This window comes from Enterococcus sp. 1001283B150225_161107_E12, assembly GCF_015556925.1.
Taxonomy (GTDB): domain Bacteria; phylum Bacillota; class Bacilli; order Lactobacillales; family Enterococcaceae; genus Enterococcus_B; species Enterococcus_B mundtii.
In genome coordinates, this window is the sequence record NZ_JADNNI010000011.1 from 1 (window position 1) to 57,671 (window position 57,671).

The window sequence follows — 57,671 nt, forward strand, 5'->3', positions numbered from 1 at the left end:
TGTGTTCCTTAAATTCAAAAATATGCAAAAAAAGTGGGACGATAATCAGCTTTTCTTCTGATTATTGTCCCACTCTCTTCATTCATTTTATGCAAGGCACATCGACCAGCAGTTAACTTCTACGATACTCAAGCAACTGTTTCAATTGCTGGATTTGTCGCTGTAATTCGCTCCCTTTTGTCGTATCACGATTTAATTTTCGTGGCAACTGTTGATCAATGACCTTTTTCACTTCTGCCAAGCCATTGGCTGTTTCAAATTGTTCCTCGATGCCTAGAAATGGATAGTGGGTCACGATTTGAAAGCCATAAGAGTTACATAGCAACGAATACCCTGCAATACCTGTTGTTCGTTGATAGGCCTTTGATAAACCACCGTCAATCACGAAAACTGTTCCGTCTGCTTTGATTGGGGATTCCCCTTTTTTCACTTTGACTGGTGTATGTCCATTGATGATCACTGAACCATAAACCGGTACACCGAACTCACGCCTTACTTTTTGACTCAACCATTCTTTGTCTCGTAATCGATAGTAAGCATTGCTGACTTCCACATGCGTTTCTTTTTCTGCTAAATAATAACGCTCAAACGTCGCCATCTTACTTTTACCAAACAACGGCGAGTAAGGCCCACTCCATGCATACCAAATCAAATCAGTCGCTAAGTCTTCTTTTTTCTTTAGTGATTTAGCACTTTCACGAATCTGTTCTTCAAAGAATGCCATCAATTGCTTCCCTTGATACGTCTCACTCCCAAGTTTAAAACTTAGAAACTCACCATGTTCATCTACTGGCATACAGCCATGAAACAAGATACTTTGGTTCGTGACAAGATACATCCTACCTTTTTCTAAAAGGAAATCCATATGTTTTTGCATTCGGAGTGAATGTTGAAAAGAATACAGCAACATATCGATCACTCGTCGTTCGTCTGCCGATAAACGATCCGGTTCCTGCGTAGAAATCGTCTGAAAACATGGGTGATGGATCGTATACTTTTGACCATCCAGAAATAACTCATTTTTTTCATAATCGATATTCGCTAAGATATCCCGATCCGCCATCTCAAATTCCGGTCGTCGTTTCAGTAATTGGGATTCTAGTTTGAACTGCATGATCGCAAGCGCCTGATGGATCTTCTCCATCTCTTCTCTCTCGCGTTCTGTCGCGTCTTGGCTATTCTTAGGTGTAAACAAAGGGTTTGTCTGATAAGTTTCTGTCGCAAACGAACAAAGGGAACGCAGATTCAACGCGTATTCTTTTTCCAACTCGAATAAATAATTATACCGCGCAGCGATACGCAATAAGGTCAACAAACAAGTTTCCGAGCCACAATACGCCCCAAGCCATAAAATATCATGATTGCCCCATTGGATATCGATTGAATGGATCTCCATCAAGCGGTCCATCACTTTGGCGGCTTGTGTCCCCCGATCAAAGATGTCTCCGACTACGTGGACATGATCGATCACCATTCGTTGAATCGTCTGCGCTAACTTTTTTAAAAAGCGCTCTTCTTCATTCATCTCAAGCAACTGATCAACGATTTTACTCACATAAGATTTTTTCCCTTGCACACGATCATCAACATACAATAATTCCTCAATGATATAACTATATTCTTTAGGTAAGGCTTTTCTTACTTTTGATCTCGTATACTTGACAGAAGTGAATCGCAGCAACTCAATCAATTGATGGATCAACGTTGTTTTGTCTTGTTTCTTGTACCAGTCAGTCGCTAATGCGTATTCCGGATAGGCAACAAAAATCGTTAATCGCTTGATCTCTTCTTCACTTAAACATTCTTGAAATAAATCTTTGATTTTCTCTCGTAGATTCCCTGAACCATTTCTCAATATATGATCAAATGCTAGAAACTCGCCATGGATATCACTTAAAAATAATTCGGTTCCTTTTGGTAGTTGTAGAATTGCTTCTAAGTTGATGATCTCCGTAATGACTTCTTCTTTTGTTGGGAATTTTTCTGACAATAATTCTAAATATTGATCCATCCAAACGCCTCCAAAATTGGTATACCTAAAATTATAGGACACACAATGGATATTTACAACAAAATTACTTTATCTATTCGAAAATAGGTACATATATAATCGTGAATTTTTTAAATCAAACAAAAGCGCTCTAGGTATACGACCAAAAGCAACTCTTATGAAAATAAGCCGAGACACCCAAAATTTGAAGAACAATTTTCGGGTGTCTCGGCTTATTTCTCAGAGTTGAATATTTCTGTGACAACTTCAACCTTTATTTCTTTTTGCGTTCATTTCTCATGATTGAAATTGATTGTTTCAATGACGTCCAAATACCACCTTCACTGTAAACAAGCACGTTTGATTTGTACATATTTGCGGACATGAACATCAATACGAATGTGATGATCACTAAGACGACCAAAGAAATCAATGCGCCACTCATTTCAACTGTTTCATTTGCCAAGCGGATCGGCATGATATATGAAGATAGGAACGGTATATATGAAGTGATGCGGATCACGATATTATTCGGATCAGATGCACCAAGGATCAATCCTAACATATAACCCCCTAAAGAAAGGTACGTCACTGGTAAAATCGCTTTTGCTGTATCTTCGGCTTTGTTGACCAATGAGCCACATAAGGCAGCTAATACCGCGTAGATCAAAATACCAAAGAACATAAATAGTAAAGAGTACCATAAGAATGGGCCGAAAATACTATCTAAAGAAATCCCATCCAGTACACTTTTAACGATTTCCATATCTTTGAACTGATTGAATCCTATTGCAAAGATGATGCCATATAAAGCCATTTGAGTGACTGCCACTAGCAGTACCCCTGTCAATTTTCCATAAAAATGTTTTTGTGCAGTGGTACTAGACAAAATCACTTCCATGATTCTTGTCCCTTTTTCTGAAGCAATCTCTTGTGCAATGATCTGTGCATACGTCAAGATGATGATGAATAGAATGATTGTTGCAACATAACTGACCGCATATTGAACAGCTGAGTTATCTTCTCCTATCGTCATTTCACCATTTGCATCAAAACTGACTTTTTGTCTTGAAAATGCAGCGGGTTGACTTAATGCAGCCACTTCTTCTGGAGAGATCCCTAAACTACTTGCCCGCATCATCGACTGTAAGCCAGTCAACTGCTGTTGGATCAACAGTTGCGTTGCTTGGCCTAATGAGTTTTCACTAAATAATTCTCCGGATACTTCTCCATTATCTGTCGTGACTACCATGTACGCATCGATCTTTTCGTCAGATAACTTACTTTTGGCTTCATCCTCCGATGAAAAAGCTTCAAAGTGGAAATCCCCCATATCGGATTGACTCAAATAATCAGTGATTTGTTGGTCTTCAGCAATGACACCGATTTTATCTGTTTCACTGTTTTGTTGAGCAAAATTACCTGCTAAGTAAATCACACCCATCAAAACAAACGGCACTAGTATCATAATAATAAAAGAAATCGATTTGACATTTTTCAAATAGACATCTTTCGTGATGATCCAAAACTTACTCATGTAGCTCACCTGCTTTCATCTTGAAGATTTCTTCTAAAGTAGGCGGTTGTTGATTGAACATTGGAATATAGCCAAATTGCGTCGCGCGAGTAAAGATCTCTTTCCCTACATCTGGATGATCCAATGTGATTTCCAACGATTGATCCTCACGAAGAATCACTTTTTGGACCCCGTCGATTTCCTCTATTTCTTGCTGTGATAATCCAGACTCTAAAAATAGCTTTGTTCGTCCAAATGCTTCTCGAATCTCGTGGACTTTCCCATCTAGTACCATCTCCCCATTTCGAAGCATGATCAAGTGGTCACAAATCTTTTCAACATTATCCATGTTGTGACTAGAAAAAATGACACATGAGCCATTTTTCTTCAATTCGATGATCCCGTCTTTAAGTAGCTCAGCATTCACTGGGTCCAACCCACTAAAAGGCTCGTCTAAAATAATCAACTTAGGTTCGTGGATCAGTGTTGCAATCAGTTGTACCTTTTGTTGATTTCCTTTTGACAAGGACTTAACTTTATCTGTTTTTTTCCCTTTTACTTGAAATTTCTCCATCCAAAAATCGATCTTAGGTTCAATTTCTTTTTTCGTTTTTCCACGTAATGCAGCAAAATAGATCAACTGTTCTTGGATCGATACCTTGGGATAAAGCCCTCGTTCTTCAGGTAAATACCCAATGATATCATAATCTTTTTCACTCAAATGATGACCGTTCCATAGCACTTCGCCTTGATCTTGCGTCAAAAAATCTAAAATCAAGCGAAAAGTCGTTGTTTTTCCTGCACCGTTTTGCCCAATCAATCCCATGATTTTTCCATCAGGTATTTGAAAAGAAACATGATCAACAGCTGTATAACTGCCAAACGTCTTAACCAAATCCTTTACCTCTAGCATTTTCTCACTCCTTCATCCTAAATTCCTCTATCCTTTACTGTACGATATAAAAATAACTTATATATAAAAACTTATGTTATTGTTTTTTATTGTACATATAAAAATGATAGGACAGTTTACAGGTTTTGTAAAGCGCCCTCAGTTCAATTTTTATGCAGTTTATCGAAAACATTTTGTGCGACATTTTTTGGTAGACCAATTTCTTGTAACTCCTCAATTGACGCAGCGGTGATGTTTTTTAACGATTTGAACTCTTTCAACAACATTTTTTTTCGTTTTGGCCCTAACCCTTCAATCTCATCTAAGCGCGAAGCAAAACTATTTTTACTACGTAATTGGCGATGAAACGTGATTGCAAAGCGATGGACTTCGTCTTGGATACGTTGCAATAAAAAGAATTCTGGTGAATTTCGTTCAAGCGGAACAACTTCTAATTCATTCCCAAATAACAACTCATTGGTTTTATGCTTATCATTCTTCGCCATTCCAGCGACTGGGATATCGATACCTAATTGATTTTCTAATACATCCTTTGCTACATCGACTTGCCCTTTCCCCCCATCGATCAAAATCAGATCAGGCAATGGCAGTTCTTCTCGTATCACACGTGCATAGCGGCGGTAGATGACTTCTCGCATCGAAGCATAGTCGTCCGGTCCAACGACCGTTTTGATTTTATATTTACGGTATTCTTTTTTTGCTGGTTTTCCATCGATGAACACCACCATCGCTGCTACTGGATCGGTCCCCATGATATTAGAGTTATCAAAAGACTCGATCCGGATAGGTGCTGGGATGTTCATTGCATTACCAAGGCGCTCGATCGCTCCGATCGTTCGTTCTTGTTTCCTAACGATCAAATCAAAGCGTTCGTTCAATGCCACCCTTGCATTTTTATTGGCTAGTTCAACTAACTTTTTCTTCTCACCACGTTTGGGCTGGATGACCTTTGTCGCTAACAACGCCTCAACACTCGGTTGGTCGATCGTATCAGGGATTACCACTTCTTTTGGAATGAAATGTTCATTTTCTTGATAAAACTGCCCGATGTATGTTAAGAAATCCTCTTCTGCTTCATTGTAAAAAGGAATGATCGATACATCTCGTTCAATCAGTTTTCCTTGACGTACAAAGAATACTTGGACACACATCCAGCCTTTATCAATGGCATAACCAAACACATCTCGATCAATCAAATCAGTGTTTGTCATTTTTTGTCTTGTCATGATCGTTTCGATGGCTCTGATTTGATCACGATACTCTGCTGCTTTTTCAAATTCCATATTTTCTGCGGCCTTGGCCATTTTTTCTTGGATCTCGGCTTCGATCGTCTCATGACCACCATTCAAAAAGCGTTTGACTTCATTCACGATACTTGTATATTCCGCTGGATCTACATCAAAATAGTAGGGACATAAACATTGTCCTAAATGATAATAAAGACAAGGTTCTTTTGTCTGACTCGGTTTACATTTCCGTAAAGGGAATAAACGATCTAAAATTTTTTTTGTTTCATTCGCAGCCCCAACATCGGGGTAAGGCCCAAAATAAAAGGCTTTGTCTTTTAATACTTTACGAGTGATCACTAAACGAGGATATTTTTCGTTCGTGATCTTTAAAAAAGGATAAGTTTTATCATCCTTTAACATAATATTGTATTTTGGATCATTCTTTTTGATCAGATTGATTTCTAGCAGTAACGCTTCAATGTTAGATTCTGTCACAATGTATTCAAAGTCCTCGATCTCACTGACTAATCGCTCCGTTTTCGTGTTATGGCTTCCAGTAAAATAGGAACGCACGCGATTTTTCAAGACTTTGGCTTTTCCTACATAAATGATCGTACCGTTTTTGTCTTTCATCAAATAGCAGCCAGGCTGATCAGGAAGTAATGCAAGTTTATTTTTTATTCGTTCATTCATGGTGACTGCTCCTTTATATTTCTGATATCGCTATTATAACAGAGGTTGAGATAGAAGTATCAAGCGAAGAGACACAAGAAAAATTTTGCGTAGCTTATCGTATAAATTTTTAAGTATCCTGTACGCTAACAAAAGATTCTATTCTCTTCATTTATGGCTTTTTTGTTCCACGTCTCCGTTCAGTTTTATGACTCGATTAGTCGCAAAAAAACCGAGACAGCAATCCATATGATTGTTGTCTCAGTCTGATGTGTTAGTTACTTATCTTATAAGTGTTGGGCAATCATTTGACGTAATTGATCTTTTGATTGAACACCGATGGCTTTTTCTACTACTTCGCCGTCTTTTTTCAAAAGTAATGTTGGAATACTCATGATCCCAAATTGTTGTGGTGTTTCAGGATTTTCATCAACATCCATCTTCACGATTCTGAATTCGTCTTCGTCATATTCTTCTTCTAACTGGTCTAAAATTGGCGCTTGCATTCGACAAGGTCCACACCAAGTTGCCCAAAAGTCGATTAAAACTAACCCTTTATCTGTTTCTTCGTTGAATGTTGCATCTGTAATTACTTGAGCCATATCAAAGACCTCCATTTATTAGTCTACTCTAAGTATAGCACTATTGGTGCCTAGATTCGAGCTATTTGCTTACCTTTAGTAAGTTTTATTTAAATTTAACAATTGTCGCACCATTGCCCCCTTGATTTCCTGGAGCAAAATCGAAGCTCTTGACACTACGATGATTTTTTAAATAATCGGTGATTCCGGTTCTTAGTGCGCCTGTGCCTTTTCCATGAACGATCGTCACTTGAGGGTAGCCAGCCAAAATTGCCGCATCTAAATATAGATCGACTTCATTTAATGCTTCTTCATAACGCTTCCCTCGAAGATCCAGCTGGTTGGAGACGGTGGAATGAGCATCTGAGCGAACCGTATGGATCACTCGTTGTTGTGGTTCTTTTTGGGGAGCAATCGGTGTTAATTCACTTTCCGAAACGTTCATCTTCAGGATACCGATCTCCACTTGCCATTGGTTGCCATTTTTGCGCAACAATGTTCCACGCTGCCCATAAGTCGTCACGAGTACTTCGTCACCTGGTTTCAATGTTTTCTGTTCTTTCGCTTTTTTCAAGACCTTATTTTTCTTTAATTGTTCTTCTTGATGCAAGTTGGCTAACTGTGATTTTGCATCGATCAATTGATGCTCTTTGACCGTACCCTGCCCCACTTGTTTTTGTAAGTTGCGAATATCTGCAATGATTTTTTCTGCCTTTTCTTCTGCTTCAGAAACAAGTGCGTTGGCTTTTTGTTTGGCTTTCGCCATTTCTTGTTCACGCTCTTCAAAGAAGTAGCTATAAGCTTCTTTCAAATCATTGTACAGACGTTGCGCTTCATCGACATAATGACGCATCTCTAAATACTCTGTTTCTGCCATTTTTCGACGATTCTCTAAATCAGTGATCATTTCATTCAAGTCTTGACTTTCATCGTTCATCAATTGCTTGGCTTCATCAATGACTTGGTTGTCTAATCCTAAACGACTTGAAATCTCAAAGGCATTACTTCTACCCGGCACGCCGATCAACAAGCGGTAAGTTGGGCTAAGAGTGTCAACGTTGAACTCCATACTCGCATTGATGGTATTCGAGCGATTGTAGCCATAGACTTTCAATTCAGGATAATGTGTTGTTGCCATCACATAGGCAGATTTCTTTCCGAGATCATCTAAAATAGCAATTGCTAGCGCTGCTCCTTCTTGAGGATCAGTCCCCGCACCTAGCTCGTCAAATAAAACCAAGCTTTTTTCATTGACTTTGGAAAGGATATCCACGGTATTTGTCATATGTGAGGAGAACGTCGATAAACTTTGCTCAATCGATTGTTCATCTCCGATATCAGCAAAAATATCTTCAAAGATCCCGATCTGACTTTCTTCATCCGCCGGGATCGGTAACCCTGCTTGCCCCATCAATTGCAATAAGCCCAGTGTTTTCAACGTGATAGTTTTCCCACCAGTATTTGGTCCGGTAATGACGATCGCTTGATAGTTTTCCCCAATCGAAATATCATTTGGGACGACTTTTTCTTGATCGATCAATGGGTGTCTGGCTTGCTTCAAATCAACGATGTTTTCTGTACTGATCGTCGGTACGATTGCCTTTAGTTCTTTCCCAAAGCGTGCTTTCGCATTCATCAAGTCCATTTTTCCAATGACATACGCATTGTGGATGATTTCTTGGCGATGAGGAACTAACTCCGCCGACAACTCACTTAGAATACGTTGGATCTCATTGCGTTCGGCAATTTGATATTGACGCAAGCGATTGTTCAACTCCACGACTTGTTTTGGTTCAACGAATAGTGTTTGTCCCGAAGAACTTTGATCATGGACGACTCCGCCAAACACACCACGATATTCTTGTTTTACTGGAATAACATAGCGGTCGTTTCTCATCGTAATGATGGCATCGCTTAGGTATTTGGCATTTTTCCCACGAACGATCCCATCTAATTGTTCTCTAACTGCTTGTTCACTTCTACGGATATTATGACGGATCGTCTTCAACTCTGGAGAGGCATCATCCGTCACTCGTCCATCATCATCGATTGCTTCTTTCAAACGACGACTCAAGGATGGGATAGCAACTAATTGATCTGTCCAAAAATAAAGACGCGCAAACTCAATCTCGCTATCTGCTAAATCATCAATAAAACGTCGCAACTCACTAGTAGTTGATAGGACACGGGAAACCTGTGCTAGCTCGACCCCATTAAGATCCGCACCGATTTCGATGCGTTTCATATGCGGACGGATATTCTCTAATTTGGGGATTGGGATACCGCCACGCAATCGTTGGACTTTTAGACCATCTTCTGTTTCTTCCAACCAATATCTGATCGTCTCTGCTTCATTCACTGGCACAAGCTGGGCTAATTCTTCTTGCCCTTGTGCTGTGATCACAAACTGTCGTACTTGTTGTTTTACTTTTTCAAACTCTAATGTTTCTAGAATGCGTTTGTTCATTTTTTTCACCTTACTTTCACTAAAAAGAGGCCGATAGATGGCTAAGCAGTCTTCAAGACTAACCAACATCTTCATAGCCTCTGTCATTGACAAGAAATCATTTCTTACTTAGTTAATCACTTGTGTCACCCATAGATCATACATTTTATTTGCTAAAATAGGTGTTCGTTCAACCATAAATGTTGCAAGATTATTGCCACTAAATTGGTTTTGGATAAATCCCACCGGAATAAACGTCAGTAAACGTAAAACTAGAACCAAGGAAATATAGGTGATGATCACGGATAAAATCCCGCCAGCCACCCAGTCTAATTGCTTTAGTACAGGAATAAACGTCAACCCATGAGCGAATACCCCAATGAATCGTGTGACTAGCCAACCAATAAATAAAATGATCAAGAAAGCCACCCCTGCATAAAATGCTTCATCTAATTTAAATGAAAAAGCTTGATCAAAAAAAACTAAGTTAGAATTGGCTGTTACCGCAGGATAAGGAATATATAATTGCAGATGATTGGCTAATGTTTTGTAATAGGTTTGTGCTGCTAGAAATGAGACAAAATAGCCAACCAGATAAATCCCCTGTAGCGCAAAACCACGACTGGCTCCAGAAAAAAATGCAATCAGCAAAATAAATAAAATCAAAAGACTAAGCATACATTCTTCCTTTCTCTTCTATAATAATATCAATTTGAAGATCTTTGTTTGATTTGACCTTTTCGTTTTTCATTTAGAATCTGTTGTGCTTCCACATGATTTTTGATCTCATGGTCACTTCCATTTTCTTTCAATACTGCTCGTGCTTCGTTTTCAATCGCTTCGATTCGTTTGATCCGATTTTCCATTTCTGTGAATCTCACCATTTTTTGTTTCAGTTCTGTGACTTCTTTTATTAAATTCAAATTTTTTTCCTGTCTTTTCAATTGATCGGAAAATGCATTGACTGCTAATAAAATAGCTGCTTGTTCATTGTCTAATTGAGGGGACAATTCTTTCAGTTCAGCTAATTGTTCATTGATTAATTTTGTGACCATATCCATATGCTGTTTTGATTCTTGCCCGATAATAGTATACGTTTGGTCCGCAATCACCGCTTTATAGCGTGTTTTTTCATGTGCCATATGAATCTGTCTCCTCCTATTGCCAAAAATATTAACTAGTGTACCATATAGTTAAGCAATTAACCGTACACGAAAAACTTCATTATAAATACTTTACTATTATATGATAAACTTTGCAAAAATGCTATGTGTGCATTGATTTCAAATCAGCTGGATCTAGTCAAATACAACTTTTCTTACGACTGGATCGCAACAGGAGGAAAACATGAGTAACATTATCTTAAAAGTAACGACAAATCAAATGAATAAGATGAAAGAGGCGTATCGCCCATTTCTAGTACAAAAACCGATTCCATATACTCTTTTTTCAGCAAAAAAAAATGGCACAACGATCACTGCCTATACTTCTGGAAAAGTGATGTTTCAAGGCACCGGCGCCGAACAAGAAGCAGCGAAATGGGGAAATCCACTTACAGCAAAAAAAGCGACACAAACTAATTCTTCTTCCTTACCCAAAGATCTACAAACACTATCTGTTTTAGGGAGTGACGAAGTCGGCAACGGTAGTTACTTTGGCCCACTGACTGTTTGTGCTGCCTATGTCGATCAAACACAATTGAAAGAATTACGCACGTTAGGCGTCAAAGATTCAAAAGAATTAAAAGATGGACAAATCATTCAATTAGCCAAAGTATTAAAGGAAACGATCCCATATCAATTACTGGTCTTGCCACCAAAAAAATACAATGAGATCCAACCTACGTATAATGCAGTGAGAATGAAGGTCGCTTTACACAATCAAGCTATCCACTTATTGTTACAAAAAATAGCACCAGTCAAGCCGGATGCTATTTTGATCGACCAGTTCACACCGGAAGCCAACTTTAAAAAATACGCGCGTTTAGAAAAAAATCAACTCACCGAAAAACTCTACTTTGTTACAAAAGGTGAACAATATCATTTAGCTGTTGCTGCCGCTTCGATCATTAGTCGCGCAAGCTTTTTAGAAGAGTTGGACAAAGAATCTGCTGAACTTGGTCTCACGCTTCCTTCTGGTGCAGGTACAAAATCCGACCAAGTCGCTGCAATGATTTTAAAAAAAGGTGGCGAAGCCTTGTTAGCAAACTATGCAAAATTGCATTTTGCGAACACAGAAAAAGCCAAAAAATTAGTCAACTAACTATTAGTTTTAGCTTGTTCCACTTTTCTTTAAGTTCGATTTAAGTTTTGTTGTTTATCCTCATGTTCAAGAGGTGAAAACGATGAAAAAAATGCGAATTATTATTTTTTTATGTATAATCGGGATCATTGCCCTTTTCAAATTTGGTCTTAGCAATCAAGAAACAAATGCGAGACAACAGACAAGTAACAGTGTCTCTAGCATCATACCAACCACTGATTCTTCTTCAGAGACCCTCATAAAAATCGGAAAAGAAGATGCCACATTGTATGCAGATTCGTCATTAAGTGAACCGCTTATTTCCGTCAATGCTGGTGAACTGGCTACGCTTCTTTCAACTACAGCCAACGCCTACAAAATTACCACGAATGATGGTGAAACGGGCTATTTATCACTTACGGACGGCTCATCACTGACTCGCTCGACACAAGAGCTACCGAGTGACCTATCAGAAGCGGTGATCGTATTAGACCCAGGACACGGAGGCGACGATACAGGCGCGCTTAGCACAGATGGACATACAGAAGAAAAAACAGTGACACTCGCTGCCGCAAAACAGTTACAAACGAGTTTAGAAGCCGCTGGCGCAACGGTTTATTTGACACATGAAACAGATGACTACATTTCTTTAGATGACATCTGTTCATTTAGCGAAGAAAAAGCCGCTGACCTTTTTATCAGCTTACATGCTGATTCGACTGAATCGCCCAATGAAGCAACTGGTACCACCACTTATTATTATTACAATAGAGACCAACGTCTAGCGGAAACTGTTTCTGATGAACTGGCGGATCTGCCCATTACATCTCGTGGAACTGCTACAGGGAACTATCAGGTGTTAAGAGAAAACCTTCAGCCATCCCTCTTGATCGAAATGGGCTATATGAATAATGACGAAGATTTAGCTATATTGGCTACCGTTAACTATCAACAACAGTTGGCGCAATCGATCACACAAGCGCTACTCACTTATTTCAATCAGTAATTTTTTTCTAGACGCAAGAACCTCGTTAGGTATTGATGTTTCATCAAGCCCAACGAGGTTCTTCAATTTCATCAGCAACCAGTTGTCAGTAAATGGTCACCCCTGAATCTGTTTATATTTAAACGATCTAATTGATCAATTCCCATGGTCCCCATTGTTGAGTTCCAGGTTCATCGCCTTGTGTCCACCATTTTGCCTGATACGTATTGCCTAGATGAGTGACTCTATCTCCCATAAGATAGACTGTTCCTGAATCCCATGCCGCATATCCAGGCACACTGTCTTCCAAGGTTTGAACGATCACTGATTGACTAGCAGCCGAAACATTGCTTGACGCATCGAATGCTTTGACAGTATACGTATACTCTGTATCAGGTGTTAATCCCGTATCTGTAAATGTTGGTGTTCTTGGTTGTCCGACTAATTGTCCATCACGGTAAACATAGTAACCTGCTACTCGCTGATTATCGGTCGAAGCCATCCAGTTCAATGTCACTTCTGTTGCAGTGATCGTTGTCGCTGCAACATTTGTTGGAATCGACGGTGCCTCAACATCTGATGGGTCTGGCTCTTCTGTACCAAAGATCACTTGGTGATTGATTTCAATGCCTTCAGTCCCAATTCGTTGACTTAAAGTGATCGTATCAATATGATCAATCAAAACCTGTGACGTATCAGATTGTAATCGGAAATCATAAGAAGCTCCTGGAGCAAGTTCTCTGCCATCATAAACGGAAGATAGATCAACTGTCACTGTGCCATTATCCATAGAAACAGTTCCAGCTTTATAGTTTCCTGCACTTAATGTTTCATTGCTATTCAAGTCGATCGTAAATTTAGGCAACTTGACTGTTTTCTGTGCAGCCTCAACAGCGCTTAATACAGTAGATGATTCTGTCAATGTTTCATTATTTGTCACTGTGATTTCGTACCCGCTTACATTATTCTCTGTATAAGGGGTGATATCCACAGAGATGTCTAATGGTGTACTAACGATTTCGTGCTGCGGTAATGGCGTATTCCCAAATAATCCTTCTTTGATCGCGTTCGTCAGTTCGTCACGTTTTGTACTTGTCGTTTCCTTGTCTTGTGATTGCATCCAAGAAATCACACCGCCTAATTGTTCTTCCTGTACATATTGTGTTTTATAACCGATCGAGCGTACGTTATCAAAACTGAAAAATTCGCCAGTTTCTGTACTATACATGTAAGGGGCCTTCGCTACATCATCCCAGTATTCAGTCAATCCACTCGTTGCACTGATCAAATCTGGAATATTTCGATAAGGCCAGACACCACCGGCTCTACCACCATCCCCTACAACTAATGGACTTTTATTTTTTGCCCCGTATGTTGCCGATAGGTCAGCATTTCGATTACTCTGTTCAGCCGTTTGGAACAATCCCGGTAGTAACGGATTATTGCCTTCTGCTACTTCATGCCAACCACGAGTATAAAAAGCTGCCCCAATCACGATTTTTTCAGCTGGCGCACCTTCATTCCTTAAAAACTGAACCGTTTGATCTACCGAAAGTCCTTGGTCATAATTAGGATCAGCAGGATTCCCATAAAGCGCTGTATGATGTCCACTGCGGTCTCCCCAACCACCGTTCATATCATAGGTCATGATATTTGCAAAATCAACAACTTCAAATAAACCATCAATGTCTATCCCTGAAGATAATTTACTTTGAGATGCAGGCAGCGCAACTGATAATTCATAGGTCTTGCCTAGTTCTTCGCCTTGTTCATCAATCGACTCACGAATCTCATTTAGCAAAATGATATAGTTTTCTTTATCTTCAGGTACTGCATATGGCGTTCCTTCATCATTGACATTATCTACCAAGTCAGGTTGTCGAACATCTGCAGGATACTCCCAATCGACATCAACAAAATCCATATTCGTATATTTGATGAATCGGGTGACGTTTTCCACTAGATTTTGTCGTTTCACTGGATCAGCCGCTACTTCAGAAAAATCACCTGATTTAGACCAGCCCCCCAAAGAGACCCCAATTTTCATATTGGGATTTTTCCCACGTAGATCTTGGATCGCATTCAAGATACCCGAGCTTGCTGAATTCCATTGAACCCCTGTTTGTCCTACAGGCGCACCAACAGCAGCATCCGTATCTGTAAATTCTAAATCGCCATTACTATCAAAATCTAAAAAGGCAAAATTCAAATGAGTGATTTGATCAGCTGGAATATCTTTAGGATAGAAATTTCCTTCTCCACCCCAAATCGACCAATCGCCATAGTACATGACATTGCGATAAGGCGCGACCTGAGTTTCCCGCACCTCTTCAGCATGAACCTCTGGTGACTCATTAAATGCTGGTAAAGTCATTGAAACAATCGAAGAAAATAACAAAGCAACTAAACTAATACTCTTAATTCTTTTCATATCAATCTCATCTCCTTTTTTTTATCAGTTTATTTACGGAAAAACAAGCGCGCCCAAATCACAGGTTAAAAAGTTATTTTATCACTCCTCTAAAATTAGAAATCAACTAAAATCCAATTAGAAATGTCTTACAAATATGAATTTAACATTTATTTATTTTTAATGCAAATAATTGGAACCGATTACACCTATCGCTTTTCAAGTTATTTTTAAGCCATATGATTTTGTTTATTTTTTAACTAACATGTTTTTTTCGGTAAATTTGAGTAAATAAGATAAATAACAACGACAGAATAACATTATAAAAAAAGAACAAGGCAAGCTGCCCTGTTCTTTTTTATCTAAATTAACCAATTAATTCCCAAGGACCCCATTGTTCAGTTCCTGGCTCATCACCTTGTGTCCACCATTTCGCACGATAAGTATTTCCTTTATGAGTTACTACATCACCTAAATCATAGACTTTGTTAGCATCCCATTCGCCTTCAGCTGGAGGAGTTGTTTCTTCTAAAGTTGTGACAACTAATGCTTTGCTTTCTTCTGAAACATTTCCTGCTGCATCAAATGCTTTTACTGTATATGAGTATTCCGTATTCGGTGTTAACCCAGCATCAGCAAATGAAGTTGTTGCTGATTGACCAACTTGTTTGCCATCACGGAAAACATAGTATCCTGCGACTGCAACATTGTCAGTTGAACGAGTCCAAGACAATGATACATTTTTCTCACCGATCGTTGAAGCTTTCAAATCTAATGGAATTGAAGGTGCTTCTGTATCTACTGGTGCTTTTTCTAACGTTTTAACAACTAATGCTTTACTTTCTTCTGAAACATTTCCCGCACGGTCAAATGCTTTTACTGTATATGAATATTCTGTATCTGCAGTTAAATCAGCGTCAGTAAATGAAGTTGTTGCTGATTGACCAACTTGTTTGCCATCACGGAAAACGTAGTATCCTGCGACCCCTTTGTCGTCAGTTGATTTTGTCCATGATAGAGAAACGTTTGTTTCACCGATTGTTGAAGCTGTAAGTCCTGTTGGTACTGAAGGTGCTTCTGTATCAGGTGTTCCTGGTTCAGTCGTTGAACCTTCACCAAAAATCACTTGTTTATTGATTTCGATACCTTCGTCCCCAATTCTCTGGCTTAATGTGATTGAGTCGATATTGTCAACAGCGACATCTGCTTCAGCAGCATTTGAACTCAATCTGAACTCATAAGATGCACCTGGTGCGATTTCTTTGCCATCATATACAGAAGACAAATCAACGATTGCAGCGCCATCAACATTTGTTACAGTACCTGCTTTGTAATCGCCAGCGCCAAGCTTTTCATTTGTCGCCATTGGAATCACTAGTTTAGGTAATTTGATTGTTTCTTGTGAAAATTCAACTAATTTCAATACAGAAGAAGTTTCTTCCATTTTTTCATTGTTGGTAATTTTTACGTCGTAACCACTAACGCCATATTGTGTATAAGTTGAGATCTCAACATCCACATTCAATGGTGTGCTCTTGATTTCAAATTCTGGAAGTTTCTCACTACCTAACAATCCTTCTTTGATTGCATTGGTCAACTCATCACGTTTTGTACCAGTTGTTTCTTTGTCTTGTGATTGTTGCCATGAAATGATTCCACCAAGTTGGTTTTCTTTTACATATTCAGCTTTATAAGTCACTGATTTTTCATTTTCGTAAGTAAAGAATTCACCAGTTGTTTCACTGTACATAAATGGTGCTTTCGCTACGTCATCCCAATACTCTTTCAATCCAGATGTATCACCAAGTAACGTTTCAATATCACGGTATGGCCATACACCACTAGCACGTCCACCGTCACCTACTTTTAATGGATTTTTATTTTTCGCTCCATAACTTGGTGTTTGATCGGCATCTTGACTTGATAATTCTGCTTTTTGGAATAATCCCGGTGCCTCTTCATTATCCCCTTTTGCCACTTCGTTCCATCCACGAGTATAGAATGCTGCCCCAATAACGATTTTTTCTGACGCCGCACCTTTCTCACGTAGGTATTCTACTGTTTGATCTACTGAGAAGCCTTCATCATAATTAGGATCAGCCGGATTTCCGTAAAGTGCTGAATGGTGACCACTTGTATCTGACCATGCGCCAGTTAAGTCATACGTCATGATGTTTGCGAAATCGACAACATCAAATAGTCGTTTCACGTCGATACCTGAATCTAATTTACCTTGAGCTGCTGGCAATGCAACAGATAGTTCATATGTTTTCCCTAATTCTTCGCCTTGTTTATCAATTGTTTCGCGAATTTCATCTAATAATTTTATGTAATTTTCTTTATCTTCAGGTTTTGCATTTGGTGTTCCTTCGTCATTTACGTTATCCACTAGATCTGGTTGACGTACATCTGCCGGGAATTCCCAGTCAACATCGACAAAGTCCATATTTGTGTATTTAATGAATTTTGCTACATTATCTACAAGGTTCTTACGTTTCGTAGGGTTTGCTGCTACTTCAGAGAAATCTCCTGATTTAGACCAACCACCTAATGAAACACCAATTTTCATGTTTGGATTTTTTCCACGTAAATCTTGAATCGCATTTAAGATACCAGAACTAGCAGAGTTCCATTGTACGCCCGGTAATCCTACAGGAGCGCCTGTCGCTGCGTCTGCATCAGTAAAGACTAGTTCGCCATCACTATCAAAATCTAAAAAGGCAAAATTCAAGTGAGTCAATTGATCTGCTGGGATATCTTTTGGATAAAAGTTACCTTCGCCGCCCCAAATCGACCAGTCACCATAGTACATTACGTTTCTATAAGTTGCTTGTTGTTCTGTTTGTTGGATTTCTTCTGCATTGACGATAGACAATTCCCCAATTGTCGGAAGCGTCGTTGAGACAACAGAAGAAAATAACATTGCTGCCAACCCAATTTTTTTAACACTTTTCATTTTTAATTCTCCCCTTTTTACACTATTCACTTTTCAAAAAACAATTATGTAACACAATTAACACGAAAATATGTTATTCATTCCCCCTCTATTTCTCTAAAATAGTGAGTTAAACTCAGTGAAGCTTTTGTTGCTAACAGAATATTATCACCTGAAAATGGCTTTTTCAACCGTTTTCCTAAAATTATTTAAAAAACAAATTAAATCACCTTGGTTATTTAACTAATTTATAATCGTTATTATTAAAAATCTTTATATCACTTGCTTTTCACCTCTTTTTCTCAATTGCCTGAAAAATTAAATATCCCTCATTATTTTAATTAAAAAATAACAATCCAAGAAAATATAATAACAAAAAAGTGTAGAGGACAAGAAATTAAATTCATTTTTGTTTCTAATCTAAAAAATCAAATAAACGATGTTCCAGAAGTAACTCCTTCATAAAAAACCGAGAAACCCAAAATTTGAAAAACAATTTTTGGGTTTCTCGGTTTATTTCTCGGAGCTGGACACTTCTGTCACCACCGCATTTAATCAGCTACCACCCCATGAAGGTATAAATCGATCAGTCGTTCCACACTAAATGGGTTTTCAAATGAATTAGAAGATTCGGTGATATATGGTGCTAATAGAAGAAAAAAGTGCTTTGCAGCCATTTCTGTCGTAACATGAGCGCGCATCAAAGATTGATTTGTCGAAAAAATCACTTCAAATGGTTCACGATAACTTTTTTTCCACAAGGTAAAAAGATGATTTCGTGTCTCGGTAGAAAGGTTTGATTTTAAATCATGATGCATCATAAATAGGTCTAAAAGATGGGTATCGATCAGATACTTCGTCATTTTAGTCAAAGATTGTTTAAAATCAAGTTTGTTCTCTTCTAAGATTGCTCTTAAGTCTGTCCCTACAGTACTCAAATGCTCTTCTAAGACTGCACAATATAACTTTTCTTTATCGCTAAAGTAATGATAAAGATTTGGTTGCGTGATTCCAGCATTTTTAGCAATCTCACGTGTTGACGTTCCTTGATAACCTTTTGACATAAACAAACGATTGGCTTCTTTTAAAATTTTCTCTTGTGTATCCTTATTGTATCGATGGACCAACTTTTACACCCTCTGACTTATTTTTTTTCCCGGAAGACACCATCTTCTATCATAAATACTTTATCACATCTGTCAATAAGTCGGGTATCATGAGTGACCATTATGATTGCTTTATTTTTTTCCTTGGATTCTTTCGCTAAAATATCTACGACTTCTACTGCTTTTTCTGAATCCAAACTAGCTGTTGGCTCATCTGCCAAAATAATTGAAGGATCGTTATATAGCGCTCGAGCAATTGCCACTCTTTGTCGTTCCCCACCCGAAAGATCTTCTGGATACTTATTAAGGAGTTTATCCACACCAAGTTGTTGGAATAATTCTTTCGCCTCCTCTTGTCGATTTTCATGCTTGATCTTATCGACCAATACTAATTGTTTTTTGACGGTCAAAAATGGAACTAGATTGGAAGCTTGAAGAATAAATCCAATTTCCTTGAACCGTAATTTTACTCGTTTTTTCTCCGGTTGTTCACTAAAATCTTCTCCATTGATTTTGACAGTTCCTTTATTTGGTGTCTGTAAACCGCCTGCAATCGTTAAGAAGGTACTCTTTCCAGAACCAGATGGTCCAATGATTGCGACAAACTCCCCTTTATTAACACTGACATTTGTTTTTTTCAATGCTTGAACGGTTTGATCACCATCTTTAAAACTTTTTTCAACATCTATAAATTCAATTGCTTTCATTTCCCATTCTCCTTTCTATCCGATTGCTTTTAATGGATCAATTTTTACGATCGTTCTAACAGAGAAGAGAGCCCCTAAAATAGCAACGATCAACATCATCACACTAATCACACCGAAAAACAACCAGTTACTTTGGAACGGGACAGCATCTGGTAGAACAAGTGAAGTAACGAATGTTCCAAACAATCCAAGAGCAACACCGAAAAATGAAAGTAAGAACGTTTGTGCAACTACTGAACGTGCAATAAATCCACCAGTCACTCCTTGGGCTTTCAGTACACCAAAAATATTGATTTTTTGCATAGTCAATACATAGATGAAAATACCGATCACGATCGCTGCAATTACGATCAAGAAGCCAATCATGAAACCAAATGTCAATACTTGTGCATTGTATCCTGGTAGTTCATTGATGAATGTCGAAATACTGATTTTCTCTAAATCATCCGGTAAACTCTCCACATCTCCTCGCACGACCACTGCATTGATACGAGCGTTATCAGTTGCGTCCTGTTTCTCAAACCGTATCTCTTGGTACGCATTGATCGTTGTATAAACGACAGGAGAGACATTGAATTTGGCATTCTCCGTAAATCCAGTCAATTTAAATGTCTTGTCACTTCCTGATAATTTGATCGTATCTCCAATGTCCAAGCCATATTCTTCTTTTAAACTGATATCACCGACTGCTTCATCGTTTGACTGGAATTCTTCTCCTTCCACGATATTCGGCATGATGAATTGGTTTTGATCGATTCCAAAAAAACTAACATTGACTTTATCAGCATCTGGACGATCTGGACTCGTGACTACTCCAGGTGTTTGAGCTAAATAAGCTACTTGATCACCTTTCACTTCTTCTGCCATCTTTTTCGTGATCATCGACATCCCTAAGTTTGTATTGGCGTCTTTTGATAAAACAATGGTATCTGCCTCCCATTTATCTACAGCAGTTCGATTGTCTTGTGCCAACCCATAGGCTAATCCTGTCAAAAAAAAGACAAGGTACGCAATTAGAAACATGACGCCTGTCACTAAGGCATAGCGTAATTTTGAATGAATGATTTCATTTAATGCTAAAAACATAAAATTCCCCCTAAAAATTTATCAACTGATAAATATATCTTATCACTTGATAAATTTTTAGAGGAATAATCTGCTCAGAATAATCAATAAAAGAGAAAACAATTGAGTTGATCACATTCAATAAGGAATATTTCAATCGTTTGTTTACATATTCCACCAAAAAAGTAAGATTAAAATCCCGATTCTTTTAACTTTGGCAATAGATAATCTTTCGCCTGTAAGATCTGACTTTCATAATCCTGATCCTGACCACTCCACATTTCAATCAAGAATGGCCCTTCATAATTTACACGTTTCAATGTTTTAAATAATCCAGAAAAATCCACACAACCTTGACCGAACGGAACGTCTCTGAACTTACCTTTACTACTTGCTGTTACGGGTTGCGTATCTTTTAGGTGGATCGAAGTAATATATTCGATGCCTTGTTCAAGTTCAATCGCCACATTATTTTCTGGCCACGCTGATAGATTTCCTAAGTCAGGATACACTTGTAAATAAGGAGAAGGGAGTTGTTTTTTTATCTCCATGAATTTACGAATGGAATTCATAAATGGGTCATCCATGACTTCAATCGACAAGATTATCCCAAACTGTGCTGCCTCCTTGATACTGGCACGCAATCCTCTGATAAATGCTTCTCTTGTCTCTATTGATTTTTTTTCATAGTATACATCGTATCCCGCCACTTGTATGATCCTGATGCCTAACCGATACGCAAGTTGTATTGCCTTTTTCATCATACATAAGGCTTTTTCTTGTTTTTTGATATCTACTGAGCCGAATGGAAAACGCCGATGTCCACTCAAACAAAGGGAATGGATAGCAATCCCCGAAGACGCAATCGCTTCCTTTAACTCAGCGATTTGTTCATTCGTCCAATCTAAACGAGCCAATCGTTCCTCGCTTTCGTCAATCGATAATTCCAGAAAATCAAACCCCAATTCTTTTACTGCATCTAACCGCTCTTGCCACGACCATCCGCTAGGTAGTGCCTTTTCATAAAGTCCGATTCTCGCCATCTCATTCTCCCCACAGTCGCTTGATCTCATTTTGGAATGCTTGGGCTTGTATGATCGGATCTGCACATGCCGTCAATCCTCGACCGACAATAAAATGAAAGATCGGCATCCCTTGGAACAAGGCTAACGTTGAAATTGACAGCCCACCAGTTACTGATACTTGAAAACCTAAATCGATCAATTGTTGGACGAGCTTCAGATCCTTTTCTCCCCAAACTTCCCCAGCTAACAAAGCATCCCTACTCTGGTGATAGACGACTTGAGAAATCCCAATTTCTTGCCATTTTTTTGCTTGTTCCATCGTCCATTCTCCGTATAATTCTACTTGAAGCGCTTTGACTTTCTTTTGTGCGGCTTGCATGGTAGCAAGGGAGGCACAGCAGATCACTGTCATAAAATCTGCCCCAGCCTGCGCGACATTCCCAGCCACAGTTTCTCCTGCGTCGGCGCATTTTGTATCCGCAACGATCGTTTTTTCTGGAAACATTTTTCTCATACATTCGATTGGTTTGCTTCCTTCTTGAAGACAAAGAATGGTGCCTACTTCGATCACATCGACGATTTCTCCAATTTTTTTCACATCTGCCAACGCAGACGCTAACGTGTTATGATCCAGAGCAATTTGTAATTTTGGTCGTTTCATCTAATTCTCCTTTGATTTCAATTCTTTGTACAATGTTGTTTCTTTGAATTTCTCACAGATCTCAGTAGGTGACATCACATTTTTGATCCCCACGACCGTCACACCTCGCTCAATTGCTTGCATGAACATCGGCATAAAATTGAGTGGCGTAAAGACAACATCATATTGACTTGCCGAACTTTTACCTTCAGAGATCGGGCAATGATGGATTTTACTCACTATAATATTTAATTCTCTCATTGCCTTTTCTACACTACGCATCATCATTAAACTTGTACCAGAACCATTGGCACATGAAACTAAAATTCTCATTTACTTTCCCTCCTATTAATTACTGTCTCCAAACTTCTCTTTATATTTTTGATAATCCTCAACAATCAAAAAATATCCTTCTGGATTTTTTCGATATTGTAGTTGCGGAATTAGCAACAAACCGACGACTACTAGTGCAACACCTACATAACCAAAAAATTTCATCAAAACAGTAAAGATTGGCCAAGCAGTCGCCCAATCAAACATCCCAATGTATCCTCCGTAACTAGACAACCCGATCCATGTCGCAAAGATTGCAGAACCACCGACTTGGATCAGTCCAGATAAGAAAGGGAACAAACATGCTGCCTTGAACCCACCACGATTATTAGAGAACACAGCGATGACCGCATTATCAAAAAATAGTGGGATAAATCCAGCGATCACGATCGTTGGTGATCGGAAGACGATCAATAAGATGATCATCAAGAATTGTCCTAATGCCCCAAATAAAAATCCGATCGTGACTGCATTTGGTGATCCGAAGCCAAAAGTTGCAGCCACATCGATACCTGGCACAGCTCCTGGTAAAATAGTATTTGAGATTCCTTGGAAAGATTGTGTCAACTCGTCCACAAAGGTCCGGACACCAAGTTGTAAAATAGCTAAATACACAGCAAAGTTCAAAGAAGTGGTCAGTACGTAGAATACAAAACTTTGTCCTGCCACCATAAATTCTGCCTCAATCAAATACTCCTGTCCTAATACTAATAAGATGATGCCAAAGAAGAACAGCATCAATAACGAAGTCGCCACCATATTTTCGTTGAAAATGGATAAGAACCCCGGAAGCTCCATATCTTCAAGCTTCTTATCGGCTTTTCTATTCCCCCTTTTTTTACGACTACTCTTTTGCCACCACTTCGCTAAGGTAGAAAATAGGTACACCCCAAACATCTGTTGGTGCGCAATCGCAAAACCAGCTCCGTCTGTCAATTCTTGTGTCACACCAACAGTTAAATTAGAAGCAACTGCCCAGTAACACCCTAAAATGATTCCCATAAATACTAATACTTCTACTCTTCCTAATTCAGGAAAACAGAAAAGTAAGATCCAAAAAGCTGTGGCTGCTTGCTGGATCTGGACATTTCCTGTCGTAAAAACAGCTCGCAACTTCGTATATTTTTGGAAACGAACTAACAGGATATTCAACACAAATGCAATCAATAATAAAATCATCACATCACTGAATGTTCGCCCAAAAGTCTCCATCAATCCTGCATCTACAGCATTTTGACCAAAGTAGGGATCAGTCACCATCGCCTCAAGATCAAAACGATCCTTTAAACCAACTAAGATCGGTCGGAAATTGTTCACCAATCCACCTGAACCAACAGCTAAAATCAGATAACCTACAGTGGCTTTCAAAAATCCAGCTATACATTCGTATAATGGTCGGCCAAGAAGTACATACCCTAATAAAACGATCGAACCGATCAAATAAGCCGGCTGTGTTAAAATATTTGTCGCAAAATACGTCCATATCTCCATCAAGATAGCTCCCATATTTTTCCGTTACCAAAAACCAGAACAAATCATCAAACGATGCTAGATATCATAGTTTTCATGTAAACGGACTCCCTCCCTTACATCGTATTTTTTAGTTGATAATTTATCTTTTATATCTATTTGCTTTGTACCGAATGGTCCTCGCTGACCATACTTATCAAGCAAAAGACTGCTTCTACCTATATTGGCTCATATTTCTCCATGACCATTTGATAATCTTCGATTGTTTCTGTCGCAAGCAATTCTTCGATCAACCCGTCTTGCATCAGTAATTCTGATAATGATTGAATATTTTCTAGGTGTTGCTTTGGCTCTTTGGCTGCTAAGGTGAAGAAAAGGCTGGCAGACTTTGTCCCTTCCTCAAAAGGAACTGGCACGTTCATTTTGGTAAATGAAATCGTCGTATCAAAAACATGTGAGCCACCTTGCATGGCATGAGGCATCGCAACGTGTGGGGCGATCAGGATATATGCCCCATGTTCTTCGACATTGCGGATCATTTCTTCTACATATACATGATCAATGATTCTTTTTTCTAATAAGTGACGACTGCTCTCCTCGATTGCTACTCGCCAATCATTTATCGTAGTTTCCACATAATTGACTAAGTCATTCTCATAGAAATATCTCAACATATTTACAAACAGTATCAAGCAGGCAATCCTTTGTTTGACAATAGCGCATTCTCATCCAGAGATGTCTTTGTCTTACGTTCACTTGCTTTGATACGTTCTCCCTCCTCGCTTTTGTTTTTGTTAAAAAATTCTCAGTTCAGCTGATTTATTGTCATATATCTCTTGGCTCCTACAAAAATGATGGAAACGGCGTATCATTTTCTTGGGTGAAGACGTCATGGAAGCCTCGATCGAAATTGAATGCCAAGTCTTGTCTGTTATCTGGGTACGTATACTTCCCCCCTACTTGCCAAATATAAGGGGAAAACTGATAAGCCAATCGATCTTTTTTCATGCGCCATAATTGAGTGATCTCGTTAGGATCAGCCATAAAATTTGACCAAATATCATAATGGACCGGAATCACCACTTGAGCTCTTAACGATTCTGCCATTCTCAACAAATCACTGGCGGTCATCTTATCAGTGATACCACGCGGATTTTCACCATATGCACCTAGACAAACATCGATTTGATGTTCATTGCCATGTTTGGCAAAGAGGTTGGAATAATGAGAATCACCTGCATGGTAGATCGTCCCTCCGGATGTTTTGAAAAGATAATTGACAGCGATCGTATCCATTTCTTGTGGTAACTGATCTTTTAATTGCACATTAGGATCATCATGTGTGATCAATGCCGTCCGATCAAAGGCTTCCAACGCAACGATCTCTATTTCATTGATCAAAGCGATATCACCGGGTTTGACTACTTGGGTCTTTTCTTTTGGTATCCCCCAAGAGAGCCATGTTTCCACTACTGCTTTGGGTCCAATAAATAGCGCCTGCGGACAATTTTGATGAACAGCTGCGGCAGTGTGGATATCCAGATGATCAGAATGGATATGTGTTACCACTAATGCATCCACATTTTTGATTGCAAATGGATCGATCACAAAAGGTTGTGTCCGTAAATTCGGTTGCATCTTTTCTGTACCGCTCATACGCATCATCTGGTGGCCTTTTTTCATCTGTCCATTCCCGTGTGTTCGTTTTCCTGTCCCACACCATAAGTCACAAAGGATATTTGTACCTTCATGTGTCTTCAGCCATATACCCGTACATCCTAGCCACCATATAGATACGCTTTTTTCTTTTACTTGTTCCATTTCGATTTCTTCGTTCAGATAGGTTCCCCATTCTGGAAAGGTCGAACGCAGCCAACCTTCTTTTGTTACTTCTGTTATATTCATGTGCCATCCTCCTCTTTATTAGGTATATACAAATGATAAAGCGCTATCAAAATGATTGGAATAGCTTTATATGACTGTTATTACTTTATGTGATCGTTTCCATTTTTTTATGCTCGTTTAGCTATAATTAGTCATATAGAGAAAAAATTGATTGAAAAGGAAGGATAACAATGAAAAATTCTCTGTTGACGATTAAAAAAAGACGTAATGAAATTCTTGATCTATTACAAAGGCACACACAAATGACCACGATTGAACTGTCTGAAAAGCTTCACGTATCACTCAGCACCATTCGTCGAGACCTTAGATTTTTAGAAGAAAAAAATGAGATTATTCGTGAACATGGCTATTGCCTTTTCAATTATGACAATCAAACAAATTTTGATCTTTCAGGACCAACGTGGATCAAACATCAAATCGCTCGTTGTGCCAGTCAATATATTGGAGACTATGCCACAGTATTTATCAATTCAAGTTCCACTGCCTTAGCTGCACTAGATTATTTAGAATCGAATCATGTCACCGTCGTAACGAATAATCTAAAGGTTGTTTCTTCTGTCAGACAAGGAAATTATACGTATATTCTCACTGGTGGCGAGTTACGCGTACCAAAAGAAGTTTTGGTAGGAGATATTGCCGCTCGCACATTGGCAGATATGAATGCAGACGTCTGTATTATTGGATGTAGCGGAGTAGATTTAGAAAATGGTGTGACAACAAAAATTTTAAACGAGTCTAAAATCAACGAATGGATGATCAAAAAGAGTATCAAATGTCGTATCCTTGTTGCAGACCATCGTAAGATTGGCCGGACTTCACAGTTTAAGATTGCTGATGTCTCAGCCTTTGATTACTTGATCACTGATCAGCATTGTTCACCTAAACTTGCCAAAAAAATCGAACAATTAGGTGTCACTGTTATTCGAGTAAGTTTGTAAAAAAAAAAAAGAAAATTTCGTCAAAGTTGCTAACAGATAAAAAACAGATATCATTCGGTTTTCTTCTTTTAGTCACGTATTCAAAGCGTGACTATACTGTTGCATAGCAGTAACTCTTCATTCGGTTATATAAAATAAAACAGATTATTTGCCTGTTTTAAAAACAAGGCGTAGTATAAAAATGTAAACGCTGACAAAAGCAATATTATTTATTGATCGATATTAAGAAAGAGGGTTTGTTTTATGGAAATGATTTATCAAGCTGGCTCACAAGAAGGGCAAATCAGTTTTATCAATACAGAAGACTTAGAAATGGCAGCAGCTCAAGTGATTCCTACTGGCGGATACGGTTATATCAGTAGTGGTGCTGGAGATCTCTTTACGTATAAAGAAAACGTGCAATCATTCAATCATCAATTGATTATTCCTCATGTTTTAAAAGACGTCGAAATTCCAGATACAACGACTTATTTTGACCAAGAAACATTGACTGCGCCAATCATCATGGCGCCTATTGCAGCTCATGGTTTAGCTCATACACATGCAGAAAAAGCTTCAGCAAAAGGAGTTGCCGATTTTCATACGATTTATACAGCGAGTTCTTACGCTTCATGCACATTAGAAGAAATCCGCGAGGCCGGTGGGCCAGACGCACCACAATGGTTCCAGTTTTACATGAGTAAAGACAATGGGATCAATTTAGATATTCTAGAGATGGCCAAACGTAATGGCGCAAAAGCAATCGTTTTGACAGCTGATGCAACCGTTGGTGGGAATCGAGAAACAGACCTTCGCAATGGTTTCACTTTTCCTTTGCCAATGCCGATCGTTCAAGCCTATCAATCAGGGGTTGGACAAACGATGGACGCAGTTTATAAGTCCTCAAAACAAAAGTTAAGTCCAAAAGATGTGGAATTTATTGCTACTCATTCTGACTTACCCGTTTATGTTAAAGGTGTGCAATCAGAAGACGATGTTTATCGTTCATTAGATGCGGGGGCAAATGGCATCTGGGTATCGAATCATGGCGGTCGTCAATTAGATGGTGGGCCAGCAGCCTTTGATTCTTTGAAATATGTAGCAGAAGCCGTCGATAAACGTGTCCCTATCGTCTTTGATAGTGGTGTTCGTCGTGGTCAGCATGTCTTTAAAGCAATTGCTTCTGGTGCCGATCTAGTCGCAATCGGTCGCCCTGCTATCTATGGTTTAGCTCTTGGTGGAAGTACTGGCATCCAACAAGTATTCGACTTCTTCAAAAAAGAACTAGAAATGGTGATGCAATTAGCTGGAACCCAAACCGTCGAAGATATCAAAAATGTGACATTACGGGAAAATCGTTTCTACTAAATCAAAAAAAACTTAAATAGAAATGACAGCTATAATCTTAGCCAATCGACACTCTTAAAACCGAATAAACAGTCAGAAAAAGTAACTCCTTCAGAAATAAGCCAGAAGCCCCAGAAATTGATACAAATTTCGGGTCTTCTGGCTTATTTAGCGGTATTGGATACTGTTATCATGCTCGCTACTTTTATAAAAAACTAAGTATACCTCTCACTATAAATGTTGTTAGATGGATTATCTAAATATACGCTTCGCCCTTTGCAAACAACGTTGCTTCGCCACTGATCATCACGCGTTCACCTAGCCACTCGCAAGTCAAGAACCCGCCTCTGGCAGAAAGTTGTTGAGCAACCAAGTCATCCTTTCCAAGCTTTTGTGCCCAATAAGGAATCAAATTCGCATGTGCCGAGCCACATACTGGATCTTCATTGATCGTTAGTTTTGGGAAAAAGGTCCTAGAAACAAAATCTTGGTTCTTTCCTTCGGCTGTGACGATCACGCCGATCCCTTCTTCTAATTCCCTCATTGCAGTATAATCAGGCATCAGATTTGCCACTGTCTCTTCGTCTTCTAAAACAAAAAACAAGTCCCTTGCTAGATAAGCCTCTTTTATGTTTGCACCAAGCACTTGCTCGTATTCTGGTAATATAGCGATCGATTGCGGTAATATACTTGGAAAATCCATCGCATATTCCCCCTTTTTTTGTGTGACAAATAGGTGACCACTTTGCGTTGAAAATGAAATCGTGGATTCACTGATGCCATAGAAATGGAACAATACAAATGCAGTTGCTAAAGTCGCATGACCACATAAGTCGATTTCACGATCAGGAGTAAACCATCGTAACTCATAGCCCTTCTCTTTTTTTACGGTAAAGGCGGTTTCGGATAGGTTATTTTCGATGGCGATTTTTTGCATAGTATCATCAGGTAACCATTCTTCTAACACAAAGACCGCAGCAGGATTTCCTTTAAACACTTCATTAGTGAAAGCGTCAACTATATAATAGGGTAAATTCATTTATAGACTACTCCTTTACTTTTTGATAAATATATTCGGCACAACATAAATCTTCTACTGCTAAGCCAACCGCATCAAAGATCGTGATCACTCGTTCTTCTGTACGCCCTGTTTTCTGATGGGTGACTAATTCACCTAGAGAACCGAGAATGTTTGTCTGATCAATTTTTCCTTCTGACAAGGGGATCAAATAGTCGCCACTTTCCCTTTTGACCGCTTGGTAATCATCTACATACAGTTGCCCAGATGCCATCAAATCACTTGTTAATTCACGGGTATCTGGTGTAAATGTTCCGATTGCATTGATATGTGCGCCAGATTTAACCTCTTTTTTTGATAAAAAAGCATACTTACTAGGTGTTAAAGTACAGATAATATCTGCTTCCATAGTCGCGTCAGCCAATGTCGGACAATCAATAAAACGCAGTTTTGGATAATTATTTTGCTGTTCTAGAATAAATTGTTTTCGTCGTGTTTCATCTAAATCATAGACAAACACACGGTGAATCTTTCGGACACAGGTAATTGCGGCTAGATGTGAAACCGCCTGTTGCCCTGTTCCAATCAATGTGAGTGTATCTGCTGATGACTTTGCTAGGTAATCCGTGGCTAATGCTGAAACTGCTGCTGTCCGTATCCAAGTCACGGCATTCGCATCGATCATCGCGACGGGTTGTCCGTTTTTTGAATCGAAGAGTATGATTTCACCTAAATGTGAAGGTAGCTTTTGTTTGTGATTGTTGGGAAAAGCCGTGATGATTTTTGAACCAAAGTACCGGTTCCTTCCCAAATAAGCGGGCATCATCGCAAAGATATTTTGTTCCTCTCCATCTGGTAATTGTTGGACCATTCGCTTCTCTTGAGAAATCTTCCCCATTTGAAAATCTTCAAAACACTGTTCTATTACTTTGATTGCTTCTGTAAAACTAAAATGAGTGATTACTTCATGATTATCGATGATTTGCATATTTCCCCTCCTTTTTTTCTATCCTAGCGTTCGAAAACAATACATTCAATGATATAATTGTATGGAATACAATTTTTTGAAAGAAGGAACGAGCATGTCGATCAATTCTTATGAGAACTATCCACTGACTTGGCGTCCAGATAAAAAAAAGTTACATCGCCCGATTTATCAATCACTTATCACGCAGCTAGAAGCTGATATTTTATCCAATAAATTACAAAAAAATACAAGGTTGCCTTCCCAAAGAGAACTCGCTGATTTCTTAGACATCAATTTCACAACGGTTGGTCAAGCCTATAAATTGGGACTAGAAAAAGGGTTACTTTATACAAGTATCGGGAGTGGGACGTTTGTGTCCCCCAATGCGTTTACCTCCATCACTATTTCTTCTGATCAAGTACCTGATCATGTCATTGATTTTGGGTTAGTCAGTTCATTTGATGAATGCAACGAAATGATCACTCCTTTTATTCAATCTGTTTCACAAAATCATGCGACTAACGGACTTCTTAGCTACCGTGAACCTTTAGGGACAACCTATCAATTGACGATTGCTAAAAATTGGTTGGAAACACAAGGTGTCTATGCTTCAAGGGAACAAATCGCTATTGTTTCAGGTGTCCAAAATGGCTTGGCGATCACACTAGCTGCTTTGTTTTCTCCAGGAGATCGTTTGGCTGTCGATCGCTATACTTATTCGAATTTCATTGAGCTTGCTCACCTTTACCATATGGAAATCGTGCCGATTGATTTTGATATGGAGGGTATGCTTCCCGAATTGCTTGAACAAGAATGTCGGAAAAAAGAAATCCACGGGATTTTTCTGATGCCTTCTTGTAACAACCCCATTGGTTTTCAACTATCTGCAAAACGGAGGCAACAGCTAAAAGAAGTCATTGCAAAGCAACAATTGATCGTGATCGAAGACGACATCCATTCTTTTTTGACTACCTATAATCAAAAAAGAACACTACCTTCATTCCAGCAATTACTTCCTGAACAAACCATTTATCTTGCTGGAATGACCAAGTTTATCTGTGCAGGCTTGCGTGTTGCTTTTCTAGTATTTCCCGAAAAGTACAAACAAAAGATCCAACAGGCAATTTTCAACATTAATGTCAAAACCTCGAGTTTAGAGGCTGAGATTGTCACACAAATCTTATGCTCAGAAACCGCACAGGACATACTCGAAACAAAATCCAACTATACAAAACAAGCAAATGAACGATTCGATACACTTTTCAACTTGCCACGACCGACCAATCCACTTCCTTTTTATCGAAATCTCCCTGTTCGAAATGATCTGTCCCCAGAAACGATCAAACAAGCTTTTTTAAATAAAGGGATTCGTGTCTATCATTCACATCGTTTTACGACCCAACCGCAGCATGATCCTTTTATTCGAATTGCTTTATCCTCTAATCCTTTGGAAGTATTAACGAAAGGGCTTGAAATCGTCAAAAAAGAAATCGTGTACTTTCAACGATGACTTATCACATAAAATCAAAATGATGCAACTCATTCTTTTTGTTTTAACTGCTCGAACCCATCGAGGAGGAACCTATTTTTGATCATAGGTTCCTCCTTTTTTCTTTTTTCATATAAATAAAATTTATCATAACTACCTATTTTGACTATAGCCCTGAGCGAACCCTATACTTCGTATGTATTAAAACTTAGGAGGAATCATTCATGCTAACAGGGTTAAACTTACTAAATAATCCATTTTTAAATAAAGGAACTGCTTTTACAAAAGAAGAACGTAAAAAATACGGAATTGCCGGAATGCTTCCTAGCACAGTCCAAACATTAGAACAACAATCTGTGCAAGCATATGGCCAATACCTAAGCAAACAAACTGATTTAGAAAAACGTATTTTCTTAATGAACTTATTCAATACAAACCGCACACTTTTCTATAAATTGATGGGACAACATTTAGTAGAATTTATGCCAGTAGTATATGATCCAGTAGTCGCAGATGCCATCGAACAATACAATGAAATTTTCTTAAAACCACAAGATGCTGCATTTCTTTCGATCGACGAACCAGAATTGATCAAAGAAAGCTTGAAAAATGCCGCAGCTGGTCGTGATATCCGTTTGATCGTTGTCACAGATGCAGAAGGAATCCTTGGTATGGGTGACTGGGGAGTCAATGGTGTTGACATCGCGATCGGAAAACTAATGGTTTATACAGCTGCTGCTGGTATCAATCCAGCGCAAGTATTACCTGTATCGATCGATGCTGGTACAAACAATGAAGAATTATTGAATAATCCGTTATATCTAGGAAACAAACATGCGCGTGTCGAAGGTGATTCTTACTATGAATTCATCGACCAATTTGTATCATCCGCTACAGAACTATTTCCTGAACTATTGTTACACTGGGAAGACTTTGGTCGTGGCAATGCCGCAACGATCTTAGAAAAATATGAAGACAAAATCACAACATTCAATGATGACATCCAAGGAACAGGAATCGTCGTACTAGCTGGTGTACTCGGCGGATTGAATATTTCTGGTGAAGCCTTGAAAGATCAAACAATCCTAACATTTGGAGCTGGAACAGCTGGAGTCGGTATCGCTAATATCTTATTAGATGAAATGATCCGTCAAGGTGTGCCGGAAGAGGAAGCACGTAAACACTTCTATCAAGTGGATAAACAAGGACTATTATTCGAAGATACTGAAGGCTTGACGCCTGGACAAATTCCTTTTGCACGTAAACGTTCAGAATTTGCTAATAGTGAAGAATTGACTAATTTAGAAGCAGTTGTCAAAGCAATTCACCCCACAATCATGATCGGTACATCTACTCAACCAGGAGCATTCACAGAAGAAATCGTCAAAGAAATCGCTAGCCATACACCACGACCAATCATCATGCCTTTGTCTAACCCAACAAAATTAGCAGAAGCAAAAGCTAAAGATTTGATTGAATGGACAGATGGAAAAGCATTAGTTGGAACAGGTATCCCTGCGGATGATGTGGAATACAATGGCGTGACTTATCAAATCGGACAAGCAAACAACGCATTGATGTATCCAGGATTAGGACTTGGTTTGATTGCTTCAACAGCTACTCGTGTGAACGCTGAGATCATCTCACAAGCAAGTCGAGCATTAGGTGGGATCGTTGATGTCACAAAACCAGGGGCAGCTATTTTACCACCTGTTGCAAGAATCACTGAATTCTCACAAACGATTGCTGAAACAGTCGCTCAATCCGTCGTGGATCAACAATTGAATCGTGAAGAAATCACTGACATCAAAGCAGCTGTCGAAGCAGCTAAATGGGTGCCTGAATATCAAGATTTAGAAGCTTAACTCACGCTCGTCTCTTTTACAACAACTCGTTACTAAAACAGTTCTGAGCACAACGAGACTTAAAGTAAAAAATACGCATGATAAACATCGAAGCCTTGGATCATTCGTTCACCGAGAAATAGGAAAACCAACTATTTTCAACGAATTGATCCAAGGGGTGTTTTTTGCCAAGAAATACTGGAGTCGGTTGAAGAATAGCTTTAAATTATTTTTCAACTAATAGGGAACTCCTCTTACGTTAATCAAGGAAAGGATCTGTAAGAATGTTACATCAAGAACAAACGACTTCTACAGTCGCTAAGACAAACAAAGAAGGTTTTTGGGAAACAAAAATCAGTGGAGTCAGTTTACCTATCTATTTGATCATGGTTCTCGTGTTGATCATTGCGATGGCATTAGGTAAATTACCAACAAATATGATCGGGCCAATCGCTATCCTCGTCATTTTTGGGAATCTTTTCCATTTTATCGGGACAAAAATCCCAATCGTCAAAAGTTATTTAGGTGGTGGCTCTGTTTTTGCGATCTTCGCTTCCGCAGCTATCGCAACCTTTGGTATTTTACCTGATTATGTCGTGAAATCAACTGAAAACTTTGTCAATAATATGGGCTTTTTAGACTTTTATATCGCTGCTTTGATTACCGGAAGTATTCTAGGAATGAACCGCAAATTATTGATGAAAGCTTCCGTTCGTTTTATCCCTGTTGCACTTATTTCTATGGTTGTTTCATTTTTTGCGGTTGGACTAGTGGGAATGTTGATTGGTAATGGTTTCGCTAATTCCGTATTATACATCTCTTTACCTGCTATGGCTGGTGGTGTAGGTGCTGGTGCTGTTCCACTATCAACTATTTATGCAAACGTCCTAGGAACAGACGCTTCTGCTATTATTTCACGTTTGATTCCCGCAACTGCAATGACAAATGTCCTTGCCATTATCGGTGCCGCTTTAGTCGCTCGCGCTGGACAATCCATGCCAAAATTGAATGGTAATGGGAAACTGATGGAAAAAGGCGATCTAGGCGACGGCAAACCACGCAATGTAAAACCTTCTATCCCTCAATTAGGTGTTGGTTTGATGGTGTCGATCACCTTCTTTATTCTTGGACAAATCGGTAATTACTTTGTACCAAAAGTTCATGCGTATGCTTTTATGATCATTATCGTAGTCATTTGTAAAATCACCAATATTCTTCCTGAATATTATGAAGACGCAGCGATCATGTTCAATAACTTGATTGTTAAAAATTTAACAGCAGCTGTTTTAGCGGGTATCGGGATTGCCTTATTGAACTTGAATGTTTTAGCCTCTGCTTTAACATGGCAATTCGTCGTACTTTGCTTGACAAGTGTCATTGTCATCTCTCTTGTATCTGCTTTTGTCGGTCGTCTATTCGGACTTTATCCGATCGAATCAACGATCACAGCAGGACTATGTAACAATTCAATGGGTGGTACAGGAAATGTTGCCGTCTTATCCGCAGCAAACCGCATGGAATTGATTGCTTTTGCTCAAATGGGCAATCGTTTAGGCGGAGCGATCGTCTTGATCATTTCAGGATTTTTGATGCAACTATTCTCTTAATTCGAATAAATGTAAAAAAACTTCTCGATTCTTATTCGAGAAGTTTTTTTGTACGATGACATTCATGATTCCTTTAGAAATTGTTTTTGCCATTTGGTTGAATGATAGCCGATACGTTCATAAAAACGGTGTGCCTCGTTTCGATGTTCGCCAGAGTTTAGTCGAACACCAAAATAGCCACGTTCTGTTCCTTCCTTCTCGACACTCTCCATCAATCGTCTGCCAATTCCTTGATGTTGGGCTTTTGAAGAAACCGCTAATGCTAGAATATTGAACAACGTTGGACTTAACAATGTTTCATACTTTTGGGCATGGACATATCCTAATACTTTCTTCGTCCCTTCTTCCTCATAAACATCGACGACATAGATCTCTGGTTGTGCCAAGATGCATTCTAATTGCTTCGTCATTTCCGAAAGTGGTATCTCATACCCTAATTCTTCCTTATTTAGCTTGTTTATGGTTTCTGCATCCTCCACACGAGCAGTTCTTATCATTTTGTTCTTCCTTTCTTCTCTAATTTTATGTACTAAGACAAGGATAGCATGGTTTTTTCTATGGAAATAAACCTTGGTCAATTTCTTGATCAAAAGAATGATAAAAAAAGGAGAAACCTTGCATTTCAAGGTTTCTCCACTATTTTAATACTATTCTTCTTCTTCAGCCATGAATGTATTGAAGACCTCTTCGATCATATCCCATTCAGCATCTGTTTCGATTTGTTCTAATTCGCCTTCTGTTCCGTCTTCGTTTTCAACGTAGGCATAGGCTTGTAATTCTACATCTTCATCTTCCGGTACGCCGGCTGGATAAAGCAATACGTAGTTACGACCAAATTCTTCTTGGCCATCGACTGTTAACAAGATTTCGTATAATGTTTCATTTCCTTGATCATCGACCAATGTGATATGTTCATGTCCTTCATGATCATGTGTATGATTGTGTTCTGCCATTAGAACCCCTCTTTTCATTTTTTAAAATAGTTGTTTTCCCGAACCATCTAAATAATTTTGTAAAATCATCACCGCAGCAAGCTTGTCGATGACTTTTTTTCTTTTTGCTCTTGACGTATTCGCTTGTTCGACCAACATACGTTCTGCTTGTACGGTAGTCAGTCGTTCGTCTTGATAGTCGACTGGTAGAGAAAACATTTCTTTGATCTTTTCTCCGTAAGCCATTGAGCTTTCTGCTCTAGGACCGATTGAATTATTCATGTTTTTCGGCAAGCCTACAACAAAACGATCTACTTCGTACTGTTTGACCAGTTCTGCCAGTCGCTCAAATCCAAATTCTTCTTTGTCTTCATCGATACGAATGATCTCTACGCCTTGTGCAGTCCAGCCAAAAGGATCACTAACAGCGACACCTACAGTCTTTGAGCCGACATCCAAGCCCATCACTCTCATAGATTCACTCCATGATTTGAGAGATAGTCTTTGACGATCACTTCCATGATTTCATCGCGTTCATGACGACGGATCAGATTCCTTGCATCACGATAACGAGGAATGTAGGCCGGGTCTCCAGAAAGCAAGTAGCCCACAATCTGGTTGATTGGATTGTAGCCTTTTTCTTCCAAAGCCCGATAAACGATCGCTAATGTTTCGCTGACTTCTTTTTTACGACTATCATCAAAACCAAAACGTACGGTTTCATCTGTAAAACCCATGATTCTACACCTCTTTCCGCAGGGTAGTCAAATTACCCTCTACACCCTTTATTTTACTCGAAATGTGGTAAAACTACAAATAAATATTCCAACTTCGCTAGAAATATAAAAATAATAATGATTTCTTATTTGATTGTATTGATTCCAACATTTATGAGTACACTTTCTTACAGTATACGTGATATTTAATGAAAAATAAGTCTTTTCTCTGTTTTTTCAAAAAATTCACAAAATATTCAAATAACTAACGCACATAGATCATGTTTTCTTTGCTTGTCCCGTTTGATAGTTGATCGTATAACCGTCTTGCACATTATAGATAAACACATTGAACGAGATTTGGTTATCTTCAATGCTTTGGGCTTCTAACTGAACACCTCGTGCTACTAGCTCTTCTCCTTCAAAATGTGGTGTTACCCGATAGCGAACGTGATGATTGGTTTCTTTGATGTATGCGGCAATATCGTTTTCATGTGCCAGCATATGAGGGGTATTCAACGAACGAGTCCCTGTCATCAAATTTTTGATGTTATTGTTTTGACCAGTTAGCTGAAAACCTATCAAGTGGCTTCGATTGTAAAGCCATTGTCCGTCACTCAATTTTTTTTGTTTCCAACCTGTAGGATCGATATAAAGGGACTCACGTTTTTCTTTAGGGAACATCTCTTTTCCTAACATGGCATTGGCTTGACCTACACGATTCAGTCGATCGATATCGGAATAACTTTCCCATGTTCCTTTATCTAAGCTCAGTTCTTCTTTTGTAAAAGTCGGCTTATTTTGATTGATTTCGATTTCTTGGTGCGTGCCGTCGTATTCAGGAAGATTTGCCACTTGTGAGACTTGAGGTTTTGCATCAAATAGACCTGTCAGTTGTTGAACGAGATCAGAGTCTTTTTGCGTCGTTGAAATCCCTAATGCACCAGCTAAAAGAGCAACTGCGACACCTATGATTGTTTTGGTTGTTTTTTTGTTCATGTATCTACTCCTTTATTCAGTCGAACTCCATAAATCTTAACATATGTTCCCCTTTTTTTAAATAAAGAAGTATTTAAATTCTTTCAACAATTCCTTCTTCAAAAATTATATACGCATTTTCAGTCTAGTTCCTAAAATAAACAACCTAAATTTCCACGTGAAAGGAAATCTAGGTTGTTACTAAAACTTCATCAATTGATTCGATTGATCTTCTTGTCTATTCTATCACCAGGTGAATACGTTTTTTTGATAGGACAATTAGGTGCTCAACATCGATTCTTCTTTCAAGTTTCTTTTACAAAGTTTGCTCTGTTCATTGCCTGTTCGATCATCGCGACTGTTGCTTCTGGGTCTTCTACTCCAATGATGAGACGATTGAATTCTTCATCTTTTAGTGTGATAACGACTGCGTTTTCTTTTCTTTTGAGGTCATAAAATACCTTGTTTGAATCTTGGACGAATGTTCCGGCAAAATAATATCCATAGGCATCAACTCCCATTCTTTTTTCGCCAAATTTCGGTGTATCTTCCCAGACATCGGCATCCACAGTTGCGCCTAATACATTGGATAATGGTGTGGATATTTCATTTTTCAATGCCCACAGTTTTCGTACGCCCTCCATACTGATGATCAATCGATCATTTTGGATTTCAACTTTAGCCATTTTCTACTTCCCCCTGTCTGTAAGATTCCCTCGACGCATGATTCGATCAGCAATGATCGTTTCAATCGAACCTTCGTTTTTCTCTTCCAAAGCGGTGATTACCTTCTGTGCGACTTTCTTTACTTCGTTGTCATCTGCCGTACGTTCTAATAATGCGATGATCAATAAATCAATCAATAACCCATTATCGGTCACTCCCTCTTCAGCTATATAGTTAAAGCAAGTCGTAAATAAACCAGCTTTACTATAATAAGCAGAGTATAAACTTCCTCGAAGCAAGCCAGTCGCTTTTACCAATTGACTGATCGACGTCCCTGCATACCCATTTTTGGCAAATACTTTTGCCGATTCTAGTAAAACTTTCTCTTCATTAAATTCTCTTGTTCTTCCCATAACTTGATTATGCCACATTATTGAACGATTGGTCAACAATTAACCAAAAAGCTTGTTTTATCTTAACTATTGACTTAACACTTGGCTCTCTTCTGCATTGCTCTCACTTGGATCTTATTTTACCTTTCACTGCTTATTTTTGAGATTCAAGTTTTCTTTTTATACGTTTTCCAATTTGTTTGTAGTAAAATAAATACAAGAAAACAACTATTGGAGAAAATGCCATGCCAGAAAGAGATTTAGATTTATTGCTTAATACCTGTTTATTGGCGGGAAAAATAATGACAGAAAGTAATGCAGAGATGTACCGTGTAGAAGATACGATGAGTCGGATTGCTTCTGCTTCTGGAAATTATCGCTTAGTCAGCTACGTGACCCAAACAGGACTATTTATCGGTTTTGATCGGACTTCGACGATCCGCATGGAACAAATCACTAATCGAACGATCAATTTAGAAAGAGTAGTCAAGGTCAATAACCTTTCAAGAAAATATGTTGCCAATGAATTGACTTTGGAAGAACTATATAGCGCATTACAAGAAGTCGAGAAAGATCGACGGATGTTCCCAGTATGGCTACAAATCATCAGCGCTGCTATCATTAGTGGGACGATCATGATTTTATTTGGTGGCGAATTGAAAGATTTACCGATCACATTGTCGATCGGGGGAGTGGGCTACATTGTTTATCTTTGCAGTTTACGTTTTTTTAGAATCAAGTTTTTAGCTGAATTCCTCTCCTCTTTGATTATCGGTATTGCCGCTATTTTAAGCGTGCGTTTAGGAATCGGTCTCAATCAGGATTTGATCATCATTGGTTGTGTCATGCCGTTGGTTCCTGGTGTTCAAATCACCAACGCGATTCGTGATCTATTAGCGGGGCACTACGTTTCTGGTGTTTCTCGTGGAGCAGAAGCGATGATGACTGCAGCGATGATTGGTTTTGCAATCGCCTTTATCTTTCAAATCTTCTACTAAGAAAGGACTTTAGCCATGTGGCATGTATTGATTCAATTTTCTTTTAGCTTTTTAGCGACCGCTGCTTTTGCAATCATCACTAATGTGCCAAGAAAAGCCTTAGTTTGGTGTGGTTTAGCTGGTGCCGTAGGTTGGATGATCTATTGGTTGTGTCTAGCTATGGGTGGCGGTGCAGCTTTAGGTTCATTACTAGGTTCATTAGGCGTTGCTTTTGCTAGTGATCTTTTTTCTAAGCAACTAAAAATGCCCGTCACGATTTTCAATATCCCCGGTATGGTACCACTGGTTCCTGGAGGATTAGCCTATCAAGCTGTTCGTAGTTTAGTTACAGGCGCTTATCAAGATGCGGCATTTTTCACGGTTCAAGCGATCATGATTGCTGGAGCGATTGCCTTAGGTCTAGTGATATCAGAAGTATTCAACCACAATATCCGTAGTTTTAAACTGAAACGTGAAGCGATTGTATTGAAGAGAAGAAAGAAAAAATGAGCGTTTCTCGCTTTGATCTTTTTTGTACAGAGCAATCATACTGTGGGATTCTTGCAACCTTTAATAAAAAAAGTGATAAGAGACGAAACTCGCAAGAATTTCATCTCTTATCACTTTTTTGTTTATATTGTACATGACTACAACTTTGTTTCGTTCATTTAAAATGCACGATACACATATTGATTTTCAGGAGCAGTGATTTTTTCTACTTTCGTCACTACGACTGAAGGAATCTCTCGCTTGAAAGGTTGATAAAAATCGGTTTGGATCGTCCCTTCTACTTTGTACCAGTCATCATTTTTCACAGTCATTCCTTCTGGCAGATGCGTCAACAATCCAAAAACCCCGGAATCAGCAACACAGTGGATGATCCCAAATCGAAAGAGAAAGGTATCAGTAGCCTTGTCATTTTTCGACTGATAGATAAAGCCTTCATAAGAGACTTTCTTACCAATGAATTCGCTTGGATAGTTGTAGATCAATTCCATGATCTCTAAATAATTATCGTCTGTGATCGCAATCATTTGTTCATCTTCGTATTTATCTTTTAACTCATTCATTTGATCTTGATAGTCGGATTTATTGAAATAAATACTCGTATCTGGTTTCAAATATTGCGTTTGCACTTGTGGATCGCCGACAGATTCTTTGCTTAGTGGAAAGTTGAACCCTTTCGCTTCCACGATCGTTGTGTTTAAACTAACTGTCGGAAACAGTGTTCCTACAACGATCGGCAAGGCTAATAAGAGATAAGCAATCCATCGCTGATAGGGTTTTGATAATCCGTGATCATGAGAATCATGGGACTCATGGACTCCTTTTTTCCCATCTGCTTTTACCCAAAGATACAACTGAACTAAGGCTAGTAAGGCAGATAAAACCATGGATAATACTGCCAAATAACGATAATGGACATTGATGTATTGATCTAAACGCCCTGAAACTTGAAGATACATCATCATTTCAAAATAACCAGATAAAATCAAAAATCGCAGCATGATTCTCCTCCTAAATAAATAGTGTAAAGCCGATAACACTTAAGGCGATCAGCCCGATTAATGAAACGATGAAGCGTGTGTTGAAGTAACGTTTCATCATCAATAAGTTTTTGATATCCACCATTGGTCCAAACACTAAGAAAGCAACAACTGGTGCTGTTCCAAAAAGACTTAACAAAGAGGAACCAATAAACGCATCCGCTTCGGAACAAAGAGACATCGTGAATGCCAATACTAGCATGATCAAAATGGCTAATAGCTTTGTCGAACCTAACGTCAACATCACTCTCGTAGGTAAATAGGTTTGCATCCCTGCAGCAATCAAACCGCCAATGATCAAATAGCGGCCCGTATCGAAGAACTCATCAATCGAGTGAGTCAAGACATGGAGGATTCGATGTCCCCATTTCTGTGGTGCGATTGCTTCCACTTCCTCATGCTCATGTGTATGGGAGTTAGGCTCAACCATCGCTGAATCAAATGAAGACTTCAAGATTGTGCCTTTTTGGATATAGGCCAACCAGACACCTACGATCAGTGCGACAATAAAACTTCCTAACATACGCAGCCCCGCCATTTTCCAAGTATTGCCAAATGCAATAAAAGTTGAAAAGATCACGACTGGATTAATGATTGGCGCAGTGAGCATAAACGCAAATGCTGTGTGGACAGGAACCCCTTTTTTTACAAACTGATGAACGATTGGAACGATCCCACATTCACATGAAGGAAAGAAAAAACCTAGAATAGACCCAACAATAATCGATAAAAAGCGATTTTTAGGTAACCATCGTTTGACACGTTCGGGGGTCAAAAATACTTGTAAAGCACCTGAGATGATACATCCCAATAAAACAAACGGCAAGGCTTCGATAACGATTGATAAAAAAATCGTTCCCATCTGCAATACCGAATTTGGAATAAACGAAAACATATAATTTCTCCTTGTCATTTGAACTTCATTCGCCCATCAATATACGCTTTTCTTCAATAAAATACAAGAAAGCTTAAATTTTTTTCATAAGTTTAAGAAATCAAAAAAAGCTTTTTTATTGACATCTACGTCAGATGGATTTATTTTTAGCACAGCTAAAATGAAGATTCAGGTAAAAAATAAGAGAGTCATTTGCCTATTTTCTATCTGTATACGACTGAATACTTTTTCACCATCGAATCAGCGATGTGCTAAAAGCAACCTTAAGGAGTTATCACCATGAAAGAAACCCATGATTTAACTGAAGTCTTAAAAACTATCCAAGAAGAACCGACTGTCGTGCTTGCGATTTCTACACCCAATTGTAGTGTTTGTCATGCAGTAGTGCCAAAATTGGAGCAATTATTGACTCATTATACTTTCCCAGCGTATCATTTAGATGCCTTCGAGATGCCGGAAGTAGCTGGCACATTCCAAGCATTTACTGCACCAGTGATCTTGCTCTTCCATTTGGGGAAAGAAGTCGAGCGACAAGCCCGCTTTATTCAATTTGAACAACTGACAAAGCGTTTAGATCAATTAAATGAATCAACTGATCAAATCAGCTACGATACTTTATTTGATCACTAGAAAAAAGAGCGACAAGTCATTTTCTTCAAATAATGACTTGTCGCTCTTTTTATTTAAACATTCATTAAATAACGAGCTGTGATCGACTGTTCACAAGTACCGATTTTTTCTGGTGTTCCTTCATAAAGGATCTCGCCACCACGAATTCCCCCATCGATCCCTACATCGATCAACCAATCTGCTGCCTTCATGATTTCCAGATTATGTTCAATGACGATGACCGTGTTTCCTTTATTGACCAACCGTTCGATGATTTCTAAGATACTCTTGATATCTGCCATGTGTAAACCGGTTGTTGGTTCGTCCATAATGTAGATATTGCCTTTTTTACTTAATTCCTTCGCTAGTTTCAACCGTTGACATTCTCCTCCTGACAATGTATTTAAGGGTTGTCCCAACGTCATATATCCTAGCCCTACTTCTAAAATTTGTTTCAGTTTTCGTTGAATCGATTTTTCTTCAAAAAATGCCACCGCTTCAGTCACACTCATCGCTAGTACTTCATCGATCGATTTCTCTTTTAATTTGTATTGATAAACTTCTTCTTTGAATCGTTTACCTCCACAAGCTTGGCAAAGTACCTCTACAGAATCCATAAAAGATAATTCCATTTTGATATGACCATGTCCTTTACAAGTTTCACATGCCCCTTCTGAATTATAAGAGAACAGTCCGGCAGAAACATTATTTTCCAACGAGAAGACCTTGCGGATATCGTTCATGATCCCTGAATAAGTCGCTGGGTTGGAACGAATATTCCCTGCAACAGCTGACTGATCGATATTGATTGCTTCCGGGTACTCTTTCGCAAACACGCCGTTCACTAAACTGCTCTTTCCTGAACCAGCTACTCCAGTCACTACTGTAAAAATACCTAATGGTACTCTGAGAGAAGTATTTTTAAGATTATGCAATGTCGATTTTGAGGTTTCAATAAACTTGTCTGTTTTTCTTGGCTCCTGTTTGAAACCTATCATTTGTCCAAAAGCTTTCCCAGTTAAAGTATCAGAAGCCAGTAATCCTTCATAACTACCTTCATAGGTGATATACCCACCATTTTTACCAGCTTTTGGTCCTACATCAATGATATGATCTGCTACTTTGATGACATCGGGATCATGTTCTACGACAATTACCGTGTTTCCTTTATCACGCAATTTGACTAGTAATTCATTTAAGCGATGAACATCTCGTGGATGCAAACCAATACTTGGCTCATCGAATATATAAATAACGTCATTTAAACTAGAAGATAAGTGCTTGACCATTTTCACTCGTTGGCTTTCTCCTCCAGATAAAGTCGCTGTCTCGCGATCTAAAGAAACGTAATCTAACCCAATATTGATCAGATCTTGTAGTCGTGATTGGAGATTTTTCAACACTGGTTGGATCATTTCATCTGTGATCCTCGGTAAGATTTCTAATAGTTCATCCAGTTGCATCGCTAAGAAATCTGCGATTGAATATCCGTTGATCTTGCAGCCCAAAACCTTTTGATTGAATCGTTTTCCCTGACATTCTGGGCATCTTTGTTCATCCATGAACGCTGCGATTTTTTTCTGGGTCGCGGCAGAGCTCTCAGTGCCCCCTTTGATATTGGAACGATTGAAACGTGCCACTAATCCCTCATAGGTCGAACTCATCCCTTCCATATATAACGAATCGATTTTTTCTCCTGAAGCATACAAGAACTTTTCCATTTCTTCTGTTGAATAATCCTTTAATGGCTTATCATTGTCAAAAAAACCTGTGTTCGTGAACGACTTCAATAACCAAGATCCGACTTTATAGCCTGGAAGTAAAATCGCTCCTTCATTCAACGATTTTTCTAAATCTAACGCTTTGTCTAGATTCAATCCAACGATCCGACCAACCCCTTCACACGCTGGACACATGCCGTGAGGATCATTGAATGAGAAATTCCAAGCGGGACCTAAGTGTGGTGTACCAATACGAGAAAAAAGCAAGCGGATCAGTGGATTGATATCTGTGATCGTTCCTAATGTAGAACGAGAATTCCCACCTAAACGGCTTTGATCTACGACGACTGCCATAGATAAATTGTCGATGGCGTCTGCTTCTGGCTGACTATACTTAGGTAAGAAATTCTGCACAAATTTAGAGAAGTTTTCATTGAGCTGTCTGCCTGCTTCTTGGGCAATCGTATCAAAAACGATGGAAGATTTACCCGAACCGGAGACACCTGTAAAAATCGTGATCTTTCTTTTTGGGATTTGTAAATCAAACCCTTTTAGATTGTTCTGTCTGGCATTATGTATCCTGATATATTCCTGCATTGCTGATCCTCCCGTATTCCCTGGATTTTTTGGTGAAGCATTATTATAACACAGAAACAATGTGTCACTATAATACATTTCGAAGATTTCAGTCATTGTCCTATCAGCCTTCTAATTGAATAGACATCAATAAAAGAAACATTTCTTATCTTTATCCATATCTAAAAAAGATCATAAAAAAACAAACTATTTTTCTAGTGAACAGAAAAATAGTTTGTCATTGATCATTTAACTCTTCTTTATTCCTGGTTATTCGTTGTCGTCATGCTCGTGCAAGGACGCATCGGAATGCAAGAAGTAGATCAACGTTTGTAACTCGTTCGTCAAATCGACATTTTGGATCAATACTTCGGATGGTGCATTTAGTCGAGCAGATGTAAAGTTCAATATCCCTTTAACACCGGCTTCTGTCAAACGATTCACGACTTCTTGTGCTTTTTCAGCAGGAATCGTTAAGATCGCTACTTCGATTTGTTGGATCTTGATTTGTTCGATCATGTCATCCATCGGATAAACGGGGATACCATCAACGATCCGACCAACGATTTCTGGGTTCACATCAAAAGCACAGCTGACACGGATACTATTACTTTGATGGAATTTATATTTCAATAAAGCACTTCCTAGATTACCGACCCCGATCAATGCGACGTTCGTCAATTGATCATCATTCAAGGTTTTTGCAAAGAAATGCATCAAGTCCTCTACATCATAACCGTACCCACGTTTTCCTAGTTCGCCGAAATAGGAAAAGTCACGACGGATCGTTGCACTATCTACTTGAACTGCTTCACTTAGTTCAGTTGATGAAACTTTTTTCTTACCTGCGTTATTCAAGATTCTTAAATAACGATAATATAAAGGCAGGCGTTTTGCGGTTGCCTTTGGAATTACATGGTCTTTCACTTCATTACCTCCACTGTATTTCTTCTCGATTTATACATCATATCAGTACTTACACAAAAAAATCAATTTCGTTGCTTGTATATTGTGAATTTTTATTCTTATTCTCATTTTCCTAGCTTCTCAGAACCTCGCAGTAACTATGAATTTGTGGTAGACTACAAGAGAAAAAGACCATGAAATTCTAGGATAATTCACAAAGTAGAAAAGAGGATTCGATGATACTATTACAAGCCAATCAAATCGCTCGCCATTTTGGCGCTGAGATTTTATTTGAAAATATCCACTTAGAGATCCAAACGGGTGCACGTATCGCTTTAGTCGGACGTAACGGCGCCGGTAAATCGACATTATTAAAAATCATTGCTGGCATTGAAGCGCCCGATGTAGGTAATATCGCAAAAAACAAAACAGCTACCCTTGGTTATCTGGCCCAAGATACAGGATTAGATTCAACTGAAACAGTCTGGAATGAGATGCTAAAAGCATTTGAAGACGTACGATTGATGGAACAGCGAATGCGTGACCTTGAAGTATTTATTAGTGAAGGCACCCCTGACACGCCGGCTTATCAATCCTTCTTGAAAGAATATGATAAATTACAGCATGATTTTTCTGATAAGAACGGCTATAGTTATGAAAATGAGATTCGCTCTGTATTACATGGATTCAAATTTGATCCGTCGTTTTACGAGCAAAGAATCGATACGTTATCTGGTGGTCAAAAAACAAGATTAGCTTTAGCGAGGATGCTTTTACAACATCCAGATATCTTGATCTTGGATGAGCCAACTAACCACTTGGACATCGAAACACTTGCTTGGTTGGAAAACTATTTGCAAAGTTATACTGGTGCCCTTCTGATCGTCTCTCATGACCGCTACTTCTTGGACAAAGTGGCGACTGAAGTATATGAACTAAGTCGGAAAAAGATGCGTCACTACAAAGGAAATTATTCCAAATATTTAGATATGAAAGCTGAACAATTAGCTTCTGATTGGAAAGCCTATGAAAAGCAACAAACAGAAATCAATAAACTCGAAGATTTTGTTGCCAGAAATCTTGTCCGTGCCTCAACGACAAAACGTGCCCAAAGCCGTCGAAAGGCATTAGAAAAAATGGAACGATTAGACCGTCCACAAGGAGATGAGAAACAAGCACATTTTCTCTTCAACGTTGCAAAACCTTCGGGAAATGTTGTCTTACAAGTAGAAGATGCCGCTATTGGCTATGATGGCACCGTCTTATCTGAACCAATCAATTTGGATATCCGTCGTCAAGAAGCAATCGCATTAGTGGGACCAAATGGAATCGGCAAATCCACTTTACTGAAATCGATCATCCAACAGCTGCCTTTCATACGTGGAAAAGAAACACTTGGTACGAATGTCAGCATTGGTTATTACGACCAAGGACAAGCGGAACTTCACACCAATAAAACGATTCTTGCTGAATTGTGGGATGAGCATCCAACTGTTCCGGAAAAAGATATTCGTTCGATTTTAGGCGCTTTTTTATTTTCTGGCGAAGATGTCGAAAAAACGATCCCCTTATTAAGTGGTGGAGAAAAAGCGCGTGTCGCATTAGCAAAATTAGCAATGAACCAAGAGAACTTTTTGATTTTAGATGAGCCAACCAACCACTTAGATATCGACAATAAAGAAGTGTTGGAAAACGCATTGATCGACTATGAAGGGACACTACTCTTTGTCTCTCATGACCGCTACTTCATCAATCGTATCGCCACTAAAGTCATTGAACTCTCAGAAAGCGGAAGCAAAGTCTACTTGGGGGACTATGATTATTATTTAGAAAAGAAAAAAGAGGAAGAAGAAATTGCGGAACTGTTAGCAGCTGAACAACCTGAGGTCAGCACGCCTTCAACAAACAAATCCACTTACTTCCAAAGCAAAGAGCAACAAAAGATCATGCGGAGCTTGCAACGTAAAATCACGCAAATCGAAGAAGATATGGCTCAACTAGAAGAAACAGTGGATGAACTCGAACAACAGATGGTTTCTCCTGCTGTATTAGATGACCATGTCAAATTGAATGAATTGAATCAAGCTCTTGATGAAGCACATCAGCTACAAGAAGAAAAGTTGGCTGAATGGGAAAACTTAAGTCTTGAGTTAGAAGAAATCGAAAATAATCAATAGACTCACTACTGTCATTCTTTTTAAACAAAACCGCTGAAAGCTGGCTTTATATCCTGCTTTCAGCGGTTTTACTTTAGACTTGTTGATATAAATCGAAAACATGTTTCAATTCGACAGTTACTGGAGAATGGTCTGGATTTGTTTCCATCAGATCTTCCATGAACACCCACCACTTTTGATTGATTGCTGTTTCTGGTACATGGCGCCATTTTTCTTCATCTTCAATCTCTAAATACCCAAAGAGAGTATTTGTTTCTGGATCAAGAAAAATCGAATAAGAGAGCGCACCATGTTCAGCCAACATTTCACGCATCTCCGGCCACAATTCATTGTGTCTTTTGAGGTACTCTGCTTCGTATCCTGGGTACAACTTCATTTTTACTGCTTTTTTGATCATCTTTATTCCCCTTTCATTGATTGTTCGATCTGCTCGACGCTAGCAATTATCTTTTGGTTCTTACTTGCTTCTTTATTTTCCAATTTAAAGCAAGCGTTTACAATATCAAAAAATAAGGATAACGGTGGCAGATTCACAGGAATTCATCATAGGACAAAAAAGCGACCGCGGTGGGTGGCCGCGGTCTAGGAGTTTATTTTTACTTGAGGAGTAAAAATGAAAAAGTATAGGGTTGTTGGTTGGTATGTATATAGAATAGAAGAAAAGTTTGAAGAATTTTCACTATAATATTTGTCTTTTGTTAGGATAATTCATTAAGAAAAAGTAAAACGCCATGTACTTTAGTTACTTACTAATAAAATAATCATTCCATAGGATAAACTTTACACCTTGTTTTCCCCTTATCTAAGGTAGTTAAAGTAATCGGTTCGTCTACTTCTTACTTTCTTGCTTGCTTTTGCTTGTTGCTTTAAGAAACTTATTTTTTTTCGATTTCTGAAATTAAGTTTTCTTAGTTGGTTCCGAATAAAGACGAATCTTCTTCTATTATTCATTGATTTTTGTTTTTTTTGATAAATGGTTACTTTCCTATTCGCGATGATAATAGCCTGCTTATTTTTTTGTCTGGCGCTATTCTTGCTAGCATCTAGCACTGATGATAACTGATTTTTTTGACTATGATTATCTTTTGAGGAGACTATTCCTAATTCTTGGGGCTCTTTAGTTTTTTCTATGATGGTCATTTTTCTATTTTTAACCATGACCGTTTCAAATACACCTACTCGTCGAGCAATATGCTCTTGTTCCAAACGATCTTTTTTTTCTGAAACGCTCTCTGATGAAAGGTTACTCGACGAAGCTTCTTGAGCATTCATTGGTGGAGTAATGGCTACTTTTTTGTCAATGTCTGTCAAATATGCTTGAATCATTGGATCAAGCATAAAAAAGTTTGGTTTCGCTCGCGCACTCACTTCCTCTCTTGTTTCGTCATTTAACAATCGATTATAGTCTGGATTTTTTAAGCAGAAGTCGAGGATTCCTCTTCTTATAACAATAGTTTCTTCTAATGATTGAACTAAATTTGTAAGCACACTAGCATCAACATTTGCATCTACTGTTCGATTTTTCTGTTGCTGAAATTGCTCAAGTTTTTCTTTATCGATACCTAGCCATAAATGTATATAATCTGATAAATAGAAATTTTTCTCGTAATACTTAGTTATTTGAGTAGTCAATTCATTTTGTCCATTATTTTTACAGTTGATTGCAATTTTTTCTGCTTGTTGGAGACGGATGATTGCAGCTTCCTTACTTGACCAATCTCCTTCTGGTATCTGACGTTTTAGGATTTTGTCTATTTCTTCTTTGACCGTTTTTTCAAATTCATTAAAAGAAGTTTGTTGATTTTCACTAAGCAAAGTTGATTCCTGCGTTTGACTAAAGATATTTCTAATCCGTTGGCTGATTCCCATATTATCCCTCCTTGTTTCTGTTGATAAAATGAGTATACAGTTTGTAAATCGATTCGTTCGCCTTTCTTTTCTTGTAAATTCAAAAAAAAGACTTGACTGTTCTATTGAATTTAGTCAATTCATTTTAGATTTAGAAAAACATGTGTCCGAGTCATTAGTCCTCTCGTACCATCTAAAACTGAATAAATGGGGGAAATAAAAATAATCACTTCGAAAAATAAGGCGCCATCCACAAAAATTTAAAAAACAAATATCGCAGATGGCGCCTTATTTCTCGATGCTAGGCACTGCTGTCCCGATCGCTTACTTTTCTTCTAATTTGGCGTATCCACCTTGAATTGCCTCACGCTTTTTTGATCAGCTATATACTTCTTGCCTTGTTCGCCTCGTATATCCATATACCGCCAAACTTAGAAAGAATAGAGTATAAATGACTAAGATGATCACTTCGCTATAATTACTTCCCCATGTTTGTCCGGATTGAAAGTTTTTGATAATCGTCAAGATCCAATATTGAGGAGTGACCATCGACACTTTCTGCATCAATTCTGGCATCACCTCATGTGGAATCAAAGCACCAGATAGTAAACTTGTGACGGTAATCAAGATACTTTGCAAAGCCGCTGCTACAGTTGTACTTGGGGCAAGAACACCAATCGCAATCGACCAACTTACGGCAAGTAAACTAAATAGACTTAGTAGTACAATCAAATCAACAGCGCTTAAACCAGGATCAATGTTAAATAGGACGATCATGACAACAACTGCTAACATTACTTGGATCAGCATAGCGAATGTCGCAAAGATCGTTGTCCCGATAAAATACGTGCTTTTAGCTACCGAAGTCGTCATCAAACGTGTATAAATTTTATTGCGTCGTTCTTGCTGGATAGTCGTTGTCCCAAAATTGCCTGCTTGGAAAAGAAGCATCATCAACAAAAAGCCAACGATTTGCACCGACATTCGTTCGGTCATTGTGCTTTGATCTACTTGATTGATCTCGATTTCTGTCGATTCTTTCAAGCGTTCAAGTGATTCGTCCTCCTCTCCAGCTTCTGCTAACAGATGGATACTAGAAACTTCTGCTAATGCACGTTGGGTCAAGCGGTCGATATTCTCCAACAGTTCTCCTTTTTGGAATGTCCGGAGAGAGAGTTTCGTATTCTCAGAAACATTTTCTTGATAACCTTTAGGGATTGTGATGACTGCCACCGCATTTTGTCGGGAAAGAACTTGATCAATTTCTTCAGCTGAACCAATTTCCTGAACACTGACTCGTTTTTCCAAACTTTCAATAAGCAATTCACTATAGGATGAGCGATCTTGATCGACTACCCCTATCGTCAGGAGATTCGTTTCTTGATCGCCATAAGCAAAAAGATAAAGGACGACACTCAAGAAAGGAATTCCTATAAGAAACAAGATTTGCAATGGTCGATTTTTCCAAAGAACCAACCTTTCTCTAATGATCCAAAAGATATCTCTCATTAGAATACCTCCCTTTTATCTAAAATGACGACTGACGACATGAGTAAAACAAACAATAACCCAAAATTCCCATAGATACCTAACCAGTGCAAGGGATTGTCGGTCCACAAACTTTCTCTTACAGATGCTAAAACCCAACCTAATGGTGACAATCCCATCATCGTTTCATTGGTTGGAAAGTAGGCACCACCTAAAAATCCAGTGAGTTGAATAACTATCTGGGTAATGCCAGAACCAATTCTTTTTTCATCACGGTCTCCAATGGTTTCTAAAAATAAACCGAGTGCGAGAAAACTGCCCATAAGTGCGATTAAGTTGAGATAAGAAAAACCAAATCTTAAATACCATGGAACATCAAATAATAATTGAGAGATGAGCATCAAGACCAACACTACCAACATGCCAAATATGAAATGTCCAAAAAATGTCGAAAAAATGATCGTTTTACGGCTAAGTGGTGTGACTAATTCTCTTTGCACGGTTCCATGCTGTCGTGCTTCTCGAAACATGCTCAGACCAATTTCCGAAAAATATAAAACAAATAGACTAATCATAGCAATCGCATAGTATTGGTAGGAAGATGCGCTTTCTCGTTGATTTTCTTGATCGACCACAATCGCTTCTGTAAACTGCTCAGCTGAAACTAGGCCAGTGGTTGCCGGCAAGTGCTGTTCCTTAATGAAACTTTGTCGTTTGATTTCCTGTACGATTTCTACTAGATAGCTTTGAAGGATTGTTTTTTCTACATTGGTCAATTCCCGACTCTGCACTTCGATGTGATCGGAAAAATGTAAGTAAGCATCAGCTTCTTGTTTTCTTATATTCGCTAATCCTTCCTTTTCATTTGTCACTTCTTCAAAATGAATAGCACCTTCTGCAAAAGAACTTACTTTTTGGAATATCTCACGAACTTCTTGATCGTCTACCTGATATTGTACCGTCAATGGCTCCATATCAGAGGTGATGTCATTATTGAATACACCTTGGAGGACTGCCCCTAGAATAAACATCAACGTGATCGGGAAAGCGAGATAATAAATGTAATTCGATTTCTCACGAAAATTTTGTATCAGGGTCCGGATAATTATTTTTTCATTCATACTCACTCCTCCTAATCACGTAGATTACGTCCAGTCAAACTAAGAAAAACTGTTTCTAAATCTGGAGCTTGTTGCAGTACATCGACTACTCTAACTTCTTGCTTGATCAGTATCATTAATAGTTGATTCAATAATTTGCTTTCAAGCACCGTCACGATCTGTACTTGCTGTTTGTCGAGTGAAACATTGATGATCCCATTAATATTATTGATTTCTTCTATATCCAGTGCCTCTGGATTCTCCACAGTGATTTGCAGATTGATTTTATCCGTGACGAGATTCACTAATTCTTCCTCACTACCGATAGCAATCACTTGACCTTTATCAATAATGACGATTTCATCCGCCAAACGTGCGACTTCTTCCATATAGTGACTCGTGTAGATGATCGTCGTACCGTTTTCTTTCATTTTTTCAATGGCATCTAAAATATAATTTCTAGATTGTGGATCGATCCCCACTGTCGGTTCATCCATGATCAGTAAAGCAGGTTGATGGGCAATCGCCATTGCAATATTCAATCGTCGTTGCATTCCTCCAGAAAAAGCACTCGGTCGCTCTTTTCTTCGTTCATACAAATCAACCGTTCTCAATGCCTTTTCTACATTCTTTTTTAGTTCTTCTCCTCTGAGTCCGTATAGACCACAAAAAAAGCGGACATTTTCTTCAGCAGACAAATCATAATAAATCGCTAACTCTTGTGGAACAACGCCTAATTTTCGCCTAAGTTCTCTTTTTCGCTCGCTCATCTCTTCTGAAAACAACTGAACCGTTCCAGATGTCTTATTCAATAAACCAGTAATCATATTGATAACGGTTGACTTTCCTGCGCCATTTGGACCTAGTAACCCTAAAATCGTTCCTTCTGGTACTTCAAATGACACACCATCCACAGCAATTTTCTGTCCAAATTTTTTTGTCAATTTTTGCACACTGAGTATATTCATCCAATCACTCCTTTTCTTTATTTTATAAAAAAAAGAGAAACTGTAATAGTACAGTTTCTCATGATTTACGAATTAGAAATCTCATGTTCTTCATCAAAAGGTAATATCGTGGTGATGTGAAAACCATCCGTTCCATCAATCAACAATTTGCCGTTCAATACGGCTGTTCGTTCTTCCATTCCTACGATCCCCAGACCTTTACGATAGTCTATTGCCCTTTTTCCATTGTTCTTCGATTCAAAACGGAGAAATTTTTGATACACATGCAAACGCACCGTGACCGTTGAAGCTTCACTATATTTCAGCGTATTCGTCAAAAATTCTTTCAAATTTGCCGCCAATACCTGCCAATGAAAGCGACTGATTTTATCTAAGGTACCGCTATATTGGAAATCCACGATAATTTGGTGAGTCTCGGAGAAACGTTGGAGTTCTGCCTTTACTTTATTGATGTTCAAGGTTTCATTCTTTGGTCGCTCTTCATGTAACACGTTGCGAACTTCGTTGATCGACTTCCTTAAGCGATCAGCAGATTGGCTCAATAATTGATGCGCTTGCTCCGGTTGTTCTCGATTGATGACTTTTGCCGCCTCTATTTGGATCAAGCAACTCGTTAAGTCATGTCCAAGATGGTCATGGATTTCATGAATGATCCGTTGTCTTTCTACTAACGTTGCTTCTTTTTGCATCGCTTCAGCATTCAAAGTGCTTTGTGCAAAGAGTTTTGATAACTTGTTTCGTTCAATCCGTAAAAAATCGGAAGAAGTAGTTAACTCTTCTTGTTGTTTCATCATTTTTTCCGCAGACCAAACGATACTGATCATCCCACTTACCCACAGTACAAAGAGAAAATAAAGTGAGTCAGAGAGAAAAAAGCTGCCAACGCTATAATTGATCAAGGCTACAAATAAAAGTAACCATGACTTTTGGAAGCAAAAATAACCTTGCAGCAAGGAAAGTGGCAATAGAAAAATCGCTTGTTCGACAAAAATCAAACTCAATAGAACACTGATCAATTGCAAAGCAACAAACCAAGGCCGATGTTTCTGAAAACTTTCGCCTAAGAAAAAAAATGTCAACCATACCATACTTAAACTAATGACAAACATCAAAAGGGTAGAGGTTGTTTGATAGATCATCAACCCGATCAAACCAATGATCGATAGCAAGTTGATCGATAATTTGATTGCTTGCATCTACGTCATAACCTCACCTGTGAGAACATAGATCGCTAATTGCGTACGATGATCCAAGTTCAGTTTTTTTAAAATCATTGAAAGATTGTTATGGACAGTTCCTTCACTTAAAAATAGTGTTTGCGCAATCACTTTATTTGTCATTCCTTTTGCGACGAGGTAGGCTATTTCTTGCTCTCGCTCCGTCAGTAAGGAGAGATCTGCTTCTTGATCATTCTTGTTACCTAATTGTTGCGTTGCCTTCACGAGGATTTCTTTCGAAAGGATCGTTTGTCCCTGTAACACACTCTTGATTGCTTGGATCACCGCCTCAGGAGGAGTTGTTTTCAGCAAGTAACCACTTGCACCGTTGCGTATTCCTTCCTCTATGTAACGATCTTCATCAAACGTAGTTAAAATGATGACAGGTATCTGATATTCTTCCGTAATCTGTTTCGTAGCGGTGACGCCATCCATTCCCGGCATTCGGACATCCATCAATACAAGATCTACTTGATTTTTTTCGCAAAAAGCAATAGCTGAACGTCCATCATGACAAATACCCACTACTTGAAAATCGTTTGTACTTTCTAAAATGATTTTTAAGCCGCTTGTAATCAGTGCACTATCATCTACTAATAAAATGTTTGTCATAGTGATTCTCCATTTTTTTATTTTGAGCAAGTAGGAGTAACAAGCGATCAAATCAAAAAGTGTTGGCTTCTACTTACAAAGTAGTCGTCGCATGTGTTATCTTTTTTGATAAATTCATTTCTTTTGCCTCTCGTACTTGATCTTTCCTTATAGTATACTCGAAAGAATCAGCAAATAGAAGTTTGAGCCCGTAGGCGACAGATAGATTCCTATGGTATGACTACTCACTTGCTCTTCTCTATCTATTTTTAATCAACGAAAAAACAGATTGAGACAATGATGTTAGTTTCCAGAAATAGACAAAACCCTAAAATAGAAAATCAAATCTTAGGTGAATCGTAATACTTCTTGAAGCTATACACAATTGTCTCAATCTCACACTTTCAATGATCGTTTAATTATTTTTCTTACGCTTCAGCCAGCTAGCTAATGCTGTACCTACCGCACCAAAACCAAGCAATGCAAATGCACTGGCTACTTCACCAGTTTTAGGCAGATTGTCGCCTCTTCTATTATTTCTAGTCGATGTAGCATTTGTCGCGATACTTCCACCGCTATTTCCCGAAGTATTTCCACTACCACCATTCGGAGTAGCAACAGGCTGTTCATTTCCTGGTTGGTCATTTCCAGAAGGAGCACTAATATTATTTCCACCATTCCCTGTGTTTCCTGTGTTTCCTCCGGTTCCGCCATTGCCATTACCACCATCTCCATCGTTTCCTGAAAGTGCTGTAGTAAGCATAATGGGTTCAGACTCTTCCCCTTGTAAAAAGTTGGTACTCTCGTCTGAAATCGCAGTGATCCAATATGTGGTGTTTGCACTCAATCCCAAAAATACGCCAGCTACTGCTGGTACACCATCTGCGTATGCAACGACTCGCGCAAGCGGATTGGCTTGTGGATCTGTGTCGTAAATCAGGTAGGTCACATCTTGCAGCAATTCTTCCGCATGGTCATGGTACCAGTGCTCGCCTGGTGTATCTGGGGTATCGTCATGGTGTAGAAGTGCAGTATCCGCAATCGTGATCACTTCATGGGTATTGTTTTGTTTTGCTAATTCCTCGTCTATTCTCAAAAATGCACCGGCTGCTTTCGTGATTGCTTCGACATCAAAGAGATCTGTGACAAGATACTCATGATTCCCAATAGTCGGTAAGCCGGTAACCTCATAGTTAGAAAGGTTAACCGTGCCCCAATCAATGATCCAGTTCGCTCCTTCGATCGTATTCGTTCCAGCAGTACTATTCGTATACTGGAAGCTGGCTTCTTGCCACATCACCTCATCCTCAGGCGCTAACCCAGCTAACGTCGGCAGATCGAAATGATCGATTTCTGTCGTTCCATTGAATGAACGAGCAAAAACTGTCCCTTTTTCTAGAATGATCTCAGCCGGAGTCACTTCAATCATTGCTTTATTCCAATTCTGTCCAGGTTCTAATGTAGTGATACGACTGATTGGTGTAGCAGTCACTTCATAAATCCCAACACTAGAAATTTCCAAGATCAAATCCATACCATCGGCTGAAATGCTTACCCCATCCGCATCTGTCTCAAAAAGATAATCATCTGGATTTCCACCGCGTCCGAATAAAGAAAAGACATCAGTAAGTGGAATCTTTGTTTCTGCTCCACCATATGGCACTTGAAGCGTTTCTCCTAACGCATTGATCGGTAAAGTATCCCTCTCGTTACCCAGTCCTAGCTTAGGATAATTTGTCGTAGTATCCCACACCCAAGTGCTACCGAAATCCCAACCATTTGATTCATAAGTCGTTTGTGTGCGCAATTCAATGACATCTAAAGGTTCAATGACCTCTTCGATCACTTGACCACCGATTGGAACTCCACTGTATAAAGCCTCAGAGTTATTATAGTAGTAATTATTGATATTCGTTCCACCTAAACCGAAATGATCGACATCGGATTCTCCAGTGACATCTCCCATCCCATAACTGTTTTTGATTGTCAGAGAGCCGGCATTACCGACA

The 57,671-nt window shown here is 38.8% G+C and carries 51 protein-coding genes (1 of these 51 running past the window's edge); 11 read left to right on the top strand and 40 right to left on the bottom strand.

The annotated features are described in order from the left end of the window. Positions 1-112 precede the first annotated feature (112 nt). The 8 genes from I2F89_RS09490 to zapA all read right to left on the bottom strand — a co-directional run bounded on the left by I2F89_RS09490 (position 113) and on the right by zapA (position 10,489). Positions 113-2,011, bottom strand: coding sequence for a fructose-1,6-bisphosphatase (locus tag I2F89_RS09490; RefSeq protein ID WP_195514260.1), 1,899 nt, complete (start codon positions 2,009-2,011; stop codon positions 113-115). Positions 2,012-2,264: 253 nt separating this feature from the next. Beyond that, positions 2,265-3,527, bottom strand: a complete 1,263-nt coding sequence (locus I2F89_RS09495) for an ABC transporter permease (protein ID WP_071867323.1) — start codon at positions 3,525-3,527, stop codon at positions 2,265-2,267. Then, positions 3,520-4,419 (bottom strand): ABC transporter ATP-binding protein, encoded by a 900-nt coding sequence (locus I2F89_RS09500; RefSeq protein WP_071867322.1) that lies wholly within the window; start codon positions 4,417-4,419, stop codon positions 3,520-3,522. The genes I2F89_RS09495 and I2F89_RS09500 overlap by 8 nt, the downstream gene beginning before the upstream one ends. 143 nt (positions 4,420-4,562) lie before the next feature. Then, on the bottom strand, positions 4,563-6,341 hold the full coding sequence (gene uvrC / locus I2F89_RS09505) for an excinuclease ABC subunit UvrC (protein ID WP_071867321.1): 1,779 nt from the start codon (positions 6,339-6,341) through the stop codon (positions 4,563-4,565). A gap of 266 nt (positions 6,342-6,607) precedes the next feature. Then, entirely contained in the window at positions 6,608-6,922 is a 315-nt protein-coding gene (gene trxA, locus I2F89_RS09510; RefSeq protein WP_010734835.1) for a thioredoxin, read from the bottom strand. An 85-nt stretch (positions 6,923-7,007) separates the two neighbouring features. Next, complete coding sequence (locus tag I2F89_RS09515) at positions 7,008-9,368, bottom strand: endonuclease MutS2 (RefSeq protein ID WP_019722436.1); 2,361 nt, start codon at positions 9,366-9,368, stop codon at positions 7,008-7,010. 108 nt (positions 9,369-9,476) lie between these two features. Continuing rightward, complete coding sequence (locus tag I2F89_RS09520; RefSeq protein ID WP_071867319.1) at positions 9,477-10,025, bottom strand: CvpA family protein; 549 nt, start codon at positions 10,023-10,025, stop codon at positions 9,477-9,479. 29 nt (positions 10,026-10,054) lie between these two features. Next, positions 10,055-10,489, bottom strand: a complete 435-nt coding sequence (gene zapA, locus I2F89_RS09525) for a cell division protein ZapA (protein ID WP_010734832.1) — start codon at positions 10,487-10,489, stop codon at positions 10,055-10,057. 205 nt (positions 10,490-10,694) lie between these two features. Here zapA and rnhC point away from each other — a divergent pair, with 205 nt between their 5' ends. Then, entirely contained in the window at positions 10,695-11,609 is a 915-nt protein-coding gene (rnhC, locus tag I2F89_RS09530; RefSeq protein WP_142433270.1) for a ribonuclease HIII, read from the top strand. An 82-nt stretch (positions 11,610-11,691) separates the two neighbouring features. After that, on the top strand, positions 11,692-12,594 hold the full coding sequence (locus tag I2F89_RS09535) for an N-acetylmuramoyl-L-alanine amidase family protein (RefSeq protein ID WP_195514261.1): 903 nt from the start codon (positions 11,692-11,694) through the stop codon (positions 12,592-12,594). A gap of 127 nt (positions 12,595-12,721) precedes the next feature. On the opposite strand, the gene I2F89_RS09540 is transcribed toward I2F89_RS09535, so the two are convergent. The 11 genes from I2F89_RS09540 to ulaG form a co-directional block, all read right to left on the bottom strand. Continuing rightward, the gene (locus I2F89_RS09540) at positions 12,722-15,004 is read right to left on the bottom strand and encodes a glycosyl hydrolase family 18 protein (protein ID WP_195514262.1); all 2,283 of its coding nucleotides are present in this window, start codon (positions 15,002-15,004) and stop codon (positions 12,722-12,724) included. Between the two features lie 346 nt (positions 15,005-15,350). Continuing rightward, positions 15,351-17,939, bottom strand: coding sequence for a glycosyl hydrolase family 18 protein (locus I2F89_RS09545; RefSeq protein ID WP_071867315.1), 2,589 nt, complete (start codon positions 17,937-17,939; stop codon positions 15,351-15,353). 530 nt (positions 17,940-18,469) lie between these two features. Continuing rightward, positions 18,470-19,045 carry a TetR/AcrR family transcriptional regulator gene (locus I2F89_RS09550; RefSeq protein ID WP_142433267.1) on the bottom strand — a complete coding sequence of 192 codons (576 nt, stop codon included), beginning with the start codon at positions 19,043-19,045 and terminating at the stop codon, positions 18,470-18,472. A 17-nt stretch (positions 19,046-19,062) separates the two neighbouring features. Beyond that, positions 19,063-19,731, bottom strand: coding sequence for an ABC transporter ATP-binding protein (locus tag I2F89_RS09555; RefSeq protein ID WP_195514263.1), 669 nt, complete (start codon positions 19,729-19,731; stop codon positions 19,063-19,065). Positions 19,732-19,746: 15 nt separating this feature from the next. Next, entirely contained in the window at positions 19,747-20,817 is a 1,071-nt protein-coding gene (locus tag I2F89_RS09560) for an ABC transporter permease (RefSeq protein WP_071867313.1), read from the bottom strand. Positions 20,818-20,987: 170 nt separating this feature from the next. Continuing rightward, positions 20,988-21,839, bottom strand: coding sequence for an L-ribulose-5-phosphate 3-epimerase (locus I2F89_RS09565; protein WP_071867312.1), 852 nt, complete (start codon positions 21,837-21,839; stop codon positions 20,988-20,990). A gap of 1 nt (position 21,840) precedes the next feature. Further along, entirely contained in the window at positions 21,841-22,482 is a 642-nt protein-coding gene (locus I2F89_RS09570) for a 3-keto-L-gulonate-6-phosphate decarboxylase UlaD (RefSeq protein WP_142433266.1), read from the bottom strand. Then, on the bottom strand, positions 22,483-22,794 hold the full coding sequence (locus I2F89_RS09575; RefSeq protein WP_142433265.1) for a PTS sugar transporter subunit IIB: 312 nt from the start codon (positions 22,792-22,794) through the stop codon (positions 22,483-22,485). Positions 22,795-22,809: 15 nt separating this feature from the next. Next, entirely contained in the window at positions 22,810-24,300 is a 1,491-nt protein-coding gene (locus tag I2F89_RS09580) for a PTS ascorbate transporter subunit IIC (protein WP_115358075.1), read from the bottom strand. 182 nt (positions 24,301-24,482) lie between these two features. Further along, the gene (locus I2F89_RS09585; protein WP_071867309.1) at positions 24,483-24,938 is read right to left on the bottom strand and encodes a PTS sugar transporter subunit IIA; all 456 of its coding nucleotides are present in this window, start codon (positions 24,936-24,938) and stop codon (positions 24,483-24,485) included. 169 nt (positions 24,939-25,107) lie between these two features. Continuing rightward, a complete protein-coding gene (gene ulaG, locus I2F89_RS09590; protein WP_195514264.1) occupies positions 25,108-26,169 on the bottom strand; it encodes an L-ascorbate 6-phosphate lactonase in 1,062 nt (353 codons plus the stop codon). 170 nt (positions 26,170-26,339) lie between these two features. Between ulaG and I2F89_RS09595 the strand changes: the two genes are divergently transcribed. Both I2F89_RS09595 and I2F89_RS09600 read left to right on the top strand, forming a co-directional pair. Then, a complete protein-coding gene (locus I2F89_RS09595) occupies positions 26,340-27,107 on the top strand; it encodes a DeoR/GlpR family DNA-binding transcription regulator (RefSeq protein ID WP_074800274.1) in 768 nt (255 codons plus the stop codon). Between the two features lie 243 nt (positions 27,108-27,350). Beyond that, a complete protein-coding gene (locus I2F89_RS09600) occupies positions 27,351-28,454 on the top strand; it encodes an alpha-hydroxy-acid oxidizing protein (RefSeq protein ID WP_115358076.1) in 1,104 nt (367 codons plus the stop codon). 235 nt (positions 28,455-28,689) lie between these two features. Here the strand turns inward: I2F89_RS09600 and I2F89_RS09605 are convergent, their stop codons facing one another. Together I2F89_RS09605 and I2F89_RS09610 are read right to left on the bottom strand one after the other, a co-directional pair. Beyond that, positions 28,690-29,472, bottom strand: a complete 783-nt coding sequence (locus tag I2F89_RS09605; protein ID WP_071867305.1) for a PhzF family phenazine biosynthesis protein — start codon at positions 29,470-29,472, stop codon at positions 28,690-28,692. Positions 29,473-29,479: 7 nt separating this feature from the next. After that, positions 29,480-30,439, bottom strand: coding sequence for an ornithine cyclodeaminase family protein (locus I2F89_RS09610; RefSeq protein ID WP_195514265.1), 960 nt, complete (start codon positions 30,437-30,439; stop codon positions 29,480-29,482). Between the two features lie 94 nt (positions 30,440-30,533). Between I2F89_RS09610 and I2F89_RS09615 the strand changes: the two genes are divergently transcribed. The 3 genes from I2F89_RS09615 (at position 30,534) to I2F89_RS09625 (ending at position 35,358) form a co-directional block, all read left to right on the top strand. Further along, the gene (locus tag I2F89_RS09615; protein ID WP_195514283.1) at positions 30,534-31,928 is read left to right on the top strand and encodes a PLP-dependent aminotransferase family protein; all 1,395 of its coding nucleotides are present in this window, start codon (positions 30,534-30,536) and stop codon (positions 31,926-31,928) included. 203 nt (positions 31,929-32,131) lie between these two features. Then, positions 32,132-33,772: a malolactic enzyme gene (locus tag I2F89_RS09620; RefSeq protein WP_071867302.1), complete on the top strand. Its 1,641-nt coding sequence runs from the start codon at positions 32,132-32,134 to the stop codon at positions 33,770-33,772. Positions 33,773-34,035: 263 nt separating this feature from the next. Beyond that, positions 34,036-35,358 carry a 2-hydroxycarboxylate transporter family protein gene (locus tag I2F89_RS09625; protein WP_071867301.1) on the top strand — a complete coding sequence of 441 codons (1,323 nt, stop codon included), beginning with the start codon at positions 34,036-34,038 and terminating at the stop codon, positions 35,356-35,358. A gap of 62 nt (positions 35,359-35,420) precedes the next feature. On the opposite strand, the gene I2F89_RS09630 is transcribed toward I2F89_RS09625, so the two are convergent. The 7 genes from I2F89_RS09630 to I2F89_RS09660 all read right to left on the bottom strand — a co-directional run bounded on the left by I2F89_RS09630 (position 35,421) and on the right by I2F89_RS09660 (position 39,063). Further along, positions 35,421-35,855 (bottom strand): GNAT family N-acetyltransferase, encoded by a 435-nt coding sequence (locus tag I2F89_RS09630; protein WP_115358079.1) that lies wholly within the window; start codon positions 35,853-35,855, stop codon positions 35,421-35,423. A 150-nt stretch (positions 35,856-36,005) separates the two neighbouring features. Further along, positions 36,006-36,311 carry a DUF1292 domain-containing protein gene (locus I2F89_RS09635; protein ID WP_010734809.1) on the bottom strand — a complete coding sequence of 102 codons (306 nt, stop codon included), beginning with the start codon at positions 36,309-36,311 and terminating at the stop codon, positions 36,006-36,008. A gap of 21 nt (positions 36,312-36,332) precedes the next feature. Continuing rightward, on the bottom strand, positions 36,333-36,764 hold the full coding sequence (ruvX, locus tag I2F89_RS09640) for a Holliday junction resolvase RuvX (protein ID WP_019723844.1): 432 nt from the start codon (positions 36,762-36,764) through the stop codon (positions 36,333-36,335). Next, on the bottom strand, positions 36,761-37,027 hold the full coding sequence (locus tag I2F89_RS09645; RefSeq protein WP_002290885.1) for an IreB family regulatory phosphoprotein: 267 nt from the start codon (positions 37,025-37,027) through the stop codon (positions 36,761-36,763). The genes ruvX and I2F89_RS09645 overlap by 4 nt, the downstream gene beginning before the upstream one ends. 258 nt (positions 37,028-37,285) lie before the next feature. Beyond that, positions 37,286-38,005, bottom strand: coding sequence for a DNA/RNA non-specific endonuclease (locus I2F89_RS09650; protein ID WP_071867299.1), 720 nt, complete (start codon positions 38,003-38,005; stop codon positions 37,286-37,288). A gap of 284 nt (positions 38,006-38,289) precedes the next feature. Beyond that, a complete protein-coding gene (locus I2F89_RS09655; RefSeq protein WP_062804860.1) occupies positions 38,290-38,670 on the bottom strand; it encodes a hypothetical protein in 381 nt (126 codons plus the stop codon). A gap of 3 nt (positions 38,671-38,673) precedes the next feature. Continuing rightward, on the bottom strand, positions 38,674-39,063 hold the full coding sequence (locus I2F89_RS09660) for a TetR/AcrR family transcriptional regulator (RefSeq protein ID WP_195514266.1): 390 nt from the start codon (positions 39,061-39,063) through the stop codon (positions 38,674-38,676). Between the two features lie 224 nt (positions 39,064-39,287). Between I2F89_RS09660 and I2F89_RS09665 the strand changes: the two genes are divergently transcribed. Together I2F89_RS09665 and I2F89_RS09670 are read left to right on the top strand one after the other, a co-directional pair. Continuing rightward, entirely contained in the window at positions 39,288-40,040 is a 753-nt protein-coding gene (locus I2F89_RS09665; protein WP_023520080.1) for a threonine/serine exporter family protein, read from the top strand. 15 nt (positions 40,041-40,055) lie between these two features. Further along, positions 40,056-40,529: a threonine/serine exporter family protein gene (locus tag I2F89_RS09670; RefSeq protein ID WP_010734803.1), complete on the top strand. Its 474-nt coding sequence runs from the start codon at positions 40,056-40,058 to the stop codon at positions 40,527-40,529. A gap of 158 nt (positions 40,530-40,687) precedes the next feature. Here the strand turns inward: I2F89_RS09670 and I2F89_RS09675 are convergent, their stop codons facing one another. After that, complete coding sequence (locus I2F89_RS09675) at positions 40,688-41,527, bottom strand: TIGR03943 family putative permease subunit (protein ID WP_115358084.1); 840 nt, start codon at positions 41,525-41,527, stop codon at positions 40,688-40,690. Between the two features lie 10 nt (positions 41,528-41,537). Then, entirely contained in the window at positions 41,538-42,461 is a 924-nt protein-coding gene (locus I2F89_RS09680; protein ID WP_065096782.1) for a permease, read from the bottom strand. Positions 42,462-42,740: 279 nt separating this feature from the next. Between I2F89_RS09680 and I2F89_RS09685 the strand changes: the two genes are divergently transcribed. Next, entirely contained in the window at positions 42,741-43,091 is a 351-nt protein-coding gene (locus I2F89_RS09685; protein WP_115358086.1) for a thioredoxin family protein, read from the top strand. Between the two features lie 53 nt (positions 43,092-43,144). Here I2F89_RS09685 and I2F89_RS09690 read toward each other — a convergent pair whose 3' ends face one another. Then, positions 43,145-45,388, bottom strand: coding sequence for an ATP-binding cassette domain-containing protein (locus I2F89_RS09690; RefSeq protein WP_195514284.1), 2,244 nt, complete (start codon positions 45,386-45,388; stop codon positions 43,145-43,147). A 249-nt stretch (positions 45,389-45,637) separates the two neighbouring features. After that, complete coding sequence (locus tag I2F89_RS09695; protein WP_010734798.1) at positions 45,638-46,294, bottom strand: redox-sensing transcriptional repressor Rex; 657 nt, start codon at positions 46,292-46,294, stop codon at positions 45,638-45,640. 215 nt (positions 46,295-46,509) lie between these two features. On the opposite strand from I2F89_RS09695, the gene I2F89_RS09700 reads away from it, so the two are divergent. Beyond that, positions 46,510-48,450 carry an ABC-F family ATP-binding cassette domain-containing protein gene (locus I2F89_RS09700; protein WP_195514267.1) on the top strand — a complete coding sequence of 647 codons (1,941 nt, stop codon included), beginning with the start codon at positions 46,510-46,512 and terminating at the stop codon, positions 48,448-48,450. 73 nt (positions 48,451-48,523) lie between these two features. Here I2F89_RS09700 and rhaM read toward each other — a convergent pair whose 3' ends face one another. The 8 genes from rhaM to I2F89_RS09740 form a co-directional block, all read right to left on the bottom strand. After that, a complete protein-coding gene (rhaM, locus tag I2F89_RS09705; protein ID WP_195514268.1) occupies positions 48,524-48,847 on the bottom strand; it encodes an L-rhamnose mutarotase in 324 nt (107 codons plus the stop codon). A gap of 401 nt (positions 48,848-49,248) precedes the next feature. After that, complete coding sequence (locus I2F89_RS09710; RefSeq protein WP_195514269.1) at positions 49,249-50,319, bottom strand: hypothetical protein; 1,071 nt, start codon at positions 50,317-50,319, stop codon at positions 49,249-49,251. A gap of 357 nt (positions 50,320-50,676) precedes the next feature. Beyond that, a complete protein-coding gene (locus I2F89_RS09715; RefSeq protein WP_074800249.1) occupies positions 50,677-51,807 on the bottom strand; it encodes an ABC transporter permease in 1,131 nt (376 codons plus the stop codon). Then, entirely contained in the window at positions 51,807-52,907 is a 1,101-nt protein-coding gene (locus I2F89_RS09720) for an ABC transporter permease (RefSeq protein WP_195514270.1), read from the bottom strand. Before I2F89_RS09720 ends, I2F89_RS09715 begins: the two co-directional genes overlap by 1 nt. 11 nt (positions 52,908-52,918) lie before the next feature. After that, the gene (locus I2F89_RS09725) at positions 52,919-53,854 is read right to left on the bottom strand and encodes an ABC transporter ATP-binding protein (RefSeq protein WP_071867285.1); all 936 of its coding nucleotides are present in this window, start codon (positions 53,852-53,854) and stop codon (positions 52,919-52,921) included. 65 nt (positions 53,855-53,919) lie between these two features. Continuing rightward, the gene (locus I2F89_RS09730) at positions 53,920-55,050 is read right to left on the bottom strand and encodes a sensor histidine kinase (protein ID WP_195514271.1); all 1,131 of its coding nucleotides are present in this window, start codon (positions 55,048-55,050) and stop codon (positions 53,920-53,922) included. Further along, positions 55,051-55,683 (bottom strand): response regulator transcription factor, encoded by a 633-nt coding sequence (locus I2F89_RS09735; RefSeq protein ID WP_074800237.1) that lies wholly within the window; start codon positions 55,681-55,683, stop codon positions 55,051-55,053. It abuts the gene before it with no gap. A gap of 394 nt (positions 55,684-56,077) precedes the next feature. Then, on the bottom strand, positions 56,078-57,671 hold the 3' portion of the coding sequence (locus tag I2F89_RS09740) for an LPXTG cell wall anchor domain-containing protein (protein ID WP_195514272.1). 1,274 nt of this gene lie beyond the right edge of the window; 1,594 of the gene's 2,868 nt are visible here — the last part of the coding sequence; the start codon falls outside the window, past its right edge; the stop codon is at positions 56,078-56,080.

Excerpts from the sequence above, each read along its gene's own strand:
- I2F89_RS09585 (WP_071867309.1), bottom strand. The coding sequence starts at position 24,938 with ATGTTGAGATATTTCTATGAGAATGACTTAGTCAATTATGTGGAAACT.
- I2F89_RS09635 (WP_010734809.1), bottom strand. The coding sequence starts at position 36,311 with ATGGCAGAACACAATCATACACATGATCATGAAGGACATGAACATATC.
- I2F89_RS09650 (WP_071867299.1), bottom strand. The coding sequence starts at position 38,005 with ATGAACAAAAAAACAACCAAAACAATCATAGGTGTCGCAGTTGCTCTT.
- I2F89_RS09685 (WP_115358086.1), top strand. The coding sequence starts at position 42,741 with ATGAAAGAAACCCATGATTTAACTGAAGTCTTAAAAACTATCCAAGAA.
- I2F89_RS09605 (WP_071867305.1), bottom strand. The coding sequence starts at position 29,472 with ATGAATTTACCCTATTATATAGTTGACGCTTTCACTAATGAAGTGTTT.
- I2F89_RS09700 (WP_195514267.1), top strand. The coding sequence starts at position 46,510 with ATGATACTATTACAAGCCAATCAAATCGCTCGCCATTTTGGCGCTGAG.
- I2F89_RS09670 (WP_010734803.1), top strand. The coding sequence starts at position 40,056 with ATGTGGCATGTATTGATTCAATTTTCTTTTAGCTTTTTAGCGACCGCT.
- I2F89_RS09680 (WP_065096782.1), bottom strand. The coding sequence starts at position 42,461 with ATGTTTTCGTTTATTCCAAATTCGGTATTGCAGATGGGAACGATTTTT.
- rhaM (WP_195514268.1), bottom strand. The coding sequence starts at position 48,847 with ATGATCAAAAAAGCAGTAAAAATGAAGTTGTACCCAGGATACGAAGCA.
- uvrC (WP_071867321.1), bottom strand. The coding sequence starts at position 6,341 with ATGAATGAACGAATAAAAAATAAACTTGCATTACTTCCTGATCAGCCT.
- I2F89_RS09675 (WP_115358084.1), bottom strand. The coding sequence starts at position 41,527 with ATGCTGCGATTTTTGATTTTATCTGGTTATTTTGAAATGATGATGTAT.
- I2F89_RS09615 (WP_195514283.1), top strand. The coding sequence starts at position 30,534 with ATGTCGATCAATTCTTATGAGAACTATCCACTGACTTGGCGTCCAGAT.
- I2F89_RS09620 (WP_071867302.1), top strand. The coding sequence starts at position 32,132 with ATGCTAACAGGGTTAAACTTACTAAATAATCCATTTTTAAATAAAGGA.
- I2F89_RS09660 (WP_195514266.1), bottom strand. The coding sequence starts at position 39,063 with ATGGGAAGAACAAGAGAATTTAATGAAGAGAAAGTTTTACTAGAATCG.
- I2F89_RS09540 (WP_195514262.1), bottom strand. The coding sequence starts at position 15,004 with ATGAAAAGAATTAAGAGTATTAGTTTAGTTGCTTTGTTATTTTCTTCG.
- I2F89_RS09520 (WP_071867319.1), bottom strand. The coding sequence starts at position 10,025 with ATGCTTAGTCTTTTGATTTTATTTATTTTGCTGATTGCATTTTTTTCT.
- I2F89_RS09555 (WP_195514263.1), bottom strand. The coding sequence starts at position 19,731 with ATGAAAGCAATTGAATTTATAGATGTTGAAAAAAGTTTTAAAGATGGT.
- rnhC (WP_142433270.1), top strand. The coding sequence starts at position 10,695 with ATGAGTAACATTATCTTAAAAGTAACGACAAATCAAATGAATAAGATG.
- I2F89_RS09710 (WP_195514269.1), bottom strand. The coding sequence starts at position 50,319 with ATGGGAATCAGCCAACGGATTAGAAATATCTTTAGTCAAACGCAGGAA.
- I2F89_RS09610 (WP_195514265.1), bottom strand. The coding sequence starts at position 30,439 with ATGCAAATCATCGATAATCATGAAGTAATCACTCATTTTAGTTTTACA.
- I2F89_RS09515 (WP_019722436.1), bottom strand. The coding sequence starts at position 9,368 with ATGAACAAACGCATTCTAGAAACATTAGAGTTTGAAAAAGTAAAACAA.
- I2F89_RS09625 (WP_071867301.1), top strand. The coding sequence starts at position 34,036 with ATGTTACATCAAGAACAAACGACTTCTACAGTCGCTAAGACAAACAAA.
- I2F89_RS09560 (WP_071867313.1), bottom strand. The coding sequence starts at position 20,817 with ATGTTTTTAGCATTAAATGAAATCATTCATTCAAAATTACGCTATGCC.
- I2F89_RS09570 (WP_142433266.1), bottom strand. The coding sequence starts at position 22,482 with ATGAAACGACCAAAATTACAAATTGCTCTGGATCATAACACGTTAGCG.
- ulaG (WP_195514264.1), bottom strand. The coding sequence starts at position 26,169 with ATGAATATAACAGAAGTAACAAAAGAAGGTTGGCTGCGTTCGACCTTT.
- I2F89_RS09545 (WP_071867315.1), bottom strand. The coding sequence starts at position 17,939 with ATGAAAAGTGTTAAAAAAATTGGGTTGGCAGCAATGTTATTTTCTTCT.
- I2F89_RS09575 (WP_142433265.1), bottom strand. The coding sequence starts at position 22,794 with ATGAGAATTTTAGTTTCATGTGCCAATGGTTCTGGTACAAGTTTAATG.
- I2F89_RS09720 (WP_195514270.1), bottom strand. The coding sequence starts at position 52,907 with ATGAATGAAAAAATAATTATCCGGACCCTGATACAAAATTTTCGTGAG.
- ruvX (WP_019723844.1), bottom strand. The coding sequence starts at position 36,764 with ATGAGAGTGATGGGCTTGGATGTCGGCTCAAAGACTGTAGGTGTCGCT.
- I2F89_RS09690 (WP_195514284.1), bottom strand. The coding sequence starts at position 45,388 with ATGCAGGAATATATCAGGATACATAATGCCAGACAGAACAATCTAAAA.
- I2F89_RS09730 (WP_195514271.1), bottom strand. The coding sequence starts at position 55,050 with ATGCAAGCAATCAAATTATCGATCAACTTGCTATCGATCATTGGTTTG.
- I2F89_RS09580 (WP_115358075.1), bottom strand. The coding sequence starts at position 24,300 with ATGGGAGCTATCTTGATGGAGATATGGACGTATTTTGCGACAAATATT.
- I2F89_RS09735 (WP_074800237.1), bottom strand. The coding sequence starts at position 55,683 with ATGACAAACATTTTATTAGTAGATGATAGTGCACTGATTACAAGCGGC.
- I2F89_RS09495 (WP_071867323.1), bottom strand. The coding sequence starts at position 3,527 with ATGAGTAAGTTTTGGATCATCACGAAAGATGTCTATTTGAAAAATGTC.
- I2F89_RS09535 (WP_195514261.1), top strand. The coding sequence starts at position 11,692 with ATGAAAAAAATGCGAATTATTATTTTTTTATGTATAATCGGGATCATT.
- trxA (WP_010734835.1), bottom strand. The coding sequence starts at position 6,922 with ATGGCTCAAGTAATTACAGATGCAACATTCAACGAAGAAACAGATAAA.
- I2F89_RS09595 (WP_074800274.1), top strand. The coding sequence starts at position 26,340 with ATGAAAAATTCTCTGTTGACGATTAAAAAAAGACGTAATGAAATTCTT.
- I2F89_RS09565 (WP_071867312.1), bottom strand. The coding sequence starts at position 21,839 with ATGGCGAGAATCGGACTTTATGAAAAGGCACTACCTAGCGGATGGTCG.
- zapA (WP_010734832.1), bottom strand. The coding sequence starts at position 10,489 with ATGGCACATGAAAAAACACGCTATAAAGCGGTGATTGCGGACCAAACG.
- I2F89_RS09655 (WP_062804860.1), bottom strand. The coding sequence starts at position 38,670 with ATGGCTAAAGTTGAAATCCAAAATGATCGATTGATCATCAGTATGGAG.
- I2F89_RS09500 (WP_071867322.1), bottom strand. The coding sequence starts at position 4,419 with ATGCTAGAGGTAAAGGATTTGGTTAAGACGTTTGGCAGTTATACAGCT.
- I2F89_RS09665 (WP_023520080.1), top strand. The coding sequence starts at position 39,288 with ATGCCAGAAAGAGATTTAGATTTATTGCTTAATACCTGTTTATTGGCG.
- I2F89_RS09630 (WP_115358079.1), bottom strand. The coding sequence starts at position 35,855 with ATGATAAGAACTGCTCGTGTGGAGGATGCAGAAACCATAAACAAGCTA.
- I2F89_RS09715 (WP_074800249.1), bottom strand. The coding sequence starts at position 51,807 with ATGAGAGATATCTTTTGGATCATTAGAGAAAGGTTGGTTCTTTGGAAA.
- I2F89_RS09645 (WP_002290885.1), bottom strand. The coding sequence starts at position 37,027 with ATGGGTTTTACAGATGAAACCGTACGTTTTGGTTTTGATGATAGTCGT.
- I2F89_RS09600 (WP_115358076.1), top strand. The coding sequence starts at position 27,351 with ATGGAAATGATTTATCAAGCTGGCTCACAAGAAGGGCAAATCAGTTTT.
- I2F89_RS09490 (WP_195514260.1), bottom strand. The coding sequence starts at position 2,011 with ATGGATCAATATTTAGAATTATTGTCAGAAAAATTCCCAACAAAAGAA.
- I2F89_RS09725 (WP_071867285.1), bottom strand. The coding sequence starts at position 53,854 with ATGAATATACTCAGTGTGCAAAAATTGACAAAAAAATTTGGACAGAAA.